We start from the raw sequence: 49,115 nt of genomic DNA, 5'->3' as shown, positions 1-49,115 counted from the left end.
GGCGGACTCCACTCGAACAAAAGTCGATAAATGACAAAGGCTGAAACATTCATGATTGTTGACGCACATCGACAAGACCCTATGCAAAGGGTGACGTGCGAATTGCTATCTGCAATTTTTACCCGATCAGGATCCATTGAAACGATCAGGACCGCGGATCATAGCGTAAACTGAGAAAGAGATCTTCTGTTTCTCACAGATTCTTCCCGATTTATCCACAGGATGATCCAGAATCGGCTAAGTGTAAACGATCCTGGAGAAGTGCTGCAGGTTTTAGCGCGCATATTGAAAAAATTAATGAGTAAAGATGCTTTACTGCTTAAACGATCTAATAAAGATCCCGAGCGATCCTTGCGCTTTATCCGCCAGCCCGTATAATTCTTACCCCCAGCGAGTAACGGTCGCCTTACGGCGTCAACGCTGCCTGTTTTATACGCGAAACCATGCGGAAAAAAGCGGGAAATAAGGAAAGAGAATTGACTCCGGAGTGTACAATTATTACAATCCGGCCTCTTTAATCACCCACACTGTGGCGTAAGTCGTTCGAAATTCGTTCGGGTATACGCAAAAGTCAGTGAATTTATTCAAGTTTAGGTAGAAATCGCCATGAAACGCACTTTTCAACCGTCTGTACTGAAGCGCAACCGTTCTCACGGCTTCCGTGCTCGTATGGCTAATAAAAATGGTCGTCAGGTTCTGGCACGTCGTCGTGCTAAAGGCCGTTCTCGTCTGACCGTTTCTAAGTAATAAAAGCTAGCCCCTGAGTGGTTAAGCTCGCATTTCCCAGGGAGTTACGTTTGTTAACTCCCACTCATTTCACATTCGTCTTCCAGCAGCCACAACGGGCTGGCACGCCGCAAATCACCATCCTCGGCCGCCTGAATTCGCTGGGGCATCCCCGTATCGGTCTTACCGTCGCCAAGAAAAACGTTAAACGCGCGCATGAACGCAATCGGATTAAACGTCTGACACGTGAAAGCTTTCGTTTACGTCAGCACGAACTTCCAGCAATGGATTTCGTGGTGGTGGCGAAAAAAGGGGTTGCTGACCTCGATAACCGTGCTCTCTCGGAAGCGTTGGAAAAATTATGGCGTCGCCATTGTCGCCTGGCTCGCGGGTCCTGATAGCCCTTATTCGGGTCTATCAACGCCTGATCAGTCCGCTGCTTGGGCCGCATTGCCGTTTCACTCCAACCTGCTCGAGCTACGGAATTGAGGCATTGCGCAGGTTTGGAGTGATAAAAGGCAGTTGGTTGACGGTGAAACGCGTATTAAAATGCCACCCTTTACACCCTGGTGGTGACGATCCCGTCCCGCCCGGACCATTTGATACCAGAGAACACTAACGATGGATTCGCAACGCAATCTTTTAGTCATCGCTTTGCTGTTCGTGTCTTTCATGATCTGGCAAGCCTGGGAGCAGGATAAAAACCCGCAACCTCAGGCCCAACAGACCACGCAGACAACGACCACCGCAGCGGGTAGCGCCGCAGACCAGGGCGTACCGGCCAGTGGCCAGGGGAAACTGATTACGGTTAAAACTGACGTGCTTGATCTGACCATCAACACCCGTGGTGGTGATGTGGAACAGGCTTCACTGCCAGCTTACCCGAAAGAACTCGGTTCTACCGAACCGTTCCAGTTACTGGAAACCACGCCACAGTTCATCTACCAGGCACAGAGTGGCCTGACAGGTCGTGACGGCCCGGATAACCCGGCTAACGGCCCGCGTCCGCTGTACAACGTCGAAAAAGACGCGTTTGTACTGGCTGACGGTCAGAACGAACTGCAGATCCCGATGACCTATACTGACGCAGCGGGTAACACATTCACTAAAACGTTTGTACTCAAGCGCGGTGAATATGCTGTCAACGTTAACTACAGCGTGCAGAACGCCGGCGAAAAACCGCTGGAAGTCTCCACCTTTGGTCAGCTGAAGCAATCCATCAATCTGCCATCTCATCGCGACACCGGTAGCAGCAACTTTGCGCTGCACACCTTCCGTGGCGCGGCGTACTCCACGCCGGATGAGAAGTATGAGAAATACAAATTCGACACCATTGCTGAAAACGAAAACCTGAACGTCAATGCTAAAGACGGCTGGGTCGCAATGCTGCAACAGTATTTCGCAACGGCATGGGTTCCGCGTAACGACGGCACCAACAACTTCTATACCGCTAATCTGGGTAACGGCATTGCCGCTATCGGCTATAAATCACAGCCGGTACTGGTTCAGCCTGGCCAGACTGGCGCGATGACCAGCACCCTGTGGGTCGGCCCGGAAATTCAGGATAAAATGGCGGCAGTTGCACCGCACCTGGATCTGACCGTGGATTACGGCTGGTTGTGGTTCATCTCTCAGCCGCTGTTCAAACTGCTGAAGTGGATCCATAGCTTCCTGGGTAACTGGGGCTTCTCCATCATCGTTATCACCTTTATCGTTCGTGGCATCATGTACCCGCTGACTAAAGCGCAGTACACCTCCATGGCGAAGATGCGTATGCTGCAGCCGAAGATTCAGGCTATGCGTGAGCGTCTGGGCGATGACAAACAGCGTCAGAGCCAGGAAATGATGGCCCTGTACAAAGCTGAGAAGGTTAACCCGCTGGGCGGCTGCTTCCCGCTGATCATCCAGATGCCAATCTTCCTGGCGTTGTACTACATGCTGATGGGCTCCATTGAACTGCGTCATGCGCCGTTCGCTCTGTGGATCCATGACCTGTCTGCACAGGACCCGTACTACATCCTGCCGATCCTGATGGGCGTAACGATGTTCTTCATTCAGAAGATGTCTCCGACCACCGTGACCGACCCGATGCAGCAGAAGATCATGACCTTTATGCCGGTCATCTTCACCGTGTTCTTCCTGTGGTTCCCGTCAGGTCTGGTGCTGTACTATATCGTCAGCAACCTGGTAACCATTATTCAGCAGCAGCTGATTTACCGTGGTCTGGAGAAACGTGGCCTGCATAGCCGCGAGAAGAAAAACTCCTGATACTAGTCGCAGGGGCGTTGGCTGAATTTGCTTGCCGCCTTCCTGCAACTTGAATTATTTCGAGTATTCACGGTAAAGTTAATGCCAGAGAAGGCGGTCATTAGACCGCCTTTTTTACATTTACAAGAGAGCTATCATGAACCATAACGACACCATCGTCGCTCAGGCCACCCCACCGGGACGTGGTGGCGTGGGTATCCTGCGCATCTCCGGCCTGAAGGCGCGCGAGGTTGCAGAAACCGTACTGGGGAAACTACCAAAACCGCGCTATGCCGACTATCTTCCGTTTAAAGACGCGGATGGCAGCACGCTGGATCAAGGAATTGCCCTGTGGTTCCCCGGCCCAAACTCCTTTACCGGTGAAGATGTTTTAGAGCTTCAGGGCCACGGCGGTCCGGTGATTCTCGATCTGCTGCTCAAACGTATTCTGACCATTCCCGGGCTGCGCATTGCCAGACCGGGTGAATTCTCCGAGCGTGCGTTTCTCAATGATAAGCTTGATCTGGCCCAGGCAGAGGCAATTGCCGACCTGATCGATGCCAGCTCAGAGCAAGCCGCTCGCTCGGCGCTGAACTCGTTGCAGGGCGCATTTTCTGCACGGGTAAATCATCTTGTGGAAGCGCTCACTCACCTGCGCATCTACGTGGAAGCGGCGATCGACTTTCCGGATGAAGAAATCGACTTCCTGTCTGATGGTAAGATTGAAGCGCAGCTCAACAACGTTATCAGCGATCTCGATGCTGTTCGTGCCGAAGCGCGTCAGGGCAGCCTGCTGCGCGAAGGGATGAAGGTGGTCATTGCCGGTCGCCCAAATGCCGGGAAATCAAGCCTACTGAACGCGCTGGCAGGTCGTGAGGCGGCCATTGTGACCGACATTGCGGGTACGACTCGCGACGTACTGCGTGAGCATATTCATATCGACGGTATGCCGCTGCACATCATCGACACTGCCGGCCTGCGCGATGCCAGCGATGAAGTTGAACGCATTGGTATCGAACGCGCGTGGCAGGAAATTGAACAGGCCGACCGCGTTCTGTTTATGGTTGATGGCACCACCACCGACGCCGTGGACCCGGCTGACATCTGGCCAGACTTTATTGCCCGTCTGCCAGCCAAACTGCCGATTACCGTGGTGCGTAACAAAGCGGATATTACCGGTGAGACGCTGGGCCTTAGCGAAGTAAATGGCCACTCACTGGTTCGCCTATCCGCGCGTACCGGTGAAGGCGTTGACGTGCTGCGTAACCATCTCAAACAGAGCATGGGCTTTGAAACCAATATGGAAGGCGGCTTCCTGGCGCGCCGTCGTCACCTGCAGGCGCTGGCAGAAGCGGCGGAGCATCTCGAGCAGGGTAAAGCCCAACTGCTCGGAGCATGGGCCGGAGAATTGCTGGCAGAGGAACTACGTCTGGCGCAGCAGAACCTCAGTGAGATCACCGGGGAATTTACCTCCGACGATCTGCTGGGAAGGATTTTCTCCAGCTTCTGTATTGGCAAGTAACGTTGTGTTGCCCGGTGGTGCGATGCCTACCGGGCCTACAGTACCCGTAAGTCGGATAAAGCAAAGCGGCTATCCGGCTACAAGTAATTTCCCATATGGAAATCACTGTTGTCCAAATGGCAACTCGTGCAGTTGACTCTCTGCCCGTATGCTTAGCGCCACATTCCTCATGAGGTCGCTATGACACGCTTTCTAATCTGCAGTTTCGCCCTGGTGTTACTTTATCCCGCGGGTATTGATATGTATCTGGTGGGGCTGCCCCGTATTGCTGCCGATTTACAGGCCAGCGAGGCGCAACTGCATATCGCGTTTTCGGTTTATCTGGCGGGAATGGCGACGGCGATGCTGTTTGCCGGGAAAATTGCCGACCAGTCAGGACGTAAACCCGTCGCTATTGTCGGCGCCCTCATCTTTATTTTCGCCTCTGCGCTGTGTTCATTCGCCGAAAGCGGTACGCCGTTTCTCACAGGCCGCTTTATTCAGGGCGTAGGCGCAGGCTGCTGCTATGTGGTGGCTTTCGCCATCCTGCGCGATACGCTCGACGATCGCCGCCGGGCGAAGGTACTGTCGCTGTTGAACGGTATCACCTGCATCGTGCCGGTACTGGCACCGGTGATGGGGCATCTGATTATGCTCAAATACCCGTGGCAGAGCCTGTTCTACACGATGATCGGTATGGGGGTGGCCGTTTGCTTGCTGTCAGTGTTTATCCTGCGAGAATCGCGCCCAGCGACGCTCCCGGCATCTGCAGAGAAGAACCACCTATCTGAATCGCTGGTGAACCGTTTTTTCTTAAGCCGTCTGGCCATCACCACTCTCAGCGTGTCGGTGATCCTGACCTTCGTGAATACTTCGCCGGTGCTATTGATGGAAGTGATGGGCTTTGACCGTGGTGAGTACGCCACCACGATGGCCATGACCGCAGGCATCAGTATGGCGGTCTCGTTCTCTACGCCATTCGCCCTGAGCGTGTTTAAACCTCGCGTTCTGATGCTGACCTCACAAGTGCTGTTTCTGTCTGCCGGTGTGGTGTTAACTCTTGCCAGTACGCACATGATGACGCTGTTTGGGCTGACCTTAATCTGTGCCGGGTTCTCGGTCGGCTTCGGTGTCGCGATGAGTCAGGCGCTGGGACCTTTCTCGCTGCGTGCGGGCGTTGCCAGCTCGGCGTTAGGTATTGCGCAGGTTTGCGGTTCCTCGCTGTGGATATGGCTGGCTGCGGTGCTCGGTCTTGATGCGCTGAATATGCTGATCGGGATTCTGATTGGCTGTAGCATAGTGAGTATCATGCTGATTATCACTGTTGCACCTAACCGGTCCACGCCAACTCATGAAGAAATCCCTCAGCAGTCTCGATCTTAATTTATTGCTCTGCCTGCAGCTGTTGATGCAGGAACGCAGTGTTACCAAAACTGCCAAACGGATGAACGTCACGCCGTCGGCGGTCAGCAAGTCGCTGTCTAAACTGCGGGCCTGGTTTGACGATCCACTGTTTGTAAACACCCCGCTGGGGCTAACGCCAACACCGCTGATGGTCAGCATGGAACAGAATCTGGCAGAGTGGATGCAGATGAGCAACCAGTTGCTGGATAAGCCACACCATGAAGCGCCGCGCGGGCTGAAGTTTGATCTGGTGGCCGAAACGCCGCTGGTGATGATCATGTTTAACGCGCTCTCCCGACAGATCTATCAGCGTTATCCCCAGGCGACGATCAAAATACGCAACTGGGACTATGATTCGCTGGATGCAATTATTCGCGGCGAAGTGGATATCGGCTTTACTGGCCGGGAAAGCCATCCGCGTTCGCGTGAACTGTTGAGTTTGCTGCCGTTGTCGATCGACCATGAAGTGCTGTTTTCCGATCTCCCCTGTGTCTGGCTACGTGAAGATCATCCGGCATTGCAGGAAGAGTGGAATCTGGACACATTTCTGCGCTATCCGCACATCAGCATTAGCTGGGAGCAAAGCGATACCTGGGCGCTGGATGAAGTCCTGCAAGAGATGGGGCGCGCGCGCAATATTGCGTTATGTCTGCCCGGTTTTGAGCAGTCGCTGTTTATGGCCGCCCAGCCGGATCACGCGCTGATAGCCACAGCTCCGGTTTATTGCCAGCGTTATAACCAACTCCACCAGCTTCCGCTCGTGGCGCGTCCTATGCCTTTTGATGCCGCGCAGCTGGAAAAAATGCGCGTACCGTTCACCCTTCTTTGGCACAAACGTAACAGTCATAATCCTAAGATCGTCTGGTTGAAAGACACCATCAAGGCGCTTTATCGCGATATGTCCTGACGTTGCACCGCCACTTTGTTGCCAAATCGACTATTCTGGCAACAGAAATGTAAATATCGCGTAATGTATTCTATTTCAGCTTACTTTTTGGGCAGCAAAGCCTGCCTGGATGTCGCGTAAATGTTACTCTGGTAATTATCACGGACCATTAATCACGGAGCGAAAAATGGCGACACATTTTGCCAGAGGGATTCTTACGGAGGGACACCTGGTTTCAGCTCGCCTCCCTTCTCCATGTCATATCGAAGCAAGAGATCTCCCCGCTCATCGCCGAACACGTTTCCTGGCTTCCCGCAGTTTACTCGCTGAACTGATGTTTATGCTTTACGGCACCAGTACGCTGCCCGAGATTGTTACTCAGGCCAAAGGTAAGCCCATTTTTCGCGATAAGAACCTGCCGGGATTTTCGATTTCCTATGCCGGGAATATCGTTGGCGTTGCGCTAACAACTGAAGGAACGTGCGGGCTGGATATGGAACTGCAGCGAGCTACCCGCAGCTTTCACCATCCGCATTCAACGGAAACATGGCGCTTCTCCAGCAACGAAAATCTGTGGATCAATAACCAAAACGACCCCAACGAAGCACGCGCGCAGCTCATTACGTTGCGCCAGAGCGTACTCAAACTCACCGGCGATGTAAGCAATGATGATCCGCACGAACTCCAGCTTTTACCCGGCGCAGGACGTCTGAAATGTGCCCATGTTGCGCAGGTTGAAGCCATTTGCGATGCGGAAGATGTTCTGGTGTGGTCGGTTGCGGTTACGCCAACCATTGAAAAACTCAAGGTTTGGGAGTTTGATGGTAAACAGGACTGGAAAAGTTTGCCTGATATCCAGACCCGCGCCAATGAGCCTACGGGTCGCCTGATCCGGTTCTCTCAATTATGCGCAGCGAAAAGCCATACGCTTTGATTTAACCTTTATGATGAAACAGGAGTCACCATGTCAGAAACATTGAATGTTGTTACGTTACTGGGAAGTCTGCGCAAAGGTTCGTTTAATGGAATGGTTGCCCGTACGCTGCCCAAGATTGCTCCAGCAGGAATGGAAGTCAACGCATTGCCATCAATTGGTGATATCCCACTGTACGATGCCGACCTCCAGCAGGAAGAAGGTTTTCCGGCAAGCGTAGAAGCGCTGGCAGAGCAAATCAGGAAGGCTGACGGTGTCGTCATCGTGACACCGGAATATAACTATTCCGTGCCTGGCGGACTGAAGAACGCCATCGACTGGCTGTCCCGCCTGCCGGATCAGCCATTATCGGGTAAGCCGGTGCTGATCCAGACCAGCTCCATGGGCGCCATTGGCGGCGCGCGCTGCCAGTACCATCTGCGTCAGATCCTGGTGTTCCTCGACGCCATGGTAATGAATAAGCCGGAATTTATGGGCGGCGTGATTCAGAACAAAGTGGACCCGCAGACAGGTGAAGTGATCGACCAAAGTACGCTGGACCATCTAACCGGCCAGTTGACCGCATTTGGCGACTACATCCAGCGTGTGAAAGCCTAAAAGAAAAAGCCCGCTGGCTGCAATGCCTGGCGGGCCGTATCCGGTTATCAAGTTTACCTGATGGCGCTGCGCTTATCAGGTAGGTCTACACGCCTCGCGCAGCACCGTCTCAGCGGCAATTAATGCGCGTCGATAAACACAATCTTCAACACAAACAGCAGTGCGACAACGATGACGCACGGGCTGAGATCGCGGAAACGTCCGGTACCGATTTTCATCACACAGTAGGAAATAAAGCCCAGCGCGATACCTTCGGTAATCGAGAAGCTAAACGGCATCATCACGGCGGTAATAAACGCCGGAACGGCTTCAGTCAGGTCATCCCACTTCACGCGTGACAGGCTTGATGTCATCAGGACGCCAACGTAAATCAGCGCACCAGCGGCCGCATATCCCGGTACCATTCCCGCCAGCGGCGACAGGAAGATAACCAGCAGGAACAACAGGCCAACAACTACCGCGGTCAGGCCAGTACGTCCACCGACAGAAACCCCGGAAGAAGACTCGATATACGCGGTAACGGAAGAAGTACCGATAAACGCACCAGCAACCGATGACACGCTATCCACATACAGCGCCTGCTTCATACGCGGAAACTTACCCTTCGCATCCGCCAGACCGGCTTTATCCGTGACGCCAATTAGCGTACCGGAGGAGTCGAACAGGTTGACCAGCATGAACGAGAAAATTACGCCCGCAAGACCAATGTTAAACGAACCAGCCAGATCAACATGCCCGATAACGGACATTACGCTCGGCGGCGCGGAGACGATCCCGTTGTAATGGACATCGCCCAGCATCCAGCCCAGCAGCGTGGTCACAATGATAGAGATCAGTACCGCCGCATGGATGTTACGTGAAGCCAGAATCGCGATGATAAAGAAGCCCAGAATACCGAGCAGTACGCTGTGGGACGTCAGGTTGCCAATAGACACCAGGGTGTCTTGGTTGGCGACGATAACACCAGCGTTTTTCAGCCCCATCATGCCGATGAACAGACCAATACCGCTGGTGATCCCCACGCGCAAACTAACCGGGATGTTGGCAATCATCCAGTAACGTACGCGGAAAATCGTCAGTAGCAGCAGACCTACCGCGCCCCAGAAGATTGCGCCCATACCGATCTGCCATGACAGGCCCATCGCGCCAACGACCACGAAGGCGAAGAACGCATTCAGCCCCATAGCAGGCGCAAGTGCGACCGGCAGGTTGGCAAACAGGCCCATCAGGATGCTACCAAATGCAGCAATCAGGCAGGTGGTCACAAAGACGGCGCTGGTATCCATGCCAGCCACGCCAAGAATTTGCGGGTTAACAAAAACGATATACACCATCGTCAGGAAGGTGGTTAAACCAGCGATCACTTCGGTCCGTGCCGTCGTGCCATGTTCGCGCAGTTTGAACACGCGTTCCAGCATCCCCTGGCCAGAAGCCTGGGTTGTGTGTTGTTGACTCATTATCAATTTCCGAACAAGGAGGGAAAATTCGTCGCTATCCTATACCAAAATGCGACAATAGGGTTGGGTTATGAGCAACTTTTTTCATTGATTTTGCTTATACGGCAACGATTGCGTCGCCCAATAATGCATTACGAAAACGTTAAACTTGTTAAAACGGAAATGACATGTCCCAGATAGAAGCCGTATTTTTTGACTGTGACGGTACCCTTGTCGACAGTGAAGTGATTTGTTCTCGCGCGTATGTCAGCATGTTCCAGGCGTTCGGCATTACGCTCGATCTTGAAGAAACTTTTAAACGCTTCAAGGGGGTAAAGCTGTACGAGATCATCGACATTATCAACGAAGAGCACGGTGTCGAACTGGCAAAAGCCGAATTAGAACCGGTTTACCGCGCAGAGGTCGCACGTCTGTTCGATACGGAACTGGAGGTGATTGCCGGAGCCAATGCGCTGCTGGACAGCATGACCGTCCCTATGTGCGTGGTATCTAACGGTCCGGTCAGCAAAATGCAGCACTCGCTGGGTAAGCTGGGTATGTTGCACCATTTCCCTGATTTACTGTTCAGCGGCTACGATATTCAACGCTGGAAACCCGATCCGGCCCTGATGTTCCATGCGGCGAAAGCGATGGACGTTAACGTTGATAACTGCATTCTGGTTGATGACTCCAGCGCAGGTGCCCAGGCGGGGATTGCTGCAGGGATGGAAGTGTTTTACTTCTGCGCCGATCCGCATAACAAACCAATCGATCATCCAAAAGTGACGACGTTTACCGATCTGGCGCAGTTGCCAGCGTTGTGGAAGGCGCGGGGTTGGAATATTACGCGATAAATAAGCAACCATTACACAATCTGCGTTCGCGGAAAAAGATAACCCCACCGAAAACAGCGGGGTTATCGTTCTTTTTCAAGTCAGCGCTTATTTGGTGAGGCCATTAACAAAATGGCTGCAATATTCCCCGGCCACACGCTGTTCCGGGTTGCTGCTGGTTGTCAGGTCAACATAGGTGTAAGACGAAGGATTGTCGCGGTTAAAATCCCAGATACCGATAAAATTCATGCCATTCTGTTTGGCAAAGGTGGCCAGCGTATCGGCATCATGAAGTTTAAACATGCTACCATCGTCATTCATACCTATCATCGGTGTAACCGCCACCGCCGAGTAGCCGCCGCTCACTGACAGAGAGGCTAACTGACTGGCGATGCTGCGGGCTGCGTCAACCGCAGATTTACCCATATCAGCACGATACTGCGCGCTGTAATAATCCATTGCCATACCGTTTACCACAAACGTTAATCCGGTATTATGCGCTTGTTTTACAATATTCACCCCAGTACTAGTTAAACCGGTTGGCATGGTGGGCAAAGTAAAGGAAATAGCGACTTCTGGATTATTTTTAGTTACCACTTTCAGCGCTTCACAAATATTGCTGATATTATACTGACCATTTTCCAGATCAAAATCCAGGCCATATGCAGAATAATCATCAATAAAAGACTGGTAAATTTCAACCAATTCGGAAGTGCTAAAATAGGTTGATATATCGCTATTCACCGCGCCGCCAAAAGAAATAATAACCTTTTTACCGGCCGCATTGAGATCGTTTGATAACGGCAATGCCCAGTCCATCGACATGGTGTCCTGGGCAGCCCAGCAGGCTTTTTTGTTCGCTGATAAAGTAATAAAACCAAATACCAGACCGTCTACCTCCCACGCTTTAGCTTCCTGAGAATAAAGCGGATTTGGACGGCCATTGGGATAATCTTGCCAGTCAGACCATTCTGCATTTACGGTGACATCTATAAACGGGGTATAAAGCGTCTTCATATTTCACCTCATTATTTTTTCATATTAATCAATAATGCCAGAAAACTATTTATCTGGTCTCTGGCTGAGGTGATGCTATATTTTCAGAAGCGGATAATTTATGACGATGGTCACACCCAAATGGTTCATGATAAAAACAAATATTTAATGATAGATATTATCATAGCAATGATGATTATCTGATAAATCTGGTCAGAAGCAGATGCCGTATAAGGGGTTTGAGGGTCAATGGGCAATTCGTGGAAGTTGTCGATCTCCATACGCTGAGGATTGGCATCCGGGAGCAGCAGTTGCGCGGCTGCCAGCGCAATGCGCCGTTTAGGTCGGGTTGGTGATCGGGTTGACATCAATATGCCTGGTGAGCAGTTACAGATTACCTTCAGGTTAGATTTTCAAGTCTGTATGCGTGGCCCGGTACATAAAATCGCCAGCCTTCGCCAGGTTGGCCTACTGAGCCTCGGTTGTGTGGTGCTTATCGCCGTGCCCATATCGTCGGTCTGGGAATGGCGTGCTAATTCTCGCCCCTGCCAATGTGGCAGGGGCGAGGTTTTAACGCGCGGAGATTTCCCCCGTTTCGCTATTCAGGTGGAAATTTCGTGAAGGGCCGCCCCGCAGGTATTTATCGATAACGCTAAAAATACTGCCAAAACGCAGGCGGAAAATAGTCTCGAAATCGCTATCCGCCATCACCGCAGAAGCCTCATCTGGTAAGGAATGCGCCAACGTGCGGGTTAGCAAATGATATTCGCGTAAGCGTTGCGCGGAAATATCGCGCAGCGCCAGCTCATCGGCATTGCGCAGACGATAAAAATCCACCGCCAAATCAAAGCCGTTCCAGGATGCAAACTGCTCCAGCGTCATTCCGGCATCCCGAGCTAAAGTTAGCGCTTTTTGCTGCGCCAACTGCCATGCTCCAGCATTTTTTTGCAGGTAAATTTGCCCGATAGACCTGACAGGAGGCACGTCTCCTTTAGCGCACACAGCACGATCGCTGCTCATAGGTACAGTCAGAACATCTTGCCAGGAGTTATGACTGCTCAACTGACTCAGCGTCAGCATTTCCGCACCATTCAGGCTAAAAAGCATCTGCCGAATTTCACACGGCCACTCTTCGGGAATAAAGCGCAGCCGGGTGAGCTCGGTAATATGCCAGTTAGTAAAGTCATAATAATCCTTCGCACTCAGCACCGCCTTGTTCCATAAATGCGCAGAGCCCGTCGCTTTCAGATGCTCCCACTCTTGCTGATAATGTTCAAAAAGCTCATTAAAGCGCGGGACGCTGTCCAGGGTAACGGTCTGAACATCGATTTCGCTACGGTTAGCGAAATTGAGGATTTTATACGCTGGGACGTAGGCCGCCATGGAAGGTGCCTGAATATTAAATAGCAGGCTGCCGTCAGGATATTTACGCACGCCGGTATCGTTAAAGTGCATATGTCCGCCAACGTGTACGCCAATACCTGTTTTCGCTAACGCATGGCTGGTATCCTCCTTCGGAGCCCGCTTCAACTGAAATTTACCTTTGCCAAAGATGGATTCCAGATCGCTGGCAGCGCCGTTATCAAACTCCACCATAGGGAAATGGCTAAAGGTAATCAGCGTCTTTTTCTGCTCTTTTGCTCGCATGGCAACGGACGTCATCCACGCCACGACCTGCTGCTTGTGAGTGAGCATTTTGTTGTAGCCTGCGTCACCTGAACCCGCGAAGTTTTTAGCAGACTGCGGATTCGTCAGGTCCGCATCCTCGCGCGGCACGTAAACATTCGCATCAACGGCCAGCAGCCATAGGCCTGGTATCGGCTCAACGAGATAGCTGCTGTCAGCGACGGTAAAACAGGGGCCATAATCTGGTTGTCGATATGAACCGCCTGTTCCCTGAGCACAGATTTCATACTGCCGCTGGCGGAAGTCGCTGGCTTGCTTTGCTTTGGCAAACGTATAATCCTGCTGCCCATAGGATGAATAAGGCGTTTCCCAGTAAATATCTTCAGGCTGCGGATCGATACCGAATGGGGACATCATTTTCATGATGTACTCATAACCACGGCTTACCATCTCTTCGCTACAGATGGTCGGCAGTTCCGCACCTGTTGAGATAAGCGCAGTTTTGCCCTGATAACCCGTACACTCTTTGGCGCCAAAACTAAAAATACGTTGAGTTTTCCCTCCCTGACCTAAGAAATCCTCTTCCCCATCGGGTAAATCAAAGGGTCGGTTTGGGTCATGATTACCCGGCGTTGCAAAGAATCGCATTGCATACTTTTGCTCATACTCCTTCAGCAGGGTTACTAACCCGCGAATATGCACAGACTGCCCGTCATCGCTAAAATCACCTGGAAGCGCGATCAGTTTGATCCCCTTTTTCCCGGCGTCATCCAGTGCTGCACGCAGGGCAAAGTAGTTTTCATTAAATAATCGCGTTGACGTGAGCTGAGCATACATGGTGCGAATCATCGCACGCTGCCCACTTTTGCGATTCTTTAGCCCGCTAAATGCGCCATCCTGAAATTCGCCGTACACATCATGAAAATGGATATCCGGCATAAATGCGACGCGATATTGATAATTTTCAGTAGCAGCAGCATGGCTACAGAGTAAATACGCCGTTATTCCGGCTATGGAAATTACTCTCATTGAATATCCTTATTTTTATCAAAAAAATAATTAGAGTTTGTAGGTAATACCTACGCGCTAACGCATCTCCCAGACATCACGATAAGTTTTGCCATCTTTCACATATGAACCATCATCCCAATTCGACGTAAGGCACCCAGGTTTTATTTCCTCTCCAGGCCACCGTCATATTATGCACACAATCTTTTTCTTTACCGCGCAATGCCGGGTAGTCAGGGCTACGACCGTTGGGCAAGCAGCAACACAAACAATGTACATAGCGCATCCTTCTGGTCGATTCAGGCAATAAAAAAAGCACAATAGCGAGAGCGCGCATTGTGCTTTGAGAAAGGCAGATTTGGTTATTCACTACGCGGTCGCTATCGGCACCACTGGCGTGGCGACAAACCACGAGCTGATGCAGGCTGGAAATACGGAAGCTGAAAGTTAGCTCATCGCGCTTACGCGAGCACAGCAACACCTGCGGAAACTGACGATGAGCATATCTTTTCATTTCGCACGACTGTCTAAAACCAGAACAGAGAGCCTGACCTGCACAATCCCAAAGCAAGGACCATTTCTGGGTTATCAGGTTTTCGGCACAAGAGGTAGGAGTAATATCAATTTCAACCAAATCGTTGACGGAATTAAACCAGCATGAATCAGCAAGCATGACTTTAATTTTGCTGTCGATGGAGAGCAAAATTAAAGTCATGCTTTTTAATAATCGCAATATGAATGACATTAACATAAGCCCCCACGAAATAATAAAGCGAGTGTAGCGCAAAAAAAATGGCAATAACTGTGACTTATTGCACAGAGCATTAAATGTTTATTTTATTTTTCATCAAAAATCAGAACAAAAAATTCAGATATTAAATAAGAAAATATAATCTATTCTACTGCTATATGACCGCGCGACTGTCGCTGTTCCGGCGTCATGCCAATCTCACGGTTAGACATCAACGAAAAGCCGTAACTGCCTTCAAATCCATACTGCATCGCCAATCAGCCGTTCGGTATGCTGCAAGTATTGTGCGTGGCAGATGTACAGCTGTCACAGTTAATTGTTGATGGTCATATCTATATGCTGATGAAACTGCTTGCGTAGCGCTCGCTAAACCGAGCCAGAAAAAAGGGACGATTACGACTGAACCGACCCCAGACCTCGTTTCCCTGCAGGTAAACCCATTCCTCTTCGTCGTTAAGCCAGCGGCTGAGTTCAGGATCTGTTGCGTCTCTTTTGACAGTGCGTTCTAGCCTTCGGCTACGCTACGCACCCCGACCTCACTGAGGGCGGGGTGCGCCGGGTAACAAAGGAACACACCCGCAACGTGACGGATGACGAGTATCTTTATCACTCTTTCGGATCTTTGCCCGCCAGCAGCTTATCCAGCTCATCACCGCCCACGTGACGGAAGTCTTGTCCCTTCACGAAGTAGAAGATGTATTCGCAGATATTCTGGCAACGGTCACCGATACGCTCGATGGAGCGCGCGCAGAACAGCGCGGTCAGCACGCTTGGAATGGTACGCGGGTCTTCCATCATGTAGGTCATCAGCTGACGCACGATACCTTCATACTCCTGGTCGACTTTCTTATCTTCGCGATAAATACGTACCGCTTCGTCAAGATCCATACGCGCAAACGCATCCAGCACGTCATGCAGCATTTGTACGGTGTGGCGACCCAGTGATTCCAGGCTTACCAGCAGCGGCTGATGCTGTTGAGAAAATTTCTCCAGCGCGGTGCGGCAAATTTTATCCGCAACGTCGCCAATACGTTCCAGCTCAGCGATCGTTTTGATAATCGCCATCACCAGACGCAAGTCACTGGCGGTCGGCTGACGCTTGGCAATGATACGCACGCAGGCCTCGTCGATCGCCACTTCCATCATATTGACGTTCTTATCGCCCTCAATGACGCGCTTCGCCAGCTCACTGTCCTGATTGTGCATGGCGGTAATCGCATCAGAAAGCTGCTGCTCGACCATGCCACCCATGGTCATCACCTGGGTACGGATGCTTTCCAGCTCTGCATTGAACTGGCCGGAAATATGTTTATTAAGGTTAAGATTATCCACAACAAGCTCCTGAATCAGCCGTAACGACCGGTGATGTAGTCTTCAGTTTGTTTCTTCGCGGGCTTGGTGAACAGATCGTCCGTGTTACTGAACTCAATCAACTCGCCCAGGTACATAAATGCCGTGTGATCGGAACAACGCGCAGCCTGCTGCATGTTGTGGGTAACGATAACGACGGTGTAATCCTCTTTCAGCTCAGTGATCAGCTCTTCGATACGCCCGGTAGAAATAGGGTCGAGCGCTGAACACGGCTCATCAAGCAGAAGCACTTCCGGGCGAATGGCGATCCCACGCGCAATACACAGACGCTGCTGCTGACCACCGGAGAGAGAGTACCCGCTCTGGTGTAATTTATCTTTGGTTTCGTTCCACAGCGCGGCCTTGGTCAATGCCCACTGCACACGCTCGTCCATATCCGCACGAGAGAGTTTCTCAAACAGACGCACGCCAAAAGCGATGTTGTCGTAGATGGACATCGGGAACGGCGTCGGCTTCTGGAATACCATGCCCACTTTGGCACGCAGCAGAGCGATATCCTGAGTGTTGGTGAGAATATTGTCGCCATCCAGCAGGATTTCGCCTTCCGCACGCTGTTCCGGGTACAGTTCAAACATTTTATTGAACGTACGCAGCAACGTCGATTTACCACAGCCTGACGGCCCGATAAACGCCGTTACCTGGTTTTTGGCAATATCCAGGTTGATGTTCTTCAGGGCATGGAACTTGCCATAGTAGAAGTTCAAATCACGAACCTGAATCTTACCTGGGGCAGTATCAACCATACTCATTTCTATCTTTTCCTCATCATGCCTGATGGCGCGCAGCTTTCAGGCCTACAAATGTCTTCAATCGTAGGCCGGATAAGGCGTTTACGCCGCCATCCGGCACTTCGTCTTAACCGTGTTTCTTCTTCGCGAAAATGACGCGCGCCAGAATGTTCAGCAGCAGTACGCACAGGGTAATAATCAGTACCCCAGCCCAGCCCAGTTGCTGCCACTCAGCAAACGGGCTCATCGCAAACTTAAAGATAGTGACCGGCAGGTTGGCGATAGGCTGCATCATGTCGGTGCTCCAGAACTGATTGGAGAGCGACGTAAACAGCAGCGGAGCCGTTTCACCTGCGATACGTGCAATAGCCAGTAAAACGCCTGTAATGATGCCTGAGACAGAGGCCTTCAGGGTGATCGCAGAAATCATCTTCCATTTCGGCGTACCCAGCGCATAGGCGGCTTCACGCAGGCTATCCGGTACCAGCTTGAGCATGTTCTCCGTGGTACGAATAACAATGGGCACCTGCAGCAGCGCCAGCGCGATAACGCCCGCCCAGCCGGAGAAGTGCTCCATTTTTGCTACTACGATGGTGTAAACGAACAGACCGACCACGATTGATGGCGCAGAAAGCAGGATGTCGTTGATAAAGCGGATCACCTCAGCCAGCCAGGACTTACGTCCGTACTCTGCCAGGTAGATGCCCGCCATAATACCAAGCGGTGTACCAAACACGGTCGCCCACAGAATTAACAGTCCGCTACCGGCCAGGGCATTCGCCAGACCACCACCAGCCGTATTCGGCGGAGGTGTCATTTCGGTGAACAGCGCCAGTGACATACCGTCAATACCGCGGGTGATCGTGGACATCAGGATCCAGATAAGCCAGAACAGACCGAATGCCATGGTCGCCATAGAGAGCGTCAGCGCGATGCGGTTCTTCAGACGACGACGCGCCTGCATTTTACGGCGGGATTCCGCAAGCGCAGCGGTGTTTTGCATTTCAAGCGTAGCCATTAGCGTGCCCCCTCGTTCTTCGCAAGGCGCATGATCATGAACTTAGACGCCGCCAGCACGATGAAGGTAATCACAAACAGAATCAGGCCCAGTTCCATCAACGCGGCAACGTGCAGTCCTGATTCCGCTTCGGCAAATTCATTCGCCAGCGCAGAAGTAATACTGTTGCCCGGCATGTACAGCGAGGCACTATCGAGCTGGTAGGTGTTACCGATGATGAACGTCACCGCCATGGTTTCACCCAGCGCGCGGCCCAAACCGAGCATCACGCCGCCGATCACACCGTTTTTGGTGAACGGCAGGACGATGCGCCAGATAACTTCCCAGGTAGTACAACCGATGCCGTAGGCTGACTCTTTCATCAGCACCGGCGTTTGTTCGAACACATCGCGCATAACCGCCGCAATGTACGGGATGATCATGATGGCGAGGATCACGCCAGCGGCCAGAATACCGATACCAAATGCCGGACCCGCAAACAGCGCGCCAACAAACGGAATGTTGGAAAGGATGTTCCCGACCGGTTCCTGGAAGTAAGTCGCAAACAGCGGGGCAAAGATAAACAGGCCCCACATGCCGTACACGATACTCGGAATTGCCGCCAGCAATTCAATAGCGATACCCAGCGGGCGACGCAGCCAGCCAGGAGCAAGTTCAGTCAGGAATAAGGCTATGCCAAAACTCACCGGAACGGCGATCAGCAGTGCGATAAGCGAGGTGACCAGCGTACCGTAAATCGGTACTAATGCACCGTAGATATCGTTTGGCGCATCCCATTCTTTAGTCCACAGAAAGGAGAAGCCAAATTTCTGAATGCTTGGCCAGGAGGAGATAACCAGAGAGACAATAATGCCACCCAACATCAATAGCACAATCAGCGCAGCCAGTTTTACCAGCGCGCTGAATATCATGTCACCTTTTTTACCCGGTGGGTTCAAAGCAGGCTTGGTTGCAGCCATAAATCACTCTTTAAGTTTGGGCCAGGAAGCACGCATTTTATCGTGCTTCCCGGCTAACGTAATGCCATACCCTAAATAATTCGAGTTGCAGCAAGGCAGCAAGCTTGTGAATACCCAGTCACATAGATTCACTATGTGACTGGGGTGAACAAGCACAGCCAACACAGCTGCGGCTCGAAGTATGACGGGTATTTAGTACAGCGCTTTACCGCTGCTGTCCTTCACGTTGGTCTTCCATGCAGCACGAATCTGCTCAACCACGCTGTCCGGCAGGATGGCGTAATCCAGGTCATTAGCCTGTTTGCCGCCATTTTTGTACGCCCAATCGAAGAACTTCAGCACTTCAGCGCCCTGCTCAGGTTTCTTCTGCTCTTTATGCACCAGGATGAAGGTGGTGGAAGTGATCGGCCACGCATCGTCACCTTTCTGGTTAGTCAGATCCTGAGCGAAGGTTTTGCTCCAGTCAGCGCCTTTTGCAGCGTTGGCAAAGTTTTCTTCGGTCGGACTTACCGGTTTGCCATCAGCAGAGACCAGCTTGGTGTACGCCAGGTTGTTCTGCTTAGCGTAAGCGTACTCAACGTAGCCGATAGAACCCGGCAGACGCTGTACGAACGCAGCGATACCGTCGTTACCTTTACCGCCCAGACCGGTCGGCCAGTTAACGGTAGAGCCGGAACCAATTTTAGATTTCCACTCTTCGTTCACTTTCGCCAGGTAGCTGGTGAAAACGAAGGAAGTACCGGAACCGTCAGCACGACGCACAACGGCGATATTCTGAGAAGGCAGCTTCAGACCCGGGTTCAGTTTGGTGATGGCTTCATCATCCCACTTCTTAATTTTACCGAGGTAGATGTCGCCCAGCGTTTTACCGTCCAGCACCAGTTCGCCTGATTTCAGGCCAGGGATGTTCACCGCCAGCACCACACCACCGATAACAGTCGGGAACTGGAACAGGCCTTCTTGCGCCAGTTTCTCGTCAGACAACGGTGCGTCAGAGGCGCCGAAATCAACGGTATTGGCCGTAATTTGTTTTACACCACCGGAGGAGCCGATACCCTGGTAGTTTACTTTGCTACCAGTCTCTTTCTGATAGGTATCTGCCCATTTGGCATACACTGGCGCAGGGAAGGTTGCACCTGCACCTGTCAGGCTCGCTGCTGCAAACGCAGAAAACGCGCTCATGGATAAGGTCGCGGCGACAACAGTTGCGACAGTGGTACGCATAACTTTCATAATGTCTCCTGCACGGTTTTCGTAAATCGTTGTTTGAGTTGCTACTGTGAGCAAAATAGGACAAACAGGTGACAGTTAAATGTACGAAATATGACAGTTTTATGACAATGAAAAACTCGGGAAGTTTTTTATCTAAAAATACATTTAAAACAGAATGTTAATCACCATCATGACAATAACATTTCGCTGAAATTTTCTTTTTATGACACTGAAAACAGTAGTTGAAGATGACGGTTTGTCACATAAAACAGGCGGGATAATTGATTAAAAACAGAACAAGCTAAAAAAATGCCCCGCTTGCAGCAGGGCATTTTCAGTTCAGTTAAGTGCGGATTACTCTACGGTAACCGACTTTGCCAGGTTACGCGGCTGGTCCACGTCGGTGCCTTTAATCAGCGCCACGTGATACGCCAGCAGTTGCAACGGAACGGTGTAGAAGATCGGTGCAATCACCTCTTCCACATGCGGCATCTCAATGATGTGCATGTTTTCGCTGCTGGTAAAGCCAGCATCCTGGTCCGCAAAGACATACAACTGACCGCCACGAGCGCGAACTTCTTCAATGTTGGATTTCAGTTTTTCCAACAGTTCGTTGTTCGGCGCAACTACGATAACCGGCATATCGGCATCAATCAGCGCCAGCGGACCGTGTTTCAGTTCGCCTGCAGCATAAGCTTCAGCGTGAATATAAGAGATCTCTTTCAGCTTCAGCGCGCCTTCCAGCGCAATCGGGTACTGATCGCCACGGCCCAGGAACAGCGCATGGTGTTTGTCTGAGAAACCTTCCGCCAGAGCGGCAATGCGTTTGTCCTGAGACAGCATCTGCTCAATACGGCTCGGCAGTGCCTGCAGACCATGAACGATCTCCTGCTCGATAGACGCATCCAGACCTTTCAGACGAGACAGTTTCGCCACCAGCATCAGCAGAACGGTCAGTTGGGTGGTAAATGCTTTCGTGGAGGCCACACCGATTTCGGTACCGGCATTGGTCATCATCGCCAGGTCGGATTCGCGCACCAGAGAAGATCCCGGTACGTTACAAATAGCCAGCGAGCCCAGATAGCCCAGCTCTTTAGATAAGCGCAGACCCGCCAGGGTATCCGCCGTTTCACCGGACTGGGAAAGGGTAATCATCAGGCTGTTACGACGCACGGCGGATTTGCGATAGCGGAACTCGGAAGCGATTTCGACATCACAAGGAATACCAGCCAGCGATTCAAACCAGTATCGGGACACCATACCGGAGTTGTAGGACGTACCGCAGGCGATAATCTGGATATGCTCAACCTGAGACAGCAACTCGTTGGCACGTGAACCCAGTTCGCTTAAATCCACCTCACCGTGACTAATGCGCCCGGTCAGCGTATTTTTAATTGCGTTCGGCTGTTCGTAGATCTCTTTCTGCATGTAGTGGCGATAAATACCTTTTTCGCCCGCGTCATACTGCAGATTCGATTCGATATCCTGACGCTTCACTTGTGCGCCAGACTTGTCAAAAATAGAGACTGAACGACGGGTCACCTCCGCGATGTCACCTTCTTCCAGGAAGATAAATCGACGGGTTACCGGCAACAGCGCCAGCTGATCGGAAGCGATAAAGTTTTCCCCCATCCCCAGACCAATCACCAGCGGGCTACCTGAACGGGCCGCCAGCAGAGTTTCCGGGTTACGGGTATCCATGATCACCGTGCCATAGGCACCGCGCAACTGTGGAATAGTACGCAGTACGGCTTCACGCAGCGTACCCCCCTGTTCCAGTTCCCAATGCACCAGGTGAGCAATCACTTCGGTGTCGGTTTCAGAAACAAAGGTGTAACCACGGGTTTTCAGTAGTTCACGCAGAGGTTCATGGTTTTCAATGATGCCGTTATGCACCACAACAATGTGTTCAGAAACATGGGGATGCGCGTTCGCTTCTGAAGGTTCACCGTGTGTCGCCCAACGGGTATGAGCGATACCTGTACCACCATGCAGCGGATGTTCTTCCGCAGCAGCAGTCAGCATCTGCACTTTACCCAGACGACGCAGACGGGTCATGTTGCCTTCAGCATCGACAACGGCCAGACCAGCAGAGTCATAACCACGATATTCCAGACGACGTAAACCTTCGAGAAGGATTTCAGCTACATCACGCTGCGCGATAGCGCCAACAATTCCACACATATTTTTTGATTCCGAATTTAGGCATTTGCCTGTCGTTGTCGCTGACCTGTATTTGCCCTTTCCGGGCGCCCCGAGCCTTGTAGAGAGTGGGGTTATTTTTATGGTACTGCTTGTTGAGCGGAGGATTATGTTATCCCCTCATCTCTTGTCTGCCTGATGGCGCAAGCGCTTATTGACCTACAGAACGTCGCCGCACGTAGGACGGATAAGGCAAAGCCGCCATCCGGCAAAAAATTACTTCTTCTTCACCGGACGCTGCCAGCCCTGTTTATGGACCTGAGGTACACGGCTTAATACCAGTTCGTTATCGGCGACATTACGCGTTACGGTAGTGCCAGCAGCGATGGTGGCACCTTTACCCACGGTGACAGGCGCCACCAACTGAGTATCAGAACCCACAAACACATCATCACCAATAATGGTTTTAAACTTATTGGCACCATCGTAGTTGCAGGTAATCGTACCCGCGCCGATATTCACATTATCGCCAATTTCCGCATCGCCCAGATAGGTCAGATGACCAGCTTTAGAACCTTTACCCAGACGCGCTTTTTTCATTTCGACGAAGTTACCCACGTGCGCGCCTTCCTGCAGCTCAGCACCCGGGCGCAGACGCGCGAATGGACCGATGGTGCAAGCGGCTTCCAGATGGGCATCTTCCACCACACTGTATGGGCTAAGCTCACAACCTTCACCAATCACGCTGTTTTTGATGATACAGCCAGCACCAATCTTGACGCGATCCCCAACGGTTACGTTACCTTCAATGATAACGTTAGTATCAATTTCAACATCGCGCCCGTGAATAAGCGTACCGCGAAGATCAAAACGTGCAGGATCGCGCAGCATCACGCCCGCCAACAACAGTTTCTCTGCTTGCTCAGACTGATAAACACGCTCCAGACGGGATAACTGAAGACGGTTATTCACCCCTTCCGTTTCGCTAATACGTGCCGGATGTACCGCAGCAATTTCGCGTCCTTCCTGATACGCCATCGCAATGATATCGGTGATGTAGTATTCACCCTGCGCATTGTTATTGGTGAGTTTGGACAGCCAGCGCTTCATATCAGCGCCATTGGCAATCAGAATACCAGTGTTGATTTCCTGGATTTGGCGCTGCTCGTCAGTTGCATCTTTATGCTCGACGATACCGGTGACGTTACCGTTCTCACGCGTAATACGCCCATAGCCGGATGGATCATCCAGTTTTACCGTTAACAGGCCGATGCCGCCCTGCGGTTTAGCATCACGCAGGCTACGTAAGGTATCGGTAGAGATCAGCGGCACATCGCCATAGAGCATTAAAATGTCTTCGTCATCACCAAAGAATGGCGCTGCCTGCTGCATTGCATGGCCGGTCCCCAACTGCTCTGCCTGCAGAATCCAGTTTAGATTGCCATCTTTCAGCGTCTGCTTAAGCAAATCACCACCGTGCCCGTAGACCAGATGTACGTGAGTCGCACCTAATTCATTAGCGGCATCAATGACATGCTGAACCATCGGCTTTCCTGCGAGGGTATGCAGCACTTTAGGGAGATCGGAATACATACGCGTGCCTTTGCCTGCGGCAAGGATCACGACGCTCATAGCATTATTCAACATACACGTCCTGACTGTAATTTGAGAACGAATTTATACCGTTTCACATTGAAAATACTACATTTTTTTCATCGTGAAATGGACCGAAAATAAAACGTTCAATCGGGAAAATTTCCCCTCTGATAACACTCTATTTTCGTCTATTTCGGCGTCTTTTGTCTCCCAAAACCAGGAGTCTGCTCTTATTAAAGCCTTAGGTTAATGTTTTTGCTATTTTTTTACTGCATGAATAAAGAGTTACAAAAGAAAAGTACAATATTATTAATGTGATCAGCGAGAAGCAGAAAAATACTGTTTTAAAAGGGAAGAGGACAAACGATCAAGCGGAGGAGTGGGATTTAATAACAGATGGCGCCGTATGAAGCATCGCGCCACAGAGCAGGTCGGGAAGACTAAACTTCCATACTGCTGAAAAGGGCGATGATTTTGTTAATCAGTTTCATGTTGGTATCCTGTTTTTATCTGAGTTAATTATGTGACACACATCACACAAAAAAGAGTCTACGCCTCATTTTTTAACCGATCAATATTTTTGTGACACAAATCACAAAAATATAAAACAGCTTTTTAGTTCCACTTTCACTGAAACAAAACCATAAAAAAAGCCAGCCTGGCAACCAGACTGGCTTTTGTGCTTTTCAAGCCGGTGTTACATCGCTTTTTTGGTCAACTCGATAACGCGCAGTTTCGCGATCGCTTTGGCCAGTTCCGCAGATGCCTGAGCGTAATCCACGTCACCATGAGAGCTCTTAATGTGCTCTTCAGCCTTACGCTTCGCTTCCAGGGCTCTCGCTTCATCGAGATCCTGTCCGCGAATCGCGGTATCAGCCAGAACGGTCACGCTGCCAGGCTGCACTTCGAGAATGCCGCCGGACAGATAGATAAACTCTTCATGACCGAACTGTTTAACGATGCGGATCATACCAGGCTTAATGGCGGTGAGCAGCGGTGCGTGACCCGGGAAAATACCCAGTTCACCTTCACTACCCGTTACCTGGATTTTTTCGACCAGACCAGAGAACATTTGCTGCTCTGCGCTGACGACGTCCAGGTGGTAAGTCATTGCCATATCACCCTCCGATTAAGGCGTTAAAGTTTTTTGGCTTTTTCCACGGCTTCGTCGATAGAACCAACCATGTAGAACGCCTGCTCTGGCAGGTGGTCGTATTCGCCTTCCATGATGCCTTTAAAGCCACGGATGGTGTCTTTCAGGGATACGTATTTACCCGGAGAACCGGTGAATACTTCCGCAACGAAGAACGGCTGGGACAGGAAGCGCTGAATTTTACGTGCGCGTGCTACAACCAGTTTGTCTTCTTCAGACAGTTCATCCATACCCAGGATGGCGATGATGTCTTTCAGTTCCTGATAACGCTGCAGCAGAGACTGTACGCCACGCGCGGTGTCGTAGTGTTCCTGACCAACAACCAGCGGATCCAGCTGACGGCTGGTGGAGTCCAGCGGGTCAACTGCCGGGTAGATACCCAGAGAGGCGATCTGACGACTCAGTACCACGGTTGCATCTAAGTGAGCAAAGGTGGTTGCTGGGGATGGGTCAGTCAAGTCATCCGCAGGTACGTATACCGCCTGAACGGAGGTGATAGAACCGGTTTTGGTAGAGGTGATACGTTCCTGAAGAACACCCATCTCTTCCGCCAGGGTCGGCTGGTAGCCTACCGCTGATGGCATACGACCCAGCAGTGCGGATACTTCTGTACCGGCCAGGGTGTAACGATAGATGTTATCAACGAACAGCAGAACGTCACGACCTTCGTCACGGAACTTCTCAGCCATGGTCAGACCGGTCAGAGCAACGCGCAGACGGTTTCCCGGCGGCTCGTTCATCTGGCCATATACCAGGGATACTTTGTCCAGAACGTTGGAGTCGGTCATTTCGTGGTAGAAGTCGTTACCCTCACGAGTACGTTCACCCACGCCCGCAAACACGGAGTAACCGGAGTGTTCGATCGCGATGTTACGGATCAGCTCCATCATGTTTACGGTTTTACCTACACCCGCACCACCGAACAGACCAACTTTACCGCCCTTAGCGAACGGACACATCAGGTCGATAACTTTGATGCCGGTTTCCAGCAGTTCCTGAGAGCTGGACAGCTCTTCATAGGAAGGTGCCGCGCGGTGGATAGCCCAACGCTCTTCTTCACCGATATCGCCTTTCATGTCGATCGGGTGACCCAGGACGTTCATGATACGACCCAGAGTTGCTTTACCTACCGGGACTTCGATCGGGTGCTCGAGATCTTTGACTTCCAGACCACGACGCAGACCGTCGGAAGAACCCATGGCGATGGTACGTACGATACCGCCGCCGAGCTGCTGCTGAACTTCCAGCACCAGGCTCTCTTTACCATTCATAACCTCAAGAGCATCGTACACGCGCGGTACGGCATCCTGAGGGAATTCGACGTCAACCACGGCGCCGATTACCTGGACAATTTTTCCAGTAGCCATCTTGAATCCTCTACGAATTAACCTGGTTATACCGCGGATGCACCACCGACGATTTCGGTGAGTTCCTGAGTAATGCTGGCCTGACGAGCTTTGTTGTATACCAACTGCAGCTCTTTAATCAGGCTGCCGCCATTGTCGGTCGCGGCTTTCATCGCCACCATACGTGCGGCCTGCTCGCTGGCCAGGTTTTCTACCACGCCCTGATAAACCTGAGACTCGACATAACGACGCAGCAGGGTATCCAGCAGCGCTTTCGGGTCTGGCTCATACAGGTAATCCCAGGATTTACGCTTCAATTCATCATCATCTGATGCCGGCAGAGGCAGCAGTTGGGTGATGGTTGGCGTCTGAGACATGGTGTTAATAAATTTGTTGCTGACAACGTACAGTCTGTCCAGACGACCTTCATCGTAGGCCTGCAGCATCACTTTAACCGGACCGATCAGTTCGGACAGGGAAGGGTTATCCCCCATGCCGGTTACCTGAGCAATCACATTACCGCCAACGGAGTTAAAGAAAGACACGCCCTTAGAGCCGATCATTGCGATATCGCACTGAACGCCTTTATCGGACCATGCTTTCATATCCGCCAGCAGCTTTTTGAACAGGTTAATGTTCAAGCCACCGCACAGACCACGGTCGGTCGACACCACCAGGTAGCCCACGCGCTTAACGTCGCGTTCTTCCAGGTAAGGGTGCTTATATTCCAGATTACCATTCGCAAGGTGACCAATCACTTTGCGCATGGTCTCTGCATAAGGACGGCTGGCCGCCATGCGATCCTGCGATTTACGCATTTTGGAAGCGGCGACCATCTCCATCGCTTTAGTGATCTTCTGCGTGTTCTGGACGCTTGCGATCTTACTACGTATCTCTTTTGCGCCGGCCATGAGCTTCTCCTCAATGCCTTGCGGTCCGCCCTAAAGCAGACCGCCAGACGTTACCAGGACTGGGTTGCCTTGAAGGAATCGAGGATAGCTTTCAGCTTGCCTTCGATTTCATCGTTATAGCCACCGGACTGGTTGATCTCTTGCATCAGCGGAGCGTGGTCACGGTCAACGTAAGCCAGCAGAGCGGCTTCAAAGCTACCGATTTTCGCCAGTTCCACATCTTCGAGGTAACCGCGTTCAGCCGCAAACAGCACCACACCCTGCTGTGCTACAGACATTGGGGCGTACTGTTTCTGCTTCAGCAGTTCAGTTACTTTCTGACCGTGGCTCAGCTGCTTACGAGTAGCTTCATCCAGGTCGGAAGCGAACTGAGAAAACGCTGCCAGTTCACGATACTGCGCCAGTGCGGTACGAATACCACCGGACAGTTTCTTGATGATCTTGGTCTGCGCTGCACCACCTACACGAGATACGGAGATACCCGGGTTAACTGCCGGACGAATACCGGAGTTGAACAGGTTGGTTTCCAGGAAGATCTGACCATCTGTAATGGAAATTACGTTGGTCGGAACGAACGCAGAAACGTCACCCGCCTGGGTTTCGATAATCGGCAGAGCGGTCAGGGAGCCGGTTTTACCTTTAACTTCACCGTTGGTGAACTTCTCAACGTATTCCGCGTTTACGCGGGATGCGCGCTCCAGCAGACGGGAGTGGAGGTAAAATACGTCGCCCGGGAATGCTTCACGTCCTGGTGGACGACGGAGCAGCAGGGAAACCTGACGGTAAGCAACAGCCTGTTTAGACAGGTCATCGTAAACGATCAGCGCGTCTTCACCGCGGTCACGGAAGTATTCGCCCATTGCGCAACCGGCATATGGCGCCAGGTATTGCAGAGCAGCAGATTCAGACGCGGTCGCCACAACAACGATGGTGTTGGACAGTGCGCCGTGTTCTTCCAGTTTACGAACCACGTTAGAAATGGTGGACGCTTTCTGGCCGATAGCCACGTACACACATTTGATACCGGAATCACGCTGGTTGATGATGGCATCGATTGCCATCGCGGTTTTACCTGTCTGACGGTCACCGATGATCAGCTCACGCTGGCCACGACCGATTGGGATCATGGCATCAACAGATTTATAACCTGTCTGTACTGGCTGGTCGACGGACTGACGTTCGATTACGCCTGGTGCGATAACTTCGATTGGCGAGAAGCCATCGTTATCAACCGGACCTTTACCGTCAATTGGGGAACCCAGAGTATTCACCACACGACCCAGCAGGCCACGGCCAACCGGAACTTCCAGAATACGACCCGTACACTTAACCTTCATGCCTTCGGCGAGGTCAGCGTATGGACCCATCACAACGGCACCTACGGAGTCGCGCTCCAGGTTCAGTGCGATAGCGTAACGGTTACCCGGCAGGGAAATCATCTCACCCTGCATACAATCGGCCAGGCCGTGAATGCGGATAACACCGTCACTTACAGAAACAATAGTACCTTCGTTGTGAGCTTCGCTCACAACATTGAACTGAGCAATGCGCTGCTTGATCAGTTCGCTGATTTCGGTGGAATTCAGTTGCATGCTCCAGTCCCCTTAAGACTGCAAGACGTCTGCAAGGCGCTCAAGACGGCCGCGTACGCTGCCATCAATGACCATATCACCCGCTCGGATGATTACGCCAGCCATTACAGACTTATCGATTTTGCAATTCAGCTTAACTTTGCGTGACAGACGTTTTTCCATCGCTGCACTAATCTTCGTAAGCTGTTCATCACTCAGTGCATTGGCAGAAGTGACTTCTACCTCAGAGATAGCCTCACTGGCTGCACGCAGATGAATAAACTGCTCAAGAACATCCGGGAGCGCATTCAGACGGTTATTTTCAGCCATTACCCTAATCAGGTTTTGGCCGCTTTCGTCCAGCTGCTCACCGCACACGGCGATAAACGACTCAGCGAGCGTTTCCGGCGCCAGCGCGCCAGAGAGAAGCTCTGCCATTTGTTCGTTTTTCGTCACCTCAGCGGCAAACGTCAGCATATCCTGCCAACGGTCAACGCTTTGGTGCTCAACGGCAAAGTCAAAAGCTGCTTTGGCGTAGGGGCGAGCTACCGTAATAAATTCAGACATCAGCCCCTCCCTCCTTACAGTTCAGCGACAAGTTTGTCCACGATGTCGCTATTAGCAGCTTCATCCACGGAACGTTCGATGATCTTCTCGGCGCCAGCAACAGCCAGGATAGCAACTTGCTTACGCAGCTCTTCGCGAGCACGTTTACGCTCGGCGTCAATTTCCGCCTGCGCCTGTGCCACGATTTTAGTACGTTCCTGCTCTGCTTCAGTTTTAGCTTCGTCCAGGATCTGAGCACGGCGTTTGTTCGCCTGCTCGATGATTACCTGAGCTTCCGCTTTCGCTTTTTTCAGCTGGTCGGTCGCGCTGGCCTTTGCAAGGTCAAGATCCTTATGTGCTCGTTCTGCAGAAGCAAGGCCGTCAGCAATTTCTTTTTGACGTTTTTCGATGGCAGCCATTAAAGGCGGCCATACGTACTTCATGCAGAACAGAACGAACAGGACAAACGCGATGGCCTGGCCGAGGATTGTTGCGTTAAGATTCACAGCACAATGCCTCTATCTAGTTAACGTTCTGATATTGCTCTTAATTCAAGCAACGCTTACTACGCGACAGCAAACATCACGTACAGACCCAGACCTACAGCGATCATTGGGATTGCATCCACCAGACCCATAACGATAAAGAACTGAGTACGCAGCAGAGGAATCAGATCCGGTTGACGCGCTGCGCCTTCCAGGAATTTACCCCCGAGGATGCCGATACCGATCGCAGCACCGATTGCCGCCAGACCCATCATCACAGCGGCAGCAATGTACAGCAGATCCATATTCAGGTTTTCCATGACAGTCTCCAGTTTGTTTCAGTTAAAACGTAGTAGTGTTGGTAAATTAATGCTCTTCAGATGCCATCGACAGATAGACAATCGTCAGAACCATAAATATGAAGGCTTGCAGCGTGATAATCAGTATGTGGAAAATGGCCCATGGCACATTCAGGATCCACTGTGACCACCACGGCAACAGACCAGCAATCAGAATGAAAATCAGCTCACCGGCATACATGTTGCCGAACAGTCGCAGACCAAGAGAAATTGGTTTGGACAGCAGGCTTACCCCTTCAAGGATTAAGTTGACAGGGATGAACGCCCAGTGATTGAACGGCTGCAGCGTCAACTCTTTCGCGAAGCCGCCGATGCCTTTCATTTTGATGCTGTAGAACAGAATAAGGATAAATACGCCCAGCGCCATCGACAGGGTGATGTTTACGTCAGCAGACGGAACCACACGCAGAGCCGGCAGGCCAAAGATATGCTCACCGATGTACGGCAGCAGGTCGATAGGCAGTAAATCCATCAAGTTCATCAGGAATACCCAGACGAAAATCGTCAGGGCCAGCGGAGCAATCAGCTTGCTTTTGCCATGGTACATGTCTTTCACGCTACCATGCACAAAGCCGATTACCAGCTCAATCGCGGTCTGAAATTTACCTGGTACGCCGCTGGTCGCCTTTTTAGCTACGCTACGGAACATAAGCAGGAACAACAGACCCAGAACCACCGAGAAGAAAATGGAGTCAATATTGAGCGTCCAGAAGGTGGCTGGGGGGTTGTGCGGATCCACCAGCGAGAATGTACGTAGGTCCAACTGAAGGTTATTCAGATGGTGTCCTATGTAATCCTGCGGCGTCATATTTTCTGAAGCCATGATGCCTTTACCCTTTGTTGTTAATTACAGCCGGCGCCAGTATCTGAACCACCAGCACCAAAACCCACGTAACGATCAGCGGCATGAATACCGCTTTCAAAACAGCCAACGCCACCACCAGCAAAACCAGCATAGCTAACACCTTGAAGGCTTCGCCGAAGGCGAACGTCCAGGCTACTCGGCCTTTAGCTGGTGTATGCGCCTGGTGACGCCAGGCAAATATCATAAACAACACATTAGGCAGTAACACTGCCAATCCACCGCACAATGCGGAGATGCCCCAGAAAGGGTCTTTGAGGCTAAACAGCAATCCACTTGCTATTACCGCCAGAAACTGTATGAGCAAAAGCTTACGAGCAACGTTTCGACTCAAGAGCGACATAGACATCACGTTTTTACTCCTGCTCCCTTCGAGGTATGCCGCGTGTCGTATAAAACGTTCTTTATGGCTTAGAGTCAAGCATCAAAAAGCGGTCAAATTATACGGTGCGCCTTCGTGATTTCAAACAATAAGTAGCTAAAAAGTGAATAAATGTTTAAATATTTTTCGCTACCCCACATTTATCACTTTTAAGCAAACTGTGAACGATCATGCAAAACTGCAAATGCCGCGTAAATACTGGCGGCAAAGCGTGCACCAGATCACATATTGAACATATTCACCTTCGCATAATTTATTTACGTGGCAAATGATGCCTTTTCATCTTTTTGATATTTAAGCGTAAAAATAGCCACTATTTCAAAAACAACAGCTAACAACAAAAAAACCACGCATTGACATTTATAATAAAAAATTAACATAACGGGTGGTTCTTACGTTCTATTTTTAGCAGACTGATATTTTCACAGCTGACTTGTTTCGCTTTTAACAAAAAACGGTACGTTATAGTTATGATGCAAAACCGTAAGGCGCTAGTGAATTGTAACGACATTTAACCACACTATTCCCTATGACTTTTAACACCTGAATAGCCGTTTTTTTTCTATTTTTTTTGATAAAAATTAAATTTTGTTTGGCTTAATAACCACCAGATGACGTTCACCATCCAGTTGCGGAACGCGTAATTTTTCGACCGACTCGACGCTGAATTCTGCAGGCAACGAAGCAATTTCATCTTCAGGCAACTGCCCTTTTAGCGCATAAAAACGCCCATCCATGCCAGGCAAATGATGGCACCAACTCACCATATCAGTAAGTGACGCGAACGCACGGCTAATGACCCCATCGAACGGCGGCTCTGAAGGGAATTCTTCAACGCGACTTTGCACAGGAGTGATGTTAGTAAGCGCAAGCTCATGCTGCACCTGACGCAAGAAACGGACGCGTTTTCCCAGACTATCCAGCAGTGTGAAATGCGCTTCAGGGCGCACGATAGAGAGAGGAATACCCGGCAGGCCCGGTCCCGTACCCACGTCAATAAAACGCTCCCCCTTCAGATACGGCGCGACGACAATACTGTCCAGAATATGGCGCACCAGCATTTCGTTGGGATCCCGTACCGACGTCAAGTTGTACGCTTTGTTCCATTTGTGCAGCATATCGACATACGCAATCAGCTGATTTTTCTGGTGATCGGTAAGAGAAATACCAGCATCAGCCAGCAGACGAGAGAGTTTGTTGAGCACGGTCGTTACCTGTTCATAATCAATTTCCCGATGCGCTATAGCTTATCGGGACTACAAATTTGTAGGGCGGGCAGGCGAAGCGCCCACCGCCAAAATAGTGTTATCAAGCGCTGCGGCGCAGCATACCTTGTTTCTTCAGCCATACCAGCAGAATGGAAATGGCGGCAGGCGTTACGCCAGAAATACGCGATGCCTGGCCGATCGATACCGGTTTGTGATCGTTCAGCTTGGCGATAACTTCATTCGACAAGCCTGAGACCTGACGATAATCCAGCGTTGCAGGCAACAGGGTGTTCTCATTACGCTGTTGTCTTTCGATTTCTTCCTGCTGACGGGCGATATACCCTTCGTATTTCACCTGAATCTCAACCTGTTCCGCGGCCTGAGCATCGTCGAGCGCTGGTGCGAACGCAGATAAAGAGGTCAACTGAGCATAGGTCATATCCGGGCGGCGCAGAAGATCTTCACCGCTGGCTTCACGTGACAAAGGCGTAGCCAGGTGAGCATTCACTTCTGCTGCAGATTCCGCTAACGGATTTACCCAGGTTGATTTGAGACGCTGACGTTCCTGTTCGATACGCTCCAGCTTCTCGTTGAAACGAGCCCAGCGCTCGTCGTCCACCAGACCCAGTTCACGCCCAATTTCGGTCAGACGCAGGTCGGCGTTATCTTCGCGCAGCATCAAACGGTATTCTGCGCGTGAGGTGAACATACGGTACGGTTCTTTGGTGCCAAGCGTACACAGATCGTCCACCAGTACACCAAGATAAGCCTGATCGCGACGCGGTGCCCAACCGTCTTTCTCAGCAGACAAGCGCGCGGCGTTCAGACCCGCCAACATCCCTTGCGCGGCAGCTTCTTCGTAACCGGTAGTACCGTTAATCTGGCCCGCAAAGAACAGACCCTGGATGAATTTGCTTTCCAGAGTGGGTTTCAGGTCGCGCGGATCGAAGAAATCATACTCAATCGCGTAGCCAGGACGGACGATTCTGGCATTTTCCATTCCCTGCATGGAGCGGACAATTTGCATCTGCACATCGAACGGCAAGCTGGTGGAGATACCATTCGGATAAATTTCGTTAGACGTCAGTCCTTCCGGTTCGAGGAAGATCTGATGCTGATTACGATCGGCAAAGCGCATCACTTTGTCTTCGATCGACGGGCAGTAGCGCGGACCGATACCTTCGATCACGCCTGCGTACATCGGGCTACGATCGAGGTTATTGCGGATCACGTCATGGGTTCTCTCATTGGTATGCGTGATGTAACACGGCATCTGACGCGGATGTTGAGAAGCATCGCCCAGGAATGAGAAGACCGGCATCGGGTTATCGCTGTTTTGCTGGCCGAGCACGCTGAAATCAATAGTGCGTGCATCGATACGCGGCGGCGTACCGGTTTTCAGGCGGCTGACGCGTAACGGCAGTTCACGCAGACGGCGTGACAGCGGGATAGACGGCGGATCGCCAGCACGGCCGCCGCTGTAGTTGTCCAGACCAATATGAATTTTGCCGTCAAGAAAAGTCCCTACGGTTAACACAACCGCTTTGGCACGGAACTTCAGTCCCATTTGGGTCACTGCACCCACAACACGATCGTTTTCAACAATCAGATCTTCAACTGCCTGTTGGAAGATCATCAGATTGGGTTGATTCTCGAGTGCGGTGCGTACTGCCTGGCGATAGAGCACACGGTCGGCCTGAGCTCGGGTAGCACGAACGGCTGGCCCTTTGCTGGCGTTTAGTATCCTAAACTGGATACCTGCATGGTCGATCGCTTTTGCCATCAACCCACCAAGCGCATCCACTTCTTTTACCAGGTGTCCCTTCCCAATACCGCCGATCGCCGGGTTGCAGCTCATCTGTCCCAGAGTGTCGATATTGTGTGTCAAAAGCAGAGTCTGTTGACCCATTCGCGCCGCGGCCATTGCGGCCTCGGTGCCTGCATGACCCCCGCCAATGATGATGACGTCAAAAGGATCCTGATAAAACATGGTAATTGCCTCGCATAACGCGGTGTGAAAGTGGATTGAAGCCCAGGCCGTGGATTCTACTCAACTTTAGTCGATCGAGAAAGCCCTGGGATCCTGGGTATTAAAAAGAAGATCTTTTTATTTAGAGATCTGTTTTATTGTGATCTCTTATTAGGATCGCAACTTTCTGTGGATAAGGGCGATCCTTTGAATAAGATCAACAGGTTGTTGAGGATCATTAGCTGTGAATGATCGGTGATCCTGGCCCGTATAAGCTGGGAGCAGAATGAAGGGTTATACACAACTCAAAAACTGAACAACGGTTGTTCTTGGGATAACTACCGGTTGATCCAAGCTTTTAACCAGAGTTATCCACATAAAAAAGTACGATCTTTACAAATCTCTGAGCAATGGATGCCAGGATCCCAGCCAAATTTCAGCCGGATCTTCCGGAATTTCATGTTCCAGTACGTTGATCCTGAGCGTTTCGCCGATCTGTTTTGCCCCGCAGGCTTTCAGTTCGGCTTCCAGCTTGTCGATTGCGCCGCAAAAGGTGTCATATTCACGACTGCCGATCCCGATTGCACCAAAGTGCACTTGTGAAAGGTCCGGTTTTTGCTCGCATAAGGCATCATATAAAGGCTGCAGGTTGTCAGGAATGTCTCCCGCACCGTGCGTGGAGCTAATAATCAGCCAGATCCCATCAGTCGGGACCTCTTCAAGCGTTGGCCCATGCAGTATTTCGCTGGAAAAACCCGCGTCGTCCAGTTTTTCAGCCAGATGCTCTGCTACATATTCCGCACTGCCAAGCGTGCTGCCGCTGATAAGAGTGATTTCTGCCATGATCGCCCACCTTTATAAAGAGGGCGTATTGTACGCTGTGAGCGAGCTGGGATCTACCTGTGGAAAAATAGGGGATTAAAAAAAACGATCATGGCTTGATGGTGCGCATGATCGGGTTTTGCAGGACGATCAGGGTCTCCGTGGACTGAATTTCATCAATTGTTTGGATCTTGTTGATAAGTACCTGCTGTAACGCGTCGATTGACTTGCACATCACCTTTATAAAGATGCTGTAGTGCCCGGTGGTGTAATACGCTTCGGTCACCTCATCGAGGCTTTCCAGTCTGGCCAACGCTGACGGATAGTCTTTCGCACTTTTCAGGATGATGCCGATAAAGCAACCGACGTCATAGCCCAACTGTTTGGGACTAACATCAATCCGCGCGCCGGTAATAATCCCGGCCTGCTTCATCTTCTCTACGCGAACGTGAATTGTCCCCGGGCTAACGCCGAACTGTTTGGCCAATTCGGCATAGGCCGTTCGGGCATTTTCCATCAGGGCGTCAAGAATGCCGCGGTCCAGATTGTCGATCTGATAATTTTCCATAGGTTTTTCTTATGTAGATTAATGATTCCCTCTATTTTAGACGTTAATTTTAACGAATCAAAATCGAAGAAGGCTTTTTGTTTGTTGATTATTGAATATTACCTACATTCTGTTGCTTAATCATAGGCAACAGGACACAGGAGTACACATAATGAAAACCGCTTACATTGCCAAACAACGTCAAATTAGCTTCGTAAAATCTCATTTTTCTCGTCAGCTGGAAGAGCGTTTAGGTCTGATCGAAGTTCAGGCTCCGATCCTCAGCCGCGTAGGAGATGGCACGCAAGATAACTTGTCGGGCTGTGAAAAAGCGGTGCAGGTGAAGGTTAAAGCATTGCCAGACGCTCAATTCGAAGTGGTTCATTCACTGGCGAAGTGGAAGCGTCAAACATTAGGACAACACGACTTTAGCGCAGGCGAAGGGCTGTACACGCATATGAAGGCCCTGCGTCCTGATGAAGATCGCCTTTCCCCGCTGCACTCAGTGTATGTTGACCAGTGGGACTGGGAGCGCGTGATGGGCGACGGCGAGCGTCAATTCTCCACTCTGAAAAGCACGGTAGAGGCTATCTGGGCGGGAATTAAGGCTACCGAAGCTGCGGTGAGCAAAGAGTTTGGTCTGGCACCGTTCCTGCCAGAGCAGATCCACTTTGTTCATAGCCAGGAACTGTTATCTCGTTATCCTGGTCTTGACGCAAAAGGTCGTGAACGTGCGATCGCTAAAGAGCTGGGCGCGGTATTCCTGGTGGGGATCGGCGGCAAGCTCAGCGACGGTCACCGCCATGATGTACGTGCGCCGGATTATGATGACTGTAGTTCATCGTCCGAGCTGGGTCACGCCGGTCTGAACGGTGATATTTTGGTCTGGAACCCGGTACTGGAGGATGCGTTTGAGCTGTCTTCTATGGGGATCCGTGTGGATGCTGACACTCTGAAACATCAGCTGTCTCTGACCGGAGATGAAGATCGTCTGAGTCTGGAATGGCACCAGGCGCTGCTGCGCGGTGAAATGCCACAGACGATTGGTGGAGGAATTGGGCAGTCGCGTCTGACCATGCTGTTGCTGCAATTACCACACATTGGTCAGGTTCAGTGTGGCGTATGGCCGGCACAGGTACGTGAAAGCGTCGCCTCTCTGTTGTAAGAATTAACGCCGCCAGCGTCTGAGCAGGCGGCTTCGCATCCCGGTATCAAAGCGCCAGATATGATCGAAAATGCGCATGATGCCGGGTTTACCATGTTCTGACATCGCCACCGCGTGAAAACGGTGCTGGTGCACCCGCTGTAATTCCTCCACTTTGCTGACAACCTCATCGGGCAATCGCTGTGCGATAAAATCTGAGATCACCACCGCATCAGCATCAAACCATTCCCGACCCTGCATGCGCTCAGTAATGGCGCGAAAACAGCTGGCAATATCGGTACCACCGCGAAAGCGCTGACTTAAAAAACGGATCGCCTGTTCGATGCCCTCCGGGCCGGATAGCTCATAGCGCACTACTTCTGTTGAAAACAGCATGATGAAACAGCGTCGGTTATCGGCAAGGGCGACGCGCATTAGCGCCAGGCAAAAGGCTTTCGCACACTGCTCATTAAAGCCGCCCATCGATCCCGAAGTATCAACGCAGACGATAAACGGTCCGCGCGGTTGCTCGTCAAAATCCTGATGCACCACGGGGCGTTCCGTGACTTTCTCACGCCATGCTTCGCCGTGCAGGCGATAGGTCAACAGCTGCTTTTCCACCAGTCGTCGGTAGAACTCGTATTCCAGTTCGGTAATGCCCAGCGTGGCCAGTTCCGGCGGCAGCAGGCGCAGGATATCGTCGCTTTGCTGGATGCCATCTACTTGCTCCGGGACGGTTGCCGGTTCGCGCACCAGGGTGCGGAAGGTTTCCATTGGCGCATCTTTACGCGGTACGGATTTCGCTTCTCTGGAACGGCCTAACTGCTCAGCCAGACGCTGGAGTTCAGGTTGTTGCGTCAGGAATTCGCCATATTTCACCATCAACTGATAATCACCGCGCTTGATTTGACCTGCGCTCATATCCCACAACCGGCCTGCGGCGTTGTCATTTTCTGCCAGTACGGGTTCCAGTTGCCCGCTAAGGGTCATCCGTTCCTGTACTTCACTGAGCAAATGCTCGCGCTCTTCTTCCAGCAGTTGCTGATTCAGCGTTGTGGTTTGCACCACCAGGCTCAGGCGCCAGCGCTGGAGAAAAAGCGTATGTAGGGCAGGCGTAAACGCGCTGTTGTCATTGACCAACTGCTGCGCTTGTCCGGCCCATGGCGAATGGAGGTGGTGCAATAGCGACAATATTTGCGGTAGCTGGACGATAAACTGCGCATGAGAGAGGAGCTGGCTTTGTTGATAGCATATAACCTCTTCCGCTAACTCCGGCGGTACATGGGTATCTTTGAGGCGGCTACGCAAAGATTCACGCCAGCGGGGAATATCGTCAGTGATCGCTTTTTTAAGGCGAGGGAATTTGTTAAAAAATACCACCATCTTTGGAGAAGCCAGCAGTGCGACGATCATCTCTTCGATCATCGCTTCTTCACTGACTGCCAGCATGATGTTGAGCGTATCAAGGGTCAGCATTGTTGCGCCTGGCGGATTTGCGCCCCGACATCCTGCAGGCTGGCCTCAATGCGGCCTAACCAGTCGCTATGAATAAACAGACATTTTTGCTGCTCGCTAAATGCGCTGTGCTGCTGATGCCACTCGTTATCGAGCGCTTCAAGCTCCTGTTTTATTTCAGCGGGCATACTCTCTTGTGATGTACCGGGCAATGCCAGGCGAGAGCCTTGTAAGCTGACGTCGCGTACAACCAGGTGCTGCGCGCTATCCACTTCCATGTTCAGCGTCTGGGCAAAACCGATGCCGTTTAATTTTCCGCGGATCTCACCGCCTTTGGTTAACCACAGTTCCAGCGCGCTACGTTCGAAAGCAATATGGATTACTTCCATATCATGCAGCTTTAAGGGCTTTTGCAGTAGTAATGTCACGACGGAAGACGTGGCCTCCGGCGGTAAATCATAATGAGGACGACGGCTGAACATGCCGCCCTGACGGATCACGGTGAATGCTGTTTTATCGCTTTGCTGCTGCTGGAGCTGAATGCGGCGCTGTACAATACTGGCCAGACGGGTCAGCATGGCTTGCTGTTGCCATGCGTGTCCGGTCATCAATACTTCCAGCTGCTGCTGCATTAGATTCAGGCTTTGTGCGTCGTACCACAGGCAATCTTTCAGCAGGATCAGGTCGATGGGAACTACCGCATCACGTCCGCTAAAGAAGGCGCTGGCCTGGAGCAAGCGAATGGCTTTTTTCCAGCGACGATCGGACACGTAGGGGGCATTCGGTAGCGTGTCCAACTGCTGGCGCAGCATGAAAATAAGCTCAAACACGCGATCGGGAAGCGTGATGGCGCCAATGTTCTTTTGCCACTGGTAATACTCTTCATCCGTTACCTGTAACGATGCCGGGACCGGATTGTCGCTTTCATCCTGCTGACTTAACAGCATCGAGCGGAAGTTGGCCTTGTCCTGGACTTTATCCAGCCACAGACGAATCAGCATACGGTCGTACAGCGCTTCCAGGCTGCTGTCTGTTTCAGGCAGTTCGTTGGAGGCTGCCACCAGCAGGCGCATCGGGATTTTCTCTTCATGCGCGCCGTTGCGGAAGTGGCGTTCGTTGATGGCGGTCAGCAGGGTGTTAAGAATCGCCGGTCCCGCCTTCCAGATTTCATCGAGAAAGACGATTTCAGCTTCAGGGAGATAGCCTGCCGTTAAGCGTTCATAGCGACCTTCGTCTTTTAACGCCTGAATGGACAGCGGGCCGAAAACCTCTTCCGGCGTAGAGAAGCGCGTCATCAGATATTCGAAGGCGCGAGCATTTTGAAAGGCAAATTTCAGTCTGCGGGCAATTAAGCTTTTCGCGATCCCGGGAGGACCTAATAAGAAAACGCTCTCGCCGCTAAGTGCAGCCAGCAGACACAGACGAATGGCGTGGCTACGTTCATAAAGTCCCTTTTCCAGCGCATTGCTCAGACGGGAAATTCTTTCCGCTAATAAATGTGGGTGAGCCATAATGAAGTGGCGTCCTTTCGCCAAATGTACTGCATAAACAGCGAGTATAGATGCTTCACACCAGTGCAGTAATAGACTGAAGGTGCGCTTATTTTTCTTTGAGCCAGATTAATCTGGTCTCATTTAGGGGTACGATTTTGCGATTAATCGTGCATACTGTGCGCCTTTTTGTGGGCCAAGGGACGACGCACACATTTCTTATATATACACCAAATCAATCAAGCTGCACCAAGGCGGCAATGGAGTTTTCTTCTGGGATGGGGGGAATAACGAATGCAGCCCACGCGGAGGTGGCTTGAAAGATGATGTGTATAAACGAAAGACGAGTCTATGAGCACTGATAATAAACAATCATTGTCTGCGATTACCCTTGCGGCCATTGGGGTTGTCTACGGTGATATTGGTACCAGCCCACTTTATACGCTTCGTGAATGTTTGTCCGGCCAGTTTGGTTTTGGCGTTGAACGTGATGCCGTATTTGGCTTTCTCTCGCTGATTTTCTGGCTGCTGATCTTTGTTGTCTCCATTAAATACCTGACGTTTGTCATGCGCGCGGATAACGCCGGAGAAGGCGGGATCCTGACGCTGATGTCATTGGCCGGGCGTAATACTTCAGCACGAACAACCTCCATGCTGGTGATTATGGGGTTGATTGGCGGCAGCTTCTTCTATGGAGAAGTGGTGATAACGCCTGCTATCTCGGTGATGTCGGCGATTGAAGGTCTGGAGATCATTGCTCCGCAACTGGATACCTGGATTGTTCCGCTCTCGATAATCGTACTGACCCTGCTGTTTTTGATTCAAAAACACGGTACCGGCATGGTCGGTAAGCTGTTTGCGCCGATTATGCTGTTGTGGTTCCTGACGCTGGCGGTGTTAGGCGTGCGCAGTATTATTGGCAATCCGGAAGTGCTGCAGGCGCTCAATCCATATTGGGCGGTGCATTTCTTCCTCGAATTCAAAACGTTGTCCTTTATTGCGCTGGGTGCGGTGGTGTTGTCGATTACCGGTGTTGAAGCGCTGTATGCGGATATGGGCCACTTCGGTAAGTTGCCGATTCGCCTGGCATGGTTCTCCGTGGTATTGCCTTCGCTGGTACTGAACTATTTTGGTCAGGGGGCGTTGCTGTTAAAGCATCCTGAAGCGATTAAAAACCCGTTCTTCCTGCTGGCACCGGACTGGGCGTTGATACCGCTCCTGATCCTCGCCGCGCTGGCAACGGTTATCGCTTCACAGGCGGTTATCTCCGGCGTCTTCTCACTGACGCGTCAGGCCGTGCGTCTGGGGTATTTATCGCCGATGCGTATCATCCATACCTCGGAAATGGAGTCGGGCCAGATCTACATTCCTTTCGTTAACTGGATGCTCTATTTTGCAGTGGTTATTGTGATTGTGAGCTTTGAACACTCCAGCAATCTGGCTGCGGCGTACGGGATTGCGGTGACGGGGACAATGGTGCTGACCTCAATTCTGTCGACCACCGTGGCGCGCAAAAACTGGCACTGGAATAAATACTTCGTCTTCCTGATCCTGGTGGCGTTCTTGTGCGTCGATGTTCCGCTGTTCTCCGCGAACCTCGATAAACTGATTTCCGGCGGTTGGCTGCCTCTGACGCTGGGTCTGGTGATGTTCACCATTATGACCACCTGGAAAAGCGAGCGTTTCCGTCTGCTGCGTCGCATGCATGAGCACGGCAACTCTCTGGAGGCGATGATTGCCTCTCTGGAGAAATCACCACCGGTACGCGTGCCGGGAACGGCGGTGTACATGTCTCGTGCATTGAACGTCATCCCGTTTGCGCTACTGCATAACCTCAAACATAACAAGGTTCTGCATGAACGCGTTATTCTGCTGACGCTGCGCACGGAAGATGCGCCATATGTTCACAATGTGCGTAGGGTGCAGATTGAGCAGTTATCGCCCACCTTCTGGCGCGTGGTGGCCAGCTACGGTTGGCGCGAAACGCCGAACGTTGAAGAAGTGTTCCATCGCTGCGGTCTGGAAGGCTTAAGCTGTCGGATGATGGAAACCTCGTTCTTCATGTCGCACGAGTCGTTGATTGTTGGCAAACGACCATGGTATCTGCGTCTGCGCGGTAAGCTGTATCTGCTACTACAACGCAATGCGCTGCGCGCCCCGGACCAGTTTGAAATCCCACCGAACCGGGTTATTGAGCTCGGTACTCAGGTCGAGATTTAATCTCATCGACGCCCTCTTTCATCGCGAAAGGGGGCGTTTTGTTTTGTCCCTCCCAGTTTTCATTTCATCGAATGATAATCCTTGCGAAACGTTTCGATGGCGATCACATTTTCGTAACTTCGCGGTGGTTTTATCTCCACTCTTCGCTCTACACTTATCTTCAGCGAAACGTTTCGCTAGTGGGGAAAGAAAATGAAGAAAGGCACGGTACTCAACTCTGAAATTTCATCGGTGATCTCCCGTCTGGGGCATACCGATACGCTGGTGGTGTGTGATGCAGGTTTACCCATCCCGAATAGCACAACGCGTATCGATATGGCATTAACCCAGGGCGTACCTTCTTTTATGCAGGTACTGGATGTGGTGACACGTGAAATGCAGGTCGAGGCGGCCATTCTCGCGACGGAAATTAAACAACATAATCCGCAACTCCACGAAACGTTGCTCAGCCACATTGAGCAACTGCAACAACACCAGGGAAACACCATAGAAATTCGTTACACCACGCATGAACAATTCAAAAAACAAACCGCAGACAGTCAGGCGGTAATTCGCAGCGGAGAGTGTTCTCCGTATGCGAATATCATTCTCTGTGCTGGCGTCACGTTCTGAGGCCATCATGAACGCATTACTGCAACTCAAAGGGATCGATAAAGCGTTCCCGGGCGTAAAAGCGCTATCCGGCGCCGCGCTGAATGTCTACCCAGGCCGCGTAATGGCGCTGGTGGGCGAAAACGGCGCGGGCAAATCCACCATGATGAAAGTGCTGACCGGGATCTATACCCGTGATGCCGGTTCTTTATTGTGGTTGGGAAAAGAGACCACCTTTAACGGCCCTAAATCCTCCCAGGAAGCCGGAATCGGTATCATCCACCAGGAGCTGAATTTGATCCCGCAACTCACTATCGCCGAGAACATTTTTCTTGGCCGTGAGTTCGTTAATCGCTTTGGCAAAATTGACTGGAAGAAGATGTACGCCGAAGCCGATCTGCTGCTTGCCAAACTGAATCTGCGCTTTAAAAGCGACAGACTGGTCGGTGAACTGTCGATTGGCGATCAGCAGATGGTTGAAATTGCCAAAGTGCTGAGCTTTGAATCGAAGGTCATCATTATGGATGAACCGACGGATGCGCTCACCGATACCGAAACCGAATCCCTGTTCCGCGTCATTCGCGAACTGAAATCTCAGGGACGCGGCATTGTCTATATTTCTCACCGCATGAAAGAGATCTTCGAGATTTGTGACGACGTGACCGTTTTTCGCGACGGGCAGTTTATTGCCGAGCGTGAAGTCGCCTCGCTGACCGAAGACTCGCTGATTGAAATGATGGTGGGACGTAAGCTGGAAGATCAATACCCGCGCCTGGAAAAAGCGCCGGGTGATATTCGCCTGAAGGTCGATAACCTGTGCGGCCCTGGCGTAAACGATGTTTCATTCACGCTACGTAAAGGCGAGATCCTTGGCGTATCGGGGCTGATGGGTGCCGGACGTACCGAGCTGATGAAAGTGTTGTACGGCGCATTGCCGCGCACCAGCGGTTACGTCACGCTTGATGGCCATGAAGTGGTCACCCGTTCGCCGCAGGATGGGTTGGCTAACGGCATCGTCTATATTTCTGAAGACCGTAAACGCGATGGTTTAGTGCTGGGCATGTCGGTGAAAGAGAACATGTCACTAACCGCGCTGCGTTATTTCAGTCGCGCTGGTGGAAGCCTTAAACATAAAGACGAGCAGCAGGCGGTAGGTGATTTTATTCGTCTGTTCAATGTTAAAACGCCATCGATGGAACAGGCTATCGGCCTGCTTTCTGGCGGTAATCAGCAGAAAGTGGCGATTGCGCGCGGTCTGATGACCCGACCAAAAGTCCTGATCCTCGATGAACCAACGCGCGGCGTTGACGTTGGGGCTAAGAAAGAAATCTATCAGCTTATCAACCAGTTTAAGGCCGATGGGCTGAGCATCATTCTGGTCTCCTCTGAGATGCCAGAAGTATTGGGCATGAGCGATCGAATTATCGTTATGCATGAAGGGCATCTCGGCGGTGAGTTCACTCGCGAGCAGGCCACTCAAGAAGTATTAATGGCTGCCGCTGTGGGCAAGCTTAATCGCGTGAATCAGGAGTAAAAAAGATGACTACCCAGGCTGTTTCTGGTCGCCGTTATTTCACTAAAGCATGGCTTCTGGAGCAAAAGTCGCTCATCGCTCTGTTAGTGCTGATCGCGATTGTTTCCACCATGAGCCCTAACTTTTTTACCGTTAATAACCTGTTCAACATCCTCCAGCAAACGTCGGTGAACGCCATCATGGCCGTTGGCATGACGCTGGTTATCCTGACGTCGGGGATCGATCTGTCTGTCGGTTCTTTGCTGGCGCTTACCGGTGCGGTTGCGGCTTCCATTGTAGGGATTGAAGTCAATGCGCTGGTGGCTGTCGCTGCGGCCCTGGCGCTCGGTGCTGCTATTGGCGCGGTAACCGGGGTGATTGTCGCGAAAGGCCGGGTACAGGCGTTTATCGCGACCCTGGTGATGATGCTGCTGCTGCGTGGTGTGACCATGGTATACACCAACGGCAGTCCGGTTAATACCGGGTTTACTGACAATGCCGATCTGTTTGGCTGGTTTGGTATTGGTCGTCCGTTAGGCGTCCCTACGCCTGTGTGGATTATGGGGATTGTCTTCCTCGCGGCGTGGTACATGCTGCACCACACTCGTCTGGGTCGTTATATCTATGCGCTGGGCGGTAACGAAGCGGCAACGCGCCTGTCCGGTATCAGCGTAAGTAAAATCAAAATTATCGTTTACTCCCTGTGTGGTCTGCTGGCATCGCTGGCGGGCATCATTGAAGTAGCGCGCCTCTCCTCTGCGCAACCGACGGCAGGCACTGGCTATGAGCTGGATGCTATCGCCGCGGTGGTGTTAGGTGGTACCAGCCTGGCGGGCGGTAAAGGACGTATTGTTGGGACGCTGATCGGCGCATTGATTCTTGGTTTCCTCAATAATGGTTTGAATTTGTTAGGTGTATCCTCCTATTACCAGATGATCGTCAAAGCGGTGGTGATTTTGCTGGCGGTACTGGTAGACAACAAAAAGCAGTAACAACGATTACAGGACATCTTAAATATGAACATGAAAAAACTGGCTACCCTGGTTTCTGCTGTTGCGCTGAGCGCCACCGTGAGCGCGAATGCGATGGCGAAAGATACCATTGCGCTGGTGGTCTCCACCCTCAACAACCCGTTCTTTGTTTCTTTGAAGGATGGGGCGCAAAAAGAGGCCGATAAGCTGGGCTACAACCTGGTGATTCTGGACTCACAGAACAACCCGGCGAAAGAGCTGGCTAACGTTCAGGATTTAACGGTTCGTGGAACTAAAATTCTGCTGATTAACCCGACAGACTCCGATGCTGTTGGTAACGCTGTGAAGATGGCTAACCAGGCGAAAATTCCGGTTATCACCCTGGACCGCGTTGCGTCCAAAGGCGAAGTGGTAAGCCATATTGCATCTGATAACGTGCTGGGCGGCAAGATTGCGGGCGATTACATCGCGAAGAAAGCGGGTGAAGGCGCGAAAGTTATCGAACTGCAGGGTATTGCCGGTACTTCAGCGGCGCGTGAGCGTGGCGAAGGTTTCCAGCAGGCTGTTGTGGCACACAAATTTAACGTACTGGCCAGCCAGCCGGCCGACTTCGACCGCACCAAAGGTCTGAACGTCATGCAGAACCTGCTGACCGCGCATCCTGACGTGCAGGCCGTATTTGCCCAGAACGATGAAATGGCGTTGGGTGCGCTGCGCGCACTGCAAACTGCGGGTAAATCTGATGTGATGGTGGTTGGATTTGACGGTACTCCTGATGGCGAAAAAGCAGTAAATGATGGCAAACTGGCTGCGACCATTGCTCAGCTGCCGGATCAGATCGGCGCGAAAGGCGTTGAGACTGCGGATAAAGTCCTGAAAGGCGAGAAGGTTCAGGCTAAATATCCGGTTGACCTGAAGCTGGTCATCAAGCAGTAATACCGATTCAGGTCGCTCGCGGCCTGATGGAGACATAAAGACGCCATCCCCGTATCGGGTTTTGGGGATTAAAGCGTAAAAAGAAAAGCAGGGCACGCGCCACCCTAATCCGGTGGCGCACTTTGACTTGGAACACCAAATATGAAAACCGCAGGCAACCTCGTTGTTCTTGGCAGTATCAATGCCGATCACATCCTCAACCTTAACTCTTTCCCGACACCTGGTGAAACCGTAACCGGTAACCATTATCAGGTCGCATTTGGTGGTAAAGGCGCGAATCAGGCTGTTGCTGCGGGGCGTAGTGGCGCGAATATCGCATTTATTGCCTGTACGGGTGATGATGATATTGGCGAAAGTGTTCGTAAACAGTTAGCCAAAGATAATATCGATATTGCGCCGATTAGCGTAATTTCGGGGGAATCGACCGGTGTGGCGTTGATTTTTGTGAATGGTGAAGGTGAGAACGTCATCGGCATTCATGCTGGTGCGAACGCGGCACTTTCGCCTGCGCTGGTGGAAGCTCAGCATGAGCGTATTGCCCAGGCGTCTGCCTTACTGATGCAGTTAGAGTCGCCGATCGAAAGCGTACTGGCTGCGGCAAAGATTGCACATCAAAATAAGACCACGGTAGCCCTTAACCCGGCCCCGGCACGTGAACTTTCTGACGAACTGCTGGCGCTGGTGGATATTATTACCCCGAATGAAACCGAGGCTGAAAAGCTCACGGGGATCCGGGTTGAAAACGATGAAGACGCGGCCAAAGCTGCGCAGGCACTGCACGCGAAGGGGATCCATACTGTACTGATTACCTTAGGCAGTCGCGGGGTGTGGGCCAGCGTAAATGGTGAAGGTCAGCGTGTGCCTGGGTTTAAAGTGGACGCTGTTGATACCATCGCCGCTGGGGATACCTTTAACGGCGCGTTAATTACAGCGTTACTGGAAGAGACCCCGCTGCCTGAAGCGATCCGATTTGCACATGCCGCTGCGGCGATTGCGGTCACCCGTAAGGGCGCACAGCCTTCCGTTCCATGGCGCGAAGAAATAGAAGCGTTTTTAAGTCAACAGAGGTAACGCTTGGCTACAATGAAGGACGTCGCCCGCCTGGCGGGGGTTTCCACGTCGACGGTTTCTCACGTCATTAATAAAGATCGCTTTGTCAGTGAGTCTGTCACTGACAAAGTTGAAGCGGCGATTAAAGAGCTTAACTACGCGCCCTCAGCGCTGGCGCGTAGTCTCAAGTTAAACCAGACCCACACTATTGGCATGTTAATCACTGCCAGTACCAACCCCTTTTATTCCGAGCTGGTGCGCGGCGTTGAACGTAGTTGTTTTGAACGCGGCTACAGCCTGGTGCTGTGCAACACTGAAGGTGATGAACAGCGCATGAACCGTAATCTGGAAACGTTAATGCAAAAACGGGTGGACGGCTTGCTGCTGCTCTGCACGGAAACACATCAACCTTCCAGGGAGATCATGCAACGCTATCCTTCTATACCGACCGTCATGATGGACTGGTCGCCTTTTGATGGTGAAAGCGATCTGATCCAGGATAACTCCCTGTTGGGCGGGGATTTAGCCACTCAACATCTTATCGAAAAAGGTTTTACGCGCATTGCCTGCATCACCGGGCCGCTGGATAAAACCCCGGCGCGTTTACGTCTGGAAGGATATCGGGCGGCAATGAAGCGGGCGGGGCTGCCGGTCCCGGAAGGTTACGAGATTACCGGTGACTTTGAGTTCGGCGGCGGCTTTGAAGCTATGCAAACGTTGCTGTCGCATAAACAGCGACCGCAGGCCGTTTTTACCGGCAATGATGCCATGGCGGTTGGCGCGTATCAGGCTCTGTACCAATCGGGATTGCGCATTCCGCAGGATATGGCGGTGGTGGGTTATGATGATATCGAGCTGGCGCGCTATATGACGCCGCCGCTGACGACCATCCATCAACCAAAAGATGAACTGGGCGAACTGGCCATCGATGTATTAATCCACCGGATGGCGCAGCCCGCATTACAGCAACAGCGCCTGCAACTTACTCCTGTTTTGATGGAGCGGGGGTCGGTTTAGGATTATGTCGCTCTTTAATCAGATTACGTCCATCTTTTGCTTTTAGCAGCATGAACATCAGCGCAGACACTACCGTGATAGCGCCCATCGTCATAAAGGTGTAGTGGAACTGCTCGACCGTATTGGTTCCTTCCATGCCTTCATAGATACGCAGAACGGCAGCGCTGATGGCGACCCCTAAACTGATTGATAACTGCTGAGTAACGGCCAGCACACTGTTGCCGCTGCTGGCGTTTTCATCGGTCAGGTCTGCCAGAGTGATGGTATTCATGGAGGTAAACTGGGTGGACATCGCCATACCCAAAATGAACAACGGCAGGATCAACATCCAGACCGGCATGGCGGGAGATTGCAATGCGAACTGCGCAATCATCAGGCCGATAAATATCGTAACACCCACCAGTGTGGTTCTGTAGCCGAGCCGGCGCAGCACCTGCGTCACCATTGATTTTGCCAGTATTGATCCCAGCGCCGTTGGCGCCATCATGCAACCGGCGATCAGCGCCGGGTATCCAAAGCCTACCTGCAACATTAGCGGCATTAAGAAGGGCACGCACCCTGTACCCAGACGAGTGGCAAGGTTTCCGGCGATCCCG

The 49,115-nt window shown here is 51.6% G+C and carries 45 protein-coding genes and 2 pseudogenes (1 of these 47 cut by a window edge); 19 read left to right on the top strand and 28 right to left on the bottom strand.

Going from position 1 to position 49,115, the window contains the following annotated elements; genetic code table 11:
• Positions 1–606 precede the first annotated feature (606 nt).
• From rpmH to HV345_RS23740, 9 genes are all read left to right on the top strand, one after another.
• Positions 607–747, top strand: coding sequence for a 50S ribosomal protein L34 (gene rpmH / locus HV345_RS23780; RefSeq protein WP_003023858.1), 141 nt, complete (start codon positions 607–609; stop codon positions 745–747).
• 17 nt (positions 748–764) lie between these two features.
• Positions 765–1,124, top strand: a complete 360-nt coding sequence (rnpA, locus tag HV345_RS23775) for a ribonuclease P protein component (RefSeq protein ID WP_003844432.1) — start codon at positions 765–767, stop codon at positions 1,122–1,124.
• The gene (gene yidD, locus HV345_RS23770; protein WP_003023846.1) at positions 1,088–1,345 is read left to right on the top strand and encodes a membrane protein insertion efficiency factor YidD; all 258 of its coding nucleotides are present in this window, start codon (positions 1,088–1,090) and stop codon (positions 1,343–1,345) included. Before rnpA ends, yidD begins: the two co-directional genes overlap by 37 nt.
• A gap of 2 nt (positions 1,346–1,347) precedes the next feature.
• Positions 1,348–2,994 carry a membrane protein insertase YidC gene (yidC, locus tag HV345_RS23765; RefSeq protein ID WP_003023844.1) on the top strand — a complete coding sequence of 549 codons (1,647 nt, stop codon included), beginning with the start codon at positions 1,348–1,350 and terminating at the stop codon, positions 2,992–2,994.
• A gap of 136 nt (positions 2,995–3,130) precedes the next feature.
• The gene (mnmE, locus tag HV345_RS23760) at positions 3,131–4,495 is read left to right on the top strand and encodes a tRNA uridine-5-carboxymethylaminomethyl(34) synthesis GTPase MnmE (protein WP_016155071.1); all 1,365 of its coding nucleotides are present in this window, start codon (positions 3,131–3,133) and stop codon (positions 4,493–4,495) included.
• A gap of 180 nt (positions 4,496–4,675) precedes the next feature.
• On the top strand, positions 4,676–5,857 hold the full coding sequence (locus tag HV345_RS23755; protein ID WP_046276205.1) for an MFS transporter: 1,182 nt from the start codon (positions 4,676–4,678) through the stop codon (positions 5,855–5,857).
• Positions 5,826–6,785 (top strand): HTH-type transcriptional regulator YidZ, encoded by a 960-nt coding sequence (gene yidZ, locus HV345_RS23750; RefSeq protein WP_016155073.1) that lies wholly within the window; start codon positions 5,826–5,828, stop codon positions 6,783–6,785. The genes HV345_RS23755 and yidZ overlap by 32 nt, the downstream gene beginning before the upstream one ends.
• A 166-nt stretch (positions 6,786–6,951) precedes the next feature.
• Positions 6,952–7,698 (top strand): 4'-phosphopantetheinyl transferase superfamily protein, encoded by a 747-nt coding sequence (locus HV345_RS23745; RefSeq protein WP_016155074.1) that lies wholly within the window; start codon positions 6,952–6,954, stop codon positions 7,696–7,698.
• A gap of 30 nt (positions 7,699–7,728) precedes the next feature.
• Positions 7,729–8,295 (top strand): NADPH-dependent FMN reductase, encoded by a 567-nt coding sequence (locus tag HV345_RS23740; protein ID WP_003827046.1) that lies wholly within the window; start codon positions 7,729–7,731, stop codon positions 8,293–8,295.
• Positions 8,296–8,414: 119 nt separating this feature from the next.
• Here HV345_RS23740 and adeP read toward each other — a convergent pair whose 3' ends face one another.
• Positions 8,415–9,752: an adenine permease AdeP gene (gene adeP / locus HV345_RS23735; RefSeq protein WP_016155075.1), complete on the bottom strand. Its 1,338-nt coding sequence runs from the start codon at positions 9,750–9,752 to the stop codon at positions 8,415–8,417.
• A gap of 167 nt (positions 9,753–9,919) precedes the next feature.
• Here adeP and yieH point away from each other — a divergent pair, with 167 nt between their 5' ends.
• Positions 9,920–10,585: a 6-phosphogluconate phosphatase gene (gene yieH, locus HV345_RS23730; protein ID WP_104651921.1), complete on the top strand. Its 666-nt coding sequence runs from the start codon at positions 9,920–9,922 to the stop codon at positions 10,583–10,585.
• A gap of 87 nt (positions 10,586–10,672) precedes the next feature.
• Here the strand turns inward: yieH and HV345_RS23725 are convergent, their stop codons facing one another.
• Complete coding sequence (locus HV345_RS23725; protein WP_181636121.1) at positions 10,673–11,581, bottom strand: chitinase; 909 nt, start codon at positions 11,579–11,581, stop codon at positions 10,673–10,675.
• 221 nt (positions 11,582–11,802) lie between these two features.
• Between HV345_RS23725 and HV345_RS26555 the strand changes: the two are divergent.
• A pseudogene (locus tag HV345_RS26555) lies at positions 11,803–12,016 on the top strand (diaminopimelate epimerase); the annotation flags it as partial.
• 114 nt (positions 12,017–12,130) lie between these two features.
• Here the strand turns inward: HV345_RS26555 and HV345_RS23715 are convergent.
• The 23 genes and pseudogenes from HV345_RS23715 to asnC all read right to left on the bottom strand — a co-directional run bounded on the left by HV345_RS23715 (position 12,131) and on the right by asnC (position 36,153).
• Positions 12,131–14,215 carry a metallophosphoesterase gene (locus tag HV345_RS23715; protein WP_181636120.1) on the bottom strand — a complete coding sequence of 695 codons (2,085 nt, stop codon included), beginning with the start codon at positions 14,213–14,215 and terminating at the stop codon, positions 12,131–12,133.
• A 112-nt stretch (positions 14,216–14,327) separates the two neighbouring features.
• Entirely contained in the window at positions 14,328–14,945 is a 618-nt protein-coding gene (locus HV345_RS26550) for a hypothetical protein (protein ID WP_193389580.1), read from the bottom strand.
• 143 nt (positions 14,946–15,088) lie between these two features.
• Positions 15,089–15,311, bottom strand: a pseudogene (locus HV345_RS26545) (AraC family transcriptional regulator); the annotation flags it as partial.
• A 240-nt stretch (positions 15,312–15,551) separates the two neighbouring features.
• Positions 15,552–16,277 carry a phosphate signaling complex protein PhoU gene (gene phoU / locus HV345_RS23705; RefSeq protein WP_003023824.1) on the bottom strand — a complete coding sequence of 242 codons (726 nt, stop codon included), beginning with the start codon at positions 16,275–16,277 and terminating at the stop codon, positions 15,552–15,554.
• Positions 16,278–16,291: 14 nt separating this feature from the next.
• Positions 16,292–17,065, bottom strand: a complete 774-nt coding sequence (gene pstB / locus HV345_RS23700; protein WP_003023821.1) for a phosphate ABC transporter ATP-binding protein PstB — start codon at positions 17,063–17,065, stop codon at positions 16,292–16,294.
• Positions 17,066–17,171: 106 nt separating this feature from the next.
• Complete coding sequence (gene pstA, locus HV345_RS23695) at positions 17,172–18,062, bottom strand: phosphate ABC transporter permease PstA (RefSeq protein WP_181636119.1); 891 nt, start codon at positions 18,060–18,062, stop codon at positions 17,172–17,174.
• Complete coding sequence (gene pstC / locus HV345_RS23690; protein WP_016155078.1) at positions 18,062–19,021, bottom strand: phosphate ABC transporter permease PstC; 960 nt, start codon at positions 19,019–19,021, stop codon at positions 18,062–18,064. Before pstC ends, pstA begins: the two co-directional genes overlap by 1 nt.
• 192 nt (positions 19,022–19,213) lie before the next feature.
• Entirely contained in the window at positions 19,214–20,254 is a 1,041-nt protein-coding gene (pstS, locus tag HV345_RS23685; protein WP_141875728.1) for a phosphate ABC transporter substrate-binding protein PstS, read from the bottom strand.
• Positions 20,255–20,587: 333 nt separating this feature from the next.
• On the bottom strand, positions 20,588–22,417 hold the full coding sequence (gene glmS, locus HV345_RS23680; protein ID WP_016155081.1) for a glutamine--fructose-6-phosphate transaminase (isomerizing): 1,830 nt from the start codon (positions 22,415–22,417) through the stop codon (positions 20,588–20,590).
• Positions 22,418–22,651: 234 nt separating this feature from the next.
• The gene (gene glmU / locus HV345_RS23675; RefSeq protein ID WP_019077996.1) at positions 22,652–24,022 is read right to left on the bottom strand and encodes a bifunctional UDP-N-acetylglucosamine diphosphorylase/glucosamine-1-phosphate N-acetyltransferase GlmU; all 1,371 of its coding nucleotides are present in this window, start codon (positions 24,020–24,022) and stop codon (positions 22,652–22,654) included.
• A 646-nt stretch (positions 24,023–24,668) separates the two neighbouring features.
• Positions 24,669–25,088, bottom strand: a complete 420-nt coding sequence (locus HV345_RS23670; protein WP_003023809.1) for a F0F1 ATP synthase subunit epsilon — start codon at positions 25,086–25,088, stop codon at positions 24,669–24,671.
• A gap of 20 nt (positions 25,089–25,108) precedes the next feature.
• The gene (gene atpD, locus HV345_RS23665) at positions 25,109–26,491 is read right to left on the bottom strand and encodes a F0F1 ATP synthase subunit beta (RefSeq protein WP_003023806.1); all 1,383 of its coding nucleotides are present in this window, start codon (positions 26,489–26,491) and stop codon (positions 25,109–25,111) included.
• Between the two features lie 26 nt (positions 26,492–26,517).
• Entirely contained in the window at positions 26,518–27,381 is an 864-nt protein-coding gene (gene atpG, locus HV345_RS23660; RefSeq protein ID WP_016155083.1) for a F0F1 ATP synthase subunit gamma, read from the bottom strand.
• A gap of 50 nt (positions 27,382–27,431) precedes the next feature.
• Complete coding sequence (gene atpA / locus HV345_RS23655; protein ID WP_003023802.1) at positions 27,432–28,973, bottom strand: F0F1 ATP synthase subunit alpha; 1,542 nt, start codon at positions 28,971–28,973, stop codon at positions 27,432–27,434.
• Positions 28,974–28,985: 12 nt separating this feature from the next.
• Positions 28,986–29,519 carry a F0F1 ATP synthase subunit delta gene (atpH, locus tag HV345_RS23650; protein ID WP_006687767.1) on the bottom strand — a complete coding sequence of 178 codons (534 nt, stop codon included), beginning with the start codon at positions 29,517–29,519 and terminating at the stop codon, positions 28,986–28,988.
• Positions 29,520–29,533: 14 nt separating this feature from the next.
• Complete coding sequence (gene atpF / locus HV345_RS23645; protein WP_003827022.1) at positions 29,534–30,004, bottom strand: F0F1 ATP synthase subunit B; 471 nt, start codon at positions 30,002–30,004, stop codon at positions 29,534–29,536.
• A gap of 59 nt (positions 30,005–30,063) precedes the next feature.
• On the bottom strand, positions 30,064–30,303 hold the full coding sequence (gene atpE, locus HV345_RS23640) for a F0F1 ATP synthase subunit C (protein ID WP_003023794.1): 240 nt from the start codon (positions 30,301–30,303) through the stop codon (positions 30,064–30,066).
• Between the two features lie 46 nt (positions 30,304–30,349).
• Complete coding sequence (atpB, locus tag HV345_RS23635; RefSeq protein WP_003023792.1) at positions 30,350–31,165, bottom strand: F0F1 ATP synthase subunit A; 816 nt, start codon at positions 31,163–31,165, stop codon at positions 30,350–30,352.
• Between the two features lie 7 nt (positions 31,166–31,172).
• Positions 31,173–31,553 carry a F0F1 ATP synthase subunit I gene (gene atpI, locus HV345_RS23630; protein WP_153647272.1) on the bottom strand — a complete coding sequence of 127 codons (381 nt, stop codon included), beginning with the start codon at positions 31,551–31,553 and terminating at the stop codon, positions 31,173–31,175.
• Positions 31,554–32,167: 614 nt separating this feature from the next.
• Positions 32,168–32,791, bottom strand: a complete 624-nt coding sequence (gene rsmG / locus HV345_RS23625) for a 16S rRNA (guanine(527)-N(7))-methyltransferase RsmG (protein ID WP_047358453.1) — start codon at positions 32,789–32,791, stop codon at positions 32,168–32,170.
• A 103-nt stretch (positions 32,792–32,894) separates the two neighbouring features.
• Positions 32,895–34,784: a tRNA uridine-5-carboxymethylaminomethyl(34) synthesis enzyme MnmG gene (mnmG, locus tag HV345_RS23620; RefSeq protein ID WP_016155085.1), complete on the bottom strand. Its 1,890-nt coding sequence runs from the start codon at positions 34,782–34,784 to the stop codon at positions 32,895–32,897.
• A gap of 372 nt (positions 34,785–35,156) precedes the next feature.
• Positions 35,157–35,606 (bottom strand): FMN-binding protein MioC, encoded by a 450-nt coding sequence (gene mioC / locus HV345_RS23615; RefSeq protein WP_181636118.1) that lies wholly within the window; start codon positions 35,604–35,606, stop codon positions 35,157–35,159.
• 88 nt (positions 35,607–35,694) lie between these two features.
• On the bottom strand, positions 35,695–36,153 hold the full coding sequence (gene asnC / locus HV345_RS23610) for a transcriptional regulator AsnC (RefSeq protein WP_003023780.1): 459 nt from the start codon (positions 36,151–36,153) through the stop codon (positions 35,695–35,697).
• Between the two features lie 151 nt (positions 36,154–36,304).
• Between asnC and asnA the strand changes: the two genes are divergently transcribed.
• Positions 36,305–37,297: an aspartate--ammonia ligase gene (gene asnA, locus HV345_RS23605; protein ID WP_181636117.1), complete on the top strand. Its 993-nt coding sequence runs from the start codon at positions 36,305–36,307 to the stop codon at positions 37,295–37,297.
• 3 nt (positions 37,298–37,300) lie between these two features.
• On the opposite strand, the gene viaA is transcribed toward asnA, so the two are convergent.
• Positions 37,301–38,752, bottom strand: coding sequence for an ATPase RavA stimulator ViaA (viaA, locus tag HV345_RS23600; protein ID WP_137380259.1), 1,452 nt, complete (start codon positions 38,750–38,752; stop codon positions 37,301–37,303).
• Positions 38,746–40,242: an ATPase RavA gene (ravA, locus tag HV345_RS23595; RefSeq protein WP_181546612.1), complete on the bottom strand. Its 1,497-nt coding sequence runs from the start codon at positions 40,240–40,242 to the stop codon at positions 38,746–38,748. The genes viaA and ravA overlap by 7 nt, the downstream gene beginning before the upstream one ends.
• Positions 40,243–40,572: 330 nt before the next feature.
• Here ravA and kup point away from each other — a divergent pair, with 330 nt between their 5' ends.
• The 7 genes from kup (at position 40,573) to rbsR (ending at position 48,519) form a co-directional block, all read left to right on the top strand.
• A complete protein-coding gene (kup, locus tag HV345_RS23590) occupies positions 40,573–42,441 on the top strand; it encodes a low affinity potassium transporter Kup (RefSeq protein ID WP_003023768.1) in 1,869 nt (622 codons plus the stop codon).
• Positions 42,442–42,633: 192 nt separating this feature from the next.
• Complete coding sequence (gene rbsD, locus HV345_RS23585) at positions 42,634–43,053, top strand: D-ribose pyranase (RefSeq protein ID WP_016155090.1); 420 nt, start codon at positions 42,634–42,636, stop codon at positions 43,051–43,053.
• Between the two features lie 7 nt (positions 43,054–43,060).
• Positions 43,061–44,566, top strand: coding sequence for a ribose ABC transporter ATP-binding protein RbsA (gene rbsA / locus HV345_RS23580; protein ID WP_003023764.1), 1,506 nt, complete (start codon positions 43,061–43,063; stop codon positions 44,564–44,566).
• Positions 44,567–44,571: 5 nt separating this feature from the next.
• Positions 44,572–45,537 carry a ribose ABC transporter permease gene (gene rbsC / locus HV345_RS23575; RefSeq protein WP_003023762.1) on the top strand — a complete coding sequence of 322 codons (966 nt, stop codon included), beginning with the start codon at positions 44,572–44,574 and terminating at the stop codon, positions 45,535–45,537.
• A 24-nt stretch (positions 45,538–45,561) separates the two neighbouring features.
• Positions 45,562–46,452 carry a ribose ABC transporter substrate-binding protein RbsB gene (rbsB, locus tag HV345_RS23570; protein WP_181636116.1) on the top strand — a complete coding sequence of 297 codons (891 nt, stop codon included), beginning with the start codon at positions 45,562–45,564 and terminating at the stop codon, positions 46,450–46,452.
• 141 nt (positions 46,453–46,593) lie between these two features.
• Positions 46,594–47,523, top strand: coding sequence for a ribokinase (rbsK, locus tag HV345_RS23565; protein ID WP_016157826.1), 930 nt, complete (start codon positions 46,594–46,596; stop codon positions 47,521–47,523).
• A 3-nt stretch (positions 47,524–47,526) separates the two neighbouring features.
• The gene (rbsR, locus tag HV345_RS23560) at positions 47,527–48,519 is read left to right on the top strand and encodes a ribose operon transcriptional repressor RbsR (RefSeq protein ID WP_016155093.1); all 993 of its coding nucleotides are present in this window, start codon (positions 47,527–47,529) and stop codon (positions 48,517–48,519) included.
• Here rbsR and mdtD read toward each other — a convergent pair.
• A protein-coding gene (gene mdtD, locus HV345_RS23555) for a multidrug transporter subunit MdtD (RefSeq protein WP_181636115.1) crosses the window boundary here: on the bottom strand, positions 48,485–49,115 show its end. The gene runs 797 nt beyond the window's last position; the window shows 631 of its 1,428 coding nt (coding positions 798–1,428); its start codon lies beyond the right edge, outside the window — the gene reads right to left on this strand; it ends in the stop codon at positions 48,485–48,487. The genes rbsR and mdtD overlap by 35 nt on opposite strands.

Source organism: Citrobacter sp. RHBSTW-00986 (assembly GCF_013783065.1).
GTDB classification, from domain to species: Bacteria; Pseudomonadota; Gammaproteobacteria; order Enterobacterales; family Enterobacteriaceae; genus Citrobacter; species Citrobacter braakii.
This window is presented reverse-complemented; position numbering and strand designations above follow the sequence as displayed.

Excerpts from the sequence above, each read along its gene's own strand:
- rpmH (WP_003023858.1), top strand. The coding sequence starts at position 607 with ATGAAACGCACTTTTCAACCGTCTGTACTGAAGCGCAACCGTTCTCAC.
- yidD (WP_003023846.1), top strand. The coding sequence starts at position 1,088 with ATGGCGTCGCCATTGTCGCCTGGCTCGCGGGTCCTGATAGCCCTTATT.
- yidC (WP_003023844.1), top strand. The coding sequence starts at position 1,348 with ATGGATTCGCAACGCAATCTTTTAGTCATCGCTTTGCTGTTCGTGTCT.
- mnmE (WP_016155071.1), top strand. The coding sequence starts at position 3,131 with ATGAACCATAACGACACCATCGTCGCTCAGGCCACCCCACCGGGACGT.
- HV345_RS23755 (WP_046276205.1), top strand. The coding sequence starts at position 4,676 with ATGACACGCTTTCTAATCTGCAGTTTCGCCCTGGTGTTACTTTATCCC.
- yidZ (WP_016155073.1), top strand. The coding sequence starts at position 5,826 with ATGAAGAAATCCCTCAGCAGTCTCGATCTTAATTTATTGCTCTGCCTG.
- HV345_RS23745 (WP_016155074.1), top strand. The coding sequence starts at position 6,952 with ATGGCGACACATTTTGCCAGAGGGATTCTTACGGAGGGACACCTGGTT.
- HV345_RS23740 (WP_003827046.1), top strand. The coding sequence starts at position 7,729 with ATGTCAGAAACATTGAATGTTGTTACGTTACTGGGAAGTCTGCGCAAA.
- adeP (WP_016155075.1), bottom strand. The coding sequence starts at position 9,752 with ATGAGTCAACAACACACAACCCAGGCTTCTGGCCAGGGGATGCTGGAA.
- yieH (WP_104651921.1), top strand. The coding sequence starts at position 9,920 with ATGTCCCAGATAGAAGCCGTATTTTTTGACTGTGACGGTACCCTTGTC.
- HV345_RS23725 (WP_181636121.1), bottom strand. The coding sequence starts at position 11,581 with ATGAAGACGCTTTATACCCCGTTTATAGATGTCACCGTAAATGCAGAA.
- HV345_RS23715 (WP_181636120.1), bottom strand. The coding sequence starts at position 14,215 with ATGAGAGTAATTTCCATAGCCGGAATAACGGCGTATTTACTCTGTAGC.
- HV345_RS26550 (WP_193389580.1), bottom strand. The coding sequence starts at position 14,945 with ATGTTAATGTCATTCATATTGCGATTATTAAAAAGCATGACTTTAATT.
- pstB (WP_003023821.1), bottom strand. The coding sequence starts at position 17,065 with ATGAGTATGGTTGATACTGCCCCAGGTAAGATTCAGGTTCGTGATTTG.
- pstA (WP_181636119.1), bottom strand. The coding sequence starts at position 18,062 with ATGGCTACGCTTGAAATGCAAAACACCGCTGCGCTTGCGGAATCCCGC.
- pstC (WP_016155078.1), bottom strand. The coding sequence starts at position 19,021 with ATGGCTGCAACCAAGCCTGCTTTGAACCCACCGGGTAAAAAAGGTGAC.
- pstS (WP_141875728.1), bottom strand. The coding sequence starts at position 20,254 with ATGAAAGTTATGCGTACCACTGTCGCAACTGTTGTCGCCGCGACCTTA.
- glmS (WP_016155081.1), bottom strand. The coding sequence starts at position 22,417 with ATGTGTGGAATTGTTGGCGCTATCGCGCAGCGTGATGTAGCTGAAATC.
- glmU (WP_019077996.1), bottom strand. The coding sequence starts at position 24,022 with ATGTTGAATAATGCTATGAGCGTCGTGATCCTTGCCGCAGGCAAAGGC.
- HV345_RS23670 (WP_003023809.1), bottom strand. The coding sequence starts at position 25,088 with ATGGCAATGACTTACCACCTGGACGTCGTCAGCGCAGAGCAGCAAATG.
- atpD (WP_003023806.1), bottom strand. The coding sequence starts at position 26,491 with ATGGCTACTGGAAAAATTGTCCAGGTAATCGGCGCCGTGGTTGACGTC.
- atpG (WP_016155083.1), bottom strand. The coding sequence starts at position 27,381 with ATGGCCGGCGCAAAAGAGATACGTAGTAAGATCGCAAGCGTCCAGAAC.
- atpA (WP_003023802.1), bottom strand. The coding sequence starts at position 28,973 with ATGCAACTGAATTCCACCGAAATCAGCGAACTGATCAAGCAGCGCATT.
- atpH (WP_006687767.1), bottom strand. The coding sequence starts at position 29,519 with ATGTCTGAATTTATTACGGTAGCTCGCCCCTACGCCAAAGCAGCTTTT.
- atpE (WP_003023794.1), bottom strand. The coding sequence starts at position 30,303 with ATGGAAAACCTGAATATGGATCTGCTGTACATTGCTGCCGCTGTGATG.
- atpB (WP_003023792.1), bottom strand. The coding sequence starts at position 31,165 with ATGGCTTCAGAAAATATGACGCCGCAGGATTACATAGGACACCATCTG.
- atpI (WP_153647272.1), bottom strand. The coding sequence starts at position 31,553 with ATGTCTATGTCGCTCTTGAGTCGAAACGTTGCTCGTAAGCTTTTGCTC.
- mnmG (WP_016155085.1), bottom strand. The coding sequence starts at position 34,784 with ATGTTTTATCAGGATCCTTTTGACGTCATCATCATTGGCGGGGGTCAT.
- mioC (WP_181636118.1), bottom strand. The coding sequence starts at position 35,606 with ATGGCAGAAATCACTCTTATCAGCGGCAGCACGCTTGGCAGTGCGGAA.
- asnC (WP_003023780.1), bottom strand. The coding sequence starts at position 36,153 with ATGGAAAATTATCAGATCGACAATCTGGACCGCGGCATTCTTGACGCC.
- asnA (WP_181636117.1), top strand. The coding sequence starts at position 36,305 with ATGAAAACCGCTTACATTGCCAAACAACGTCAAATTAGCTTCGTAAAA.
- viaA (WP_137380259.1), bottom strand. The coding sequence starts at position 38,752 with ATGCTGACCCTTGATACGCTCAACATCATGCTGGCAGTCAGTGAAGAA.
- ravA (WP_181546612.1), bottom strand. The coding sequence starts at position 40,242 with ATGGCTCACCCACATTTATTAGCGGAAAGAATTTCCCGTCTGAGCAAT.
- kup (WP_003023768.1), top strand. The coding sequence starts at position 40,573 with ATGAGCACTGATAATAAACAATCATTGTCTGCGATTACCCTTGCGGCC.
- rbsD (WP_016155090.1), top strand. The coding sequence starts at position 42,634 with ATGAAGAAAGGCACGGTACTCAACTCTGAAATTTCATCGGTGATCTCC.
- rbsA (WP_003023764.1), top strand. The coding sequence starts at position 43,061 with ATGAACGCATTACTGCAACTCAAAGGGATCGATAAAGCGTTCCCGGGC.
- rbsC (WP_003023762.1), top strand. The coding sequence starts at position 44,572 with ATGACTACCCAGGCTGTTTCTGGTCGCCGTTATTTCACTAAAGCATGG.
- rbsB (WP_181636116.1), top strand. The coding sequence starts at position 45,562 with ATGAACATGAAAAAACTGGCTACCCTGGTTTCTGCTGTTGCGCTGAGC.
- rbsK (WP_016157826.1), top strand. The coding sequence starts at position 46,594 with ATGAAAACCGCAGGCAACCTCGTTGTTCTTGGCAGTATCAATGCCGAT.